This is a genomic window from Pantoea folii, assembly GCF_056678875.1.
Window position 1 is genome coordinate 56,314 of sequence record NZ_JBWXON010000005.1, and the last position, 56,225, is coordinate 112,538.

Sequence of the window (56,225 nt, forward strand, 5' to 3'; positions counted from 1 at the left end):
GCGTACCGTGCAGATTCGCGTTTCACCCAACAACAGTTCACAGGTGCGCCTGCTGTCAGAAATCCAGAATATAGACGTTTCTGTGCCGGTTGAAGATGCCAAAGTCATCATCAACTCGCGTACCGGTTCGGTGGTCATGAACCGCGAGGTAACGCTCAATACCTGTGCTGTGGCGCAAGGCAACTTGTCGGTGACAGTGAATCAGCAGCAGAACGTCAGCCAGCCGAACACGCCGTTCGCCGGTGGACAAACCGTGGCGACTACGCAGACGCAGATCGACTTGCGCCAGAGCGGCGGAGCCTTGCAGCGTGTTAACGCCAGCGCCAACCTTAATAACGTGGTCCGTGCCCTTAACGCCCTGGGCGCAACGCCGATTGAGCTGATGTCGATTCTGCAGTCGATGCAAAGTGCAGGCTGTCTGCGCGCCAAACTGGAAATCATCTGATGACCGATACGCAATCGCTGATGAGTGCGGCCTATGACAGCCGCTCACTGAACAACCTGAAACGCGAAGCAGCCGCCGACCCGAAAGGGAAGGCGCTGCAGGTGGCAAAACAGGTTGAGGGAATGTTCGTACAGATGATGTTGAAGAGCATGCGTGAAGCGTTGCCGCAGGATGGCATCTTCAGCAGCGACTCAACGAAGATGTACACCTCAATGTACGATCAGCAGATTGCGCAGGAAATCGGTAAACGCGGGCTGGGTATGGCGGATTTGATCGTCAAACAGATGCAGCCCGCGCAAGAGCCTGATGAAACCGCTGGCACGGTACCGATGAAGCTGGATAACAGCTTCATTTATAGCAATCTGCCTTCCAACCAACTGGAGCAGATGGTACGCAAAGCGGTGCCGCGTCTGCCGGTCTCGCCGTCCAGTTTCCCAGCGGATAGCAACGACTTTATTGCCCAGTTATCCCAACCCGCGCAGGCTGCGAGTCAGCAGAGTGGTATTCCACATCACTTGATCCTTGCCCAGGCGGCGCTGGAATCGGGTTGGGGACAACGCCAGATTCTGACGCGCGACGGCAAGCCGAGCTACAACGTGTTTGGCATTAAGGCCGGTGGTGACTGGAAGGGCGCAACCACCGACATCATGACCACCGAATATGAAGGTGGCGTGGCGAAGAAAGTGCGTGCCACCTTCCGTGTGTATGGTTCCTATATGGAAGCCCTCAGCGACTACGTCAAACTGCTGTCCAATAACCCGCGCTATGCCGCCGTTGCCAATGCCGCAACGCCGGAGCAGGGCGCACGAGCCCTGCAGGCAGCGGGCTACGCCACCGATCCGAAATATGCGCAGAAATTGGTGGGAATGATCCAGCAATTCAGAAACATGGGCGAGAAAGTCGTGAAGGCGTACAGCCAGGATATCACCGATTTGTTCTGATTTTTTACCTCAAGTTTCACTTAAGCACGCCGATAACCATCATAAGCTGCGGGCGTTTTAGCCCGCCCAATCGCACTGATGACTGCCAGCCCGGTTAACGGGAAATAAAGGAACCGAGATGTCCAGCATAATTAACTCAGCGATGAGTGGGCTGAGCGCCGCACAGGCCGCATTAAGCACCACCAGTAACAACATCAGCAACTACACGGTAGCGGGTTACTCACGTCAGACCACCATTCTGTCGCAGGCCAATAGCACCCTACAAGGCAACAGCTACTATGGCAATGGCGTGACGCTGTCTGGCGTGCAGCGTGAATATGATGAGTTTGTTACTGCTCAGTTGCGCGGATCCAATGCCAATTACAGCGCGGTGAATACCCAATACAGTCAGATTTCAAACATTGATGACCTGCTGTCGACATCGACCACCAGCCTTTCAACGTCGATTCAAAGCTTCTTTACCAATGTGCAAAACGTGGTAAGTAATGCAAACGATCCGTCTGCACGTCAATCAATGCTGAGCTATGCACAGGGGTTGGTCAATCAGTTCCAGACCACGGCGCAGTACTTGAATAACATGCAAACCAGTGTGAATACGGACATTGCCTCTAACGTTGACCAGATTAATACCTACACCAGCCAGATTGCCGATCTCAACACCCAGATTGCAAAACTGACCACCGGCAACGGTGCTGCACCGAATGATCTGCTGGATCAACGCGATCAGTTGGTGAACAACCTTAATAACATCGTTGGGGTAAACGTCTCTCAGCAAGATGGTAGCTATATCGTCTCGATGGGGAGTGTCACTCTGGTTAACGGCAAAAATTCGACTAATTTGGTCGCGATGCCTTCCAGCGCCGATAACTCGCGTATCACTGTTGGTTATGTCGACAAGCAAGCAGGTAATGTCGAAATTCCTGAAAAAACCCTGACGACCGGTTCACTCGGTGGTTTGCTGGCGTTCCGCACGCAGGATTTAGATACCGCACAGAATCAGCTTGGCCAGTTAGCGGCAGCCTTCACCACCAGCTTTAACGCCGTGCAAACTGCAGGATATGACAGTAACGGCGATCTGGGCACGAAATTCTTCAACATCGGCTCACCGAACGTAGTGAGTAACAGCAAGAATACGTCCACTGCAACGGTGACCGCAGAATGGTCTGATACCAGTGCGCTTAAAGCCTCAAACTACTCCATGAGCTATGACAGCGCCAGCAGTACCTGGTCTGTGACTCGCTTGTCTGACAACGTGAAATTTAGCGTTACGCCTGATGCGACAGACGGCACACTGAGCTTTGATGGTCTGAAATTAACCGTTACCGGTACGCCTGATAATAAAGATAGTTTCCTGGTAAAACCGGTCCAGAACGTGATTAGCAGTATGTCTGTGGCTATCACGGATGAATCGCAAATCGCTGCTGCATCCAGTGCGACCAGTGGCGAAAGTGACAACACCAACGCCCAAAAAATGCTGGATTTGCAGGATGCGAAGTTGGTTAACGGCAACGCAACGATTGCGCAAGCGTATGCCAGCATCGTCAGCACGGTGGGTAACAAAACCAGCACACTGGAAACGGCCAGTACCACGCAGAAAAACGTGGTCGATCAGCTTACCGACCGTCAGCAGTCGGTCTCAGGGGTGAACCTTGATGAAGAGTACGCCAACCTGACCAAATATCAGCAGTTTTATATGGCGAATGCGCAGGTATTGCAAACCGCCAGCACGATTTTCAACGCGCTGATGGACATCCGCGGCTAAGCATAGAGGATAAAAACCATGCGTCTTAGTACCAATATGATTTTTGACCAGCAGGTGCGCGGGATTACTGACTCGCAATCTTCCTGGTTAAAAGTGGGCGAACAGCTTTCCAGCGGTCGTCGTGTTAACAACCCATCTGATGATCCCATTGCGGCTTCTCGTGCCGTGGTGCTGTCGCAGTCTCAGGCGAAAAGTACCCAATACGCGACCGCGCGTAGTTTCGCGGATCAAAGCTTGTCGATGGAAGAGAATGCGCTTAAAGGCGCGACCAGTAGCATTCAGGATGCACAAACCCTGATCGTTTATGGCTCTACCGGCACACTTAGCGATGACGACCGTGCCTCTATCGCCACCCAACTGGAAGGTATTCGCGCCCAGTTGCTCAATCAGGCCAACAGCCAGGATGGTAATGGTCGCTATATTTTCGCCGGTTACAAAACCGATACGGCACCATTCACCGATACTGCCGGCACTGGCGTGAGCTATGTGGGCGGCGATCAGGCTATCACGCAGAAAGTCGATGAAGGCCGCACTATGGATGTGAGCAGCACGGGCTCTTCTGTGTTCATGTCGATTACCAGCAATGCGAAAGCTGAACCAGATGGAACGGCGAGCGAGACCAATGTCTTTAATATGCTCGACAGCGCCATTGCGGCCCTTAAAGTGCCACAAGACAATGCGGATGATGCGACCAAACAAACGTTCCAGGATGCGATGGATAAAACCAACCGTGGCCTCAGTAATTCACTGAACAACGTTTTGACCGTGCGTTCTGCAGTCGGTACACAGCTGTCAGAACTCGACACGCTGAATGCGCAGGGTGACGATCGCGATACTATCATGACCTCGCAAATGAGTGATTTGGTAGATGTCGATTACACCTCCGCCATTTCCAGCTACACCATGCAACAGACAGCACTGCAAGCCTCTTACAAGACCTTCACTGATATGTCGAAGATGTCACTGTTCCAGCTAAATTCATAAGATCTGACTTGAAAATTTGAGCGTGCTTAAACCGGGCGCGCTTAGTTTCTCCCACCGCCTTTTGGGGCCGTGGGATTTTTTTTGCCTGTCATTTCGTCGCACCGTTCATCGCACCTGGCACCTGCGGAGCCGCGGTCTGTTTGTGTACTCTGCCAGATCACCACCTCTTCGCACCTGCCTCCTGCGGCGCAGCGGTCGGTTTTTCTACTCTGCCAGATCATCACGAGTCATTGCGGCAGAGCAGGATCGACAGGCAATAAAAAACCCCGAACCAGTCGGGGTTTTGTTAACGCTGATTAGCGACTAAGACTTAAACGCTTTCCGGACGTGTTGCCGGTGCCGTCGCCTGATGCGTGGCGCTATGGCCGCCCGCAGAGCCACGGCCTTCGAAGTCAAACGGTGGGCGAACCCAATCGCTGTGACGAACGACTTCTGGCTCCCATGCCGGAGCAGGTGCTTTGGTCATTGGCGCCGTGGCGTGGTGCTTCCAGCGGGTATCAGCGTTGCTCACTGCGGTATCACGTGCAGCAACAGGAGCATGCGGTTCAGTAACCGGTGCAGCAGGCGCTTCAGCAGCCACGGGTGCAGCCAGTACTTCTTCCACTTGCGCTGCTACAGCAGGCTCAACGTCAGCAGGCGCTTGCTCAGCCGCTGCAACAGCAGGCTGAACTTCAGCAGGCGCTTGCTCAGCCACGGCTTCGCTGACCTGTGGTGCGGTAATTTCCGCAGCAGGGACTTCCTCAGCTGGTGTCACTTCAGTAGCAGAAACTGTCTCAGTCGATGCAGGCGTCGCAGCCGGTGCCACTTCAGACGATGCAGCAGCAACTTCCGCAGCGGGTGCAACTTCAGCCTGAATATCTTCAACTTCATTAGCGATGACCGTGTCAGCCGGTGCCGTTGTCACTTCATCGGCCGGTACGGCTTCAGCAGCGGTTTGTTGTGCAATCTGCTCAACAGCGGCAGAAATCACGGCAGGCTCTTCGTTAACAGGCGCAGCGACTGGGGTCAGGTCATCGGTGTTCACCACCGGCACTTCAGTGTGTGCCTGTGGCTCAGACTGATGAACAGCCTCTTGCGCTGCTGGCTGAGTAACCTGTTCTGCTGCTGCCGCAACCGGCAGTGCGTCCGCTTCACCGGTATGTTGATAGCTGTAATCAGGCATTTCGTTCAGCGCTTCCTGAGAGGAGAACTGATCGTGGGCCTGGGTAACCGGGTAGGTAATCCAGACTTTGCCGGATGCCATCTCTGGAGAAGAGGCAGCCGATTCCAGCGGCATGGCAGATTGGGTTGGGTAACGCTCATCGCGGTAGCGACGACGACGTTGGCCGCTCACGCGCAGATGACGTGGTGAACGACGTGAGCGACGCGGCATGTTGGCGCTATCACGGTTCTCGTTATCATCCTGTTCATCCTGAGCGACTTCAGATTGCTCATTGAATGCAGTGCGCTGTGCATTTTCCACAACCGCTTCCGTGGCTGCTGGTGCTGGGATGGCTGCCGCCACTTCGCCAGTATCATCCACGCGCACGCGCTGGGTCAGTTGACGCTGTTTACGGCGTGGCATGACCTGCACACGTTCTTCTTCCTGCGCAACGTTTTCATCAGTGATTTCGGTCTGAGCAACGGTTTCAGCGGCTTTTTGATCCTGCTGATTACGTTTCTCATCCTGACGACGACGCTGGCGTTCAGCTCGCTGCTCACGACGCTGTTGCTGCTGCTCATCACGCTGCTGCAGCTGCTCATCGGTCAGCGCTGGACGTTCACCACGAGGCTCGTTCTGACGCTTGTTACGGCGATTTTCCTGATTGTCACGCGGCTCGCGGGCTTCACGTGGTTCACGCGATTCGCGTGGCTCACGCGCTTCACGCGGTTCACGGCCTTCGCGACCCTGAGCATTTTCACCGTTGCGCGGAGTGCGATCGCGACGATTATTGCTACGACGGTTGTTACGGCGGTCGCCACGCTGCTGATTATTCTCACTTTCAGCGGCTTTCTCTTCTGGTTTAGCTTCAACAGGTGCAGCAGCAGGCGCATCGCCAGCAAACAGTTTTTTCAAACCGCCCAACAGACGAGCGACTAAGCCAGTGCTGGCAACGGCAGGTGCCGCGGCGGCAGCTGCCGGTTTTGCATCCGCTTTAACCGCACTACGGCTCTCTTTTTCCACTTCAACCGGCGCAGGCGGCGCATCAGGCATCACAAAGGCGGCCAGAGCTGGCTGCTCAGGACGACGACGTTCGGCATGCTCTTCTTCCGAAGGCAGCGCCATTTCGGCTTCATGCAGTTTCGGCAGGTGGTAAGACAGTGTCTGCGTCTCTTCGCCTTTGCGCACGCGCAGCACAGAGTAATGTGGCGTTTCCATCTGATCGTTTGGCACGATGATGGCACGCACGCCACCCTGGCGTTTCTCGATCGCACTGACTGCATCACGCTTTTCGTTCAGCAGGTAAGAGGCGACGGGCACCGGTACAATCGCATGCACTTCTTTGGTGTTGTCTTTCAGCGCTTCTTCTTCAATCAGACGCAAGATAGACAGCGAGAGCGATTCGTTATCACGGATGGTGCCTGTGCCGCTACAGCGTGGGCAGACGTGATGGCTGGATTCACCCAATGATGGGCTAAGACGCTGACGCGACATTTCCAGCAGACCGAAACGCGAAATGTGACTGATTTGAATGCGTGCACGATCCTGACGAACCGCTTCACGCAGACGGTTTTCAACCGCGCGCTGGTGTCGAACCGGTGTCATGTCGATGAAGTCGATGACAATCAGGCCGCCGAGGTCGCGCAGGCGCAACTGACGAGCGATTTCATCAGCCGCTTCGAGGTTAGTATTGAATGCCGTCTCTTCGATGTCGCCACCGCGTGTTGCACGGGCGGAGTTGATATCGATGGCGGTCAGCGCTTCGGTGCTATCGATAACAATTGAGCCACCGGAAGGCAAGCGCACTTCGCGCTGGAATGCCGATTCAATCTGCGACTCAATTTGGTAGTGGCTGAACAGCGGAATTTCACCGGTGTACAGTTTGATTTTGCTGCTGAAGTCCGGGCGTCCGAGCGCAGCAATATGCTGACGGGCCAGCTCCAGCACTTTAGGGTTATCGATGAGAATCTCACCAATATCCTGACGCAGATAGTCGCGGAAGGCACGTACAATGACGTTGCTTTCCTGGTGGATCAGGAACGGGGCAGGGCGGCTATCAGCGGCTTTTTTGATCGCTTCCCAGTGCTTCAATCGGAAACTCAGGTCCCACTGCAGTGATTCGGCAGATTTGCCAACGCCTGCGGTACGCACGATCAAACCCATACCGTCTGGCAGTTCCAGTGCGGACAGCGCTTCCTTCAGTTCGGTGCGATCGTCACCTTCAATACGGCGGGAAATACCCCCGGCACGCGGGTTATTCGGCATCAGGACTAAATAGCTACCGGCCAGAGAAATGAAGGTGGTTAAGGCTGCACCTTTATTTCCACGCTCCTCTTTATCGATTTGCACGATAACTTCCTGACCTTCACGCAACACCTCTTTGATGTTAGGACGGCCATGTGCGTTGTAATTAGCAGGGAAGTATTCGCGGGAAATTTCTTTCAGGGGGAGGAAACCGTGGCGTTCAGCACCGTAATCGACAAATGCCGCTTCGAGGCTGGGTTCAACACGGGTGATTTTACCTTTGTAGATATTGGCTTTTTTCTGCTCGTGTCCGGGGCTTTCGATATCCAGATCGTACAGACGTTGGCCGTCAACAAGGGCAACGCGCAACTCTTCCTGCTGAGATGCGTTAATTAACATTCTTTTCATCGTGACTTACTCGTTATTCTCACATGAGTGATGTAGCTGCGGGCATCGTTACCCTGGACGAGAATCAACCGATGGCCCCGTGTCTTAATGCACTGACGTCAACCTCACGGCTGTCGTCGGCTAAAGGGGCGCAAATCTTGTCGGTGGCCTGTTTTTCATAAGGAAAAACAGCGCCTGAAGGTGGAATAGCTATAGAAAATTCAGAAATCCACACATCCCAGTCTGTCGTCCAGGCTGCAACCCGCAGCCCGCTAAGTGCCTGATTTAACATTACGTCTTACGCCATTGCTGCGTGTCCGTTCAATCCGGCAAAATGACTTATTTCGCTCTTTTTTCCTGCCTGAATTTTTCCAGGGCAGAAACCCCTGCATTATTCCATTGCTCACTCACATATAGCAAGGCGACTTTTGCCGAGCTGTGAAGTTTGTGCATCCTTAACCTGTTCATTTGCAGGGCTTAACATCGCATCGGTGAAAAAGTCATCATTATGACCTTTTGTCCGCGCGACAAAGAGAGAGTTAAGCACAGAAAAAGGGGTGGCGCTATCCAGGGACACTATTTAGAATCGCCGCCATGAAAACAGAGAATCCCGGCGTACTTTATGTCGCCATTACGGCTGAAAATGCCGAACAACGTATTGATAACTTTTTGCGCACTCAGCTCAAGGGCGTGCCGAAAAGTATGATTTATCGCATCTTGCGTAAAGGCGAGGTGCGCGTGAATAAAGGACGCGTGAAACCCGAGTATAAGCTGCAGGCGGGGGATGAAGTGCGCATTCCGCCAGTGCGTGTGGCCGAGCGTGAAGAGCAGGCGGTATCACCGAAACTCGATAAGGTTGCCGCGCTGGCGAATGCCATCCTGTATGAGGACGATCATCTGCTGGTGCTGAACAAGCCATCAGGTACCGCCGTACACGGGGGTAGCGGTCTTAGCTTTGGTGTGATTGAAGGTCTGCGCGCGCTGCGTCCTGAAGCCCGTTTCCTCGAACTGGTACATCGTCTTGACCGCGACACTTCCGGTATTTTGCTGGTGGCAAAAAAACGTTCTGCGCTGCGTTCGCTGCATGAGCAGTTACGTGAAAAGGGCATGCAGAAAGATTATCTGGCGCTGGTGCGCGGTGACTGGCCTTCACATTTGAAAGCGGTGCAGGCACCGTTGCTGAAAAATATTTTGCAAAGCGGTGAGCGCGTGGTGCGCGTCAGTGCGGAAGGCAAGCCCTCCGAGACCCGTTTCAAAGTGGAAGAGCGTTTTGGTTTCGCCACTCTGGTAAAAGCCAGTCCGGTGACCGGGCGCACGCACCAGATCCGTGTGCACACGCTGCATGGTGGCCATCCTATCGCTTTTGACGATCGCTATGGCGATCGGGACTTTGATCGTCAGCTCGCGTCAACGGGCCTGGCGCGGTTGTTCCTGCATGCTGCAGCGCTGACCTTTACCCATCCGAATACCGGGGAAGTCCTGCGAATGGAAGCGCCGCTGGATAATGCGCTGAAACACTGCCTGGCGCAGTTGCGTCAGAAAAAAGCCTGATTTTCCGGGCATCAACCCAGCGCGTTGATGCCCACTTTGATCAGCATCTTATTTAACGCTATCAGCGGTAATCCAATCAGCGTATTGGGATCGCGCCCCTCCAGCCGCTCAAACAAGCAAATCCCCATACCTTCGCTTTTAAAGCTGCCCGCACAATTCAACGGCTGCTCTTTTTCCACATAGTGACGAATTTCTGCCTGACTTAAATGACGGAAATGTACGTTGAACGGTTCACAAACCACCTGCTGTTGTGCCGTTTGTGGCTGAATCAAGGCGAGCCCGGTATAAAACGTAATCACTTTGCCACTGGCCGCAGCCAGTTGCCGGCAGGCATTCTCCACCGTATGCGGTTTTCCGGTTATGTTGCCATCAAGCACGCAGACCTGATCGGAACCAATTATCCAGCTTTGTGGAAACTGAGCGGCTAGCGCCTGGGCTTTTGCCAGTGCTAAGCGTTGCACTAACTGCGGTGCGGTTTCGTTCGGTTGCGGCGTCTCGTCGCAATCGGGCGCAACAGCAATAAAAGGCAGGCCAAGCTTGCTCAGCAAGGCCTGACGGAATGGGGAAGTGGAGGCCAGAATTAACGGTGTCATGATTTTTTTTCAGAATAGATAGCGTAAAGATGATAGGCATTTTAAACTATGCGCCGCACTGGATGCGACTAACGGGTGAAAGATGCTGTAAACCGGCCTTTTTCTTTGACTCTATGACGTTACAAAGTTAATATGCGCGCCCTATGCAAAAGGTAAAATTACCCCTGACGATCGATCTGGCCCGCGCCGCGCAAAAGCGCCTTGATTACCAAGGTGTGTATGCACCTGAATTGGTGGCGCGCCTGGCCGAAACGGTCGTGAGTGTGGACAGTGATGTGGAATGCACCATGTCGTTTGCGATTGACAACCAGCGCTTAGCGGTTCTGCAAGGAACAGCTGATGTGCAGGTGACATTGTCGTGTCAACGCTGCAACCAGTCATTCCCGCATGCTGTCCACGTAAGCTATTGCTTCAGTCCTGTCTCTTCTGATGAGCAGGCCGAGGCACTACCGGAAGCTTACGAGCCAGTTGATATCAATGATTTCGGCGAAATCGACTTGCTGGCAGTTATCGAAGATGAACTCATCCTCGCGCTGCCTGTAGTTCCGGTGCATGATTCTGAACACTGTGAAGTGTCCGACGCGGACATGGTATTTGGCAAGTTGCCTGAAGAGGCAGAAAAACCAAATCCCTTTGCCGTATTAGCCAGTTTAAAGCGTAAGTAATAGGAGTAAGGTCCATGGCCGTACAACAGAATAAACCAACCCGTTCTAAGCGTGGTATGCGTCGTTCGCACGATGCGCTGACCACCGCAGCTCTGTCAGTAGATAAAGTTTCTGGTGAAACTCATCTGCGTCACCATATCACTGCGGATGGTTACTACCGCGGTCGCAAGGTTATCACCAAGTAATTCTTTGCGGTTACGCAAGGCGATACCTTGACACGTTTGACCCTGGCAGTTGATGCCATGGGCGGGGATTTCGGTCCCTGCGTGACAGTGCCTGCATCCTTGCAGGCACTGGCCTCTCATACGAATCTGGTTCTTCTTCTGGTCGGTGATCCCGACATCATCTCGTCATTTCTTGCCAAAGCGGATTCCTCGTTACTGGGGCGTGTGCAGGTGATCCCTGCCGAATCGGTTATTGCAAGTGATGCCAAGCCTTCACAAGCCATTCGAAACAGCCGCGGCAGCTCGATGCGTGTGGCACTCGAGCTGGTGAAAGAGGGTAACGCGCAAGCCTGCATCAGTGCAGGCAATACCGGCGCGTTAATGGGGCTGGCAAAAATGTTATTGAAGCCGCTGGATGGCATTGAGCGTCCGGCGCTGATGACCGTTCTGCCGCATCAGCAGCAGGGTAAAACGGTGGTGCTGGATCTCGGCGCAAATGTGGAATCGGATAGCGATATGTTGGTGCAGTTTGCCATCATGGGCGCTGTCATGGCCGAGGAAGTGCTGGAAATCGACAGACCGCGTGTCGCGCTGCTCAACATTGGGCAGGAAGAGACCAAGGGGCTGGAAACGATTCGCACAGCATCTGCGGTTCTGCGGGATACGCCGCAAATCAACTATATTGGTTATCTTGAGGGGAATGATCTCCTCACCGGCAAGACGGATGTGCTGGTCTGTGATGGCTTCGTGGGAAACGTCACGCTTAAAACCATGGAAGGCGTGGTAAGAATGTTTCTTTCTCTGCTCAAGTCGTCAGAGGATGGGAAAAAACGGGCGTGGTGGTTGAAATGGGTAGGGCGCTGGCTGCAAAAGCGTCTGGCTAAACGTTTCGGCCATCTCAACCCCGACCAGTACAATGGCGCTTGTCTGTTAGGATTGCGCGGAACAGTGATCAAAAGCCACGGTGCGGCGAATCAACGTGCGTTTGCCGTGGCGATAGAGCAGGCAGAGCAGGCGGTGCGCAGGCAAGTCCCAGAGAGGATTGCGGCGCGCCTTGACGCTGTATTAGCCAGGAGTGACAAAGCGTAGATGTTTACCAAAATTATCGGTACGGGCAGCTATTTGCCTGAGCAGGTTCGCTCCAATGCGGATCTGGAAAAAATGGTGGAGACTTCGGACGAGTGGATTGTCACGCGTACCGGTATCCGTGAGCGCCGTATTGCCGCGCCAGATGAAACGGTTGCCACTATGGGCTTTGCGGCTGCACAGCGCGCACTGGAAATGGCAGGCGTTGCGGCCAGCGATGTTGGTCTGATTATTGTGGCAACCACCTCTTCCAGCCATGCCTTCCCAAGTTCAGCGTGCATGATCCAGCAGATGCTGGAGATCAATGACTGCGCTTCTTTCGATCTGGCCGCTGCATGTGCAGGTTTCACCTATGCACTTAGCGTTGCCGATCAGTACATCAAAAACGGTGTGGTCAAACACGCGCTGGTGATCGGTGCGGACGTCTTAGCCCGCACTCTCGATCCTAACGATCGTGGCACTATCATCCTGTTTGGTGACGGCGCTGGCGCTGTGGTGCTGGGGCAAAGTGAAGAGCCCGGTATCCTGTCAACGCATCTGCATGCTGACGGTCGTTATGGCAAGCTGTTGACGCTGCCGTATCAGGATCGTGAACATCAGGATGAGCCAGCCTATCTCACGATGGCCGGTAATGAAGTCTTTAAAGTCGCTGTGACCGAGCTTGCCCATATCGTGGACGAGACGCTGCAAGCCAACAACCTTGATCGCGAAATGCTCGACTGGCTGGTGCCACATCAGGCCAACCTGCGCATTATCAGCGCAACGGCCAGAAAGCTCGGCATGGGCATGGAAAAAGTGGTGGTGACGCTGGATCGCCATGGCAACACTTCAGCGGCTTCGGTGCCAAGTGCACTGGATGAAGCGGTGCGAGATGGCCGTATCAAGCCTGGCCAACTGATTTTGCTGGAAGCCTTTGGTGGCGGTTTCACCTGGGGTTCTGCGCTGGTTCGCTTTTGATTGACAGGAACGACAGATGACACAATTTGCTTTTGTTTTCCCAGGACAGGGCTCACAGACCGTCGGCATGCTGGCCGATCTGGCTGTGGAAAACCCGCAGGTTGAAGCCACTTTCCGTGAAGCTTCTGACGCACTGGGATATGACTTATGGCAGTTGGTACAACAAGGTCCAGCTGAAGAACTGAATAAGACCTGGCAGACGCAACCTGCGTTGCTGGCGGCCTCCGTCGCGATTTATCGCGTCTGGCAGAGCAAAAATGGCCCGCAGCCTACGCTGATGGCCGGCCATAGCCTGGGTGAATACTCTGCGCTGGTATGTGCTGGCGTACTGAACTTTGCGGACGCAATCAAGTTAGTCGAATTACGCGGCAAACTGATGCAGGAAGCGGTTCCTGAAGGGACCGGTGCCATGCAGGCAATCATCGGGCTTGATGATGAGTCTATCCGTAAAGCGTGCGAAGAAAGCGCGCAAGGTCAGGTGGTTTCGCCGGTGAACTTCAATTCGCCAGGCCAGGTGGTTATCGCGGGTAACAAAGAAGCGGTTGAGCGTGCAGGTGCTGCCTGTAAAGCGGCCGGTGCCAAGCGTGCGTTGCCATTACCTGTGAGCGTTCCTTCGCATTGCGCGTTGATGAAGCCCGCAGCAGATAAACTGGCTGTGGCACTGGAAGATATTACTTTCAATGCACCTGGTGTGCCTGTCGTCAATAACGTAGACGTCAAGTGTGAAACCGATGCCGCTGCGATTCGCAGTGCACTGGTTCGCCAGTTGTATAGCCCGGTGCGCTGGACCGAAGCCGTTGAGTTTATTGCCACCCAAGGCGTTGGCCAGTTGTTGGAGATCGGTCCAGGTAAAGTCCTGACCGGTCTGACCAAACGTATTGTGGATAGCCTGACCGCTGCAGCCGTGAACGATTCTGCGTCACTCTCTGCTGCGCTTACACAGGAATAAGAGGAAAAACATGAGCTTTGAAGGTAAAGTAGCGCTGGTGACTGGCGCAAGCCGCGGCATTGGCCGTGCAATCGCGGAAACGCTGGTTGCGCGTGGTGCGAAAGTGGTGGGAACCGCCACCAGCGAAAGCGGTGCGGAAGCAATCAGTGCTTACCTCGGCGATAACGGCAAAGGTCTGCTGTTGAACGTGACCGATGCGGCCTCTATTGAGAGCGTGCTCGAGAAAGTTCGCGCTGAATTTGGCGAAGTGGACATTTTAGTCAATAATGCAGGCATTACGCGTGATAATCTGTTGATGCGCATGAAGGACGATGAGTGGGCGGATATCCTCGATACCAACCTGACATCAGTCTTCCGTCTTTCTAAGGCGGTTATGCGTGCCATGATGAAAAAACGCGTGGGCCGTATCATTACCATCGGTTCTGTAGTTGGAACCATGGGTAACGCGGGTCAAACAAACTATGCGGCAGCAAAAGCAGGTTTGATTGGCTTTAGCAAATCACTGGCGCGAGAAGTCGCGTCACGTGGCATTACCGTAAACGTCGTGGCTCCGGGCTTTATTGAGACGGACATGACGCGTGCACTGAACGAAGATCAGCGCTCGGGCATTTTGGCAGAAGTGCCGGCAGGTCGTTTAGGCGACCCGCAGGAGATTGCCAATGCTGTTGCATTCTTAGCCTCTGACGAAGCCTCTTACATCACGGGTGAGACGCTCCACGTCAATGGCGGCATGTACATGGTCTGATAATCACGAAAACATTTGCATTATCTGCGGTAAACACCGCAGAATAGCGCAAAATCGTGGTTCGACCAGCCGGGATTTTGTTGCATCTTTTTCAACATTTTATACACTACGAAAACCATCGCGAAAGCGAGTTTTGATAGGAAATTAAATAGTATGAGCGATATCGAACAACGCGTTAAGAAAATCGTAGCTGAGCAGCTGGGTGTTAAAGAAGACGAAGTGATTAACACTGCTTCTTTCGTTGAAGACCTGGGTGCAGATTCTCTTGACACCGTTGAGCTGGTAATGGCTCTGGAAGAAGAGTTTGATACTGAAATTCCAGACGAAGAAGCTGAGAAAATCACTACCGTTCAGGCAGCGATCGATTACATCAATAGCCACCAAGGCTAATGAATATCTTCAGGCGGTCACCTCGACCGCCTGAGTTTTATGTTTGCCCCACATAGCGTTATTTTTTCCCTCCCTGGAGGACGTACGTGTCTAAGCGTCGTGTAGTTGTGACTGGTCTTGGCATGTTGTCTCCTGTCGGCAATACCGTAGAGTCTACCTGGAGTGCTCTCCTTGCCGGTCAGAGCGGCATCAGCCTGATCGACCATTTTGATACTAGTGCCTACGCAACACGCTTTGCGGGCTTAGTAAGAGATTTTAATTGCGATGAATTCATCTCGCGCAAAGATCAGCGCAAGATGGATGACTTCATCCAATACGGCATTGTGGCTGGTATTCAGGCTATGGCGGACTCCGGTCTGGTCGTGACTGATGAGAATGCCGGTCGCATCGGCGCAGCTATCGGTTCCGGCATCGGTGGACTGGGTTTAATTGAAGACAACCACAGTTCACTGGTTAACGGCGGTCCGCGCAAAATCAGCCCGTTCTTTGTTCCTTCTACCATTGTTAACATGGTGGCAGGTCACCTGACCATCATGTACGGTCTGAAAGGTCCAAGCATTTCTATTGCAACCGCTTGTACTTCAGGCGTGCACAACATTGGTCATGCTGCGCGTATCATTGCGTACAACGACGCCGATGTCATGCTGGCCGGTGGTGCTGAAAAAGCCAGTACCCCGCTAGGTGTGGGTGGCTTTGGTGCTGCACGTGCGCTCTCAACCAATAACGATAATCCGCAGGCGGCAAGCCGTCCGTGGGATAAAGACCGTGATGGTTTCGTATTGGGCGATGGTGCAGGCATTGTGGTGCTGGAAGAGTACGAGCATGCGAAAAAGCGCGGTGCGAAAATTTATGCTGAAATCATCGGTTTCGGCATGAGCAGCGATGCTTACCACATGACGTCTCCACCGGAGGACGGTTCAGGTGCTGCAGCAGCGATGGTGAATGCATTGCGTGACGCGCAGCTGAATGCTGAACAGATTGGCTACGTCAACGCGCATGGCACCTCAACGCCAGCGGGTGACAAAGCTGAAGCTCAGGCGGTCAAGTCTGTATTTGGTGCAGCGGCTCACAGCGTGATGGTGAGTTCTACCAAATCCATGACTGGGCACCTGCTGGGTGCAGCAGGCGCGGTAGAAGCGATTTATTCGATTCTGGCGCTGCGCGACCAGGCGGTTCCGCCAACCATCAACCTGGATAACCCAGATGAAGGTTGTGACCTCGACTTCGTGCCGCATACAGCACGTCAGGTGAGCGGACTGGATTACACGCTGTGTAACTCCTTTGGATTTGGCGGCACCAACGGCTCGCTGATCTTCCGCAAGGTCTAAGTTTTACCCAGCCAAACAGAGGCCCGCAATGCGGGCCTTTTTTATATTTTGTCACGCAGTGGCGTGGATTCTTACCGCTGTCAGTGATATTCAGACTGGCAGGGTAGCCAAAGGTGAGCGGTATGTGGATAAACGGCGTAGAGCAGTTCGAACTTTCTGCGCGCGATCGCGCGGTGCAGTTTGGTGATGGCTGTTTTACCACTGCTGCGGTAGTGGCAGGCAAGATACAACTGCTGAACGCCCATTTGCAGCGATTGCAGGAAGGCTGTGAGCGTTTATTCATTCCCTTACCGGATATGGCGCAGCTGGCCGAGGAGATGCAGCATGCCGCCAATGGTCAAACCCAGTCCGTTTTAAAAGTGATTCTGACGCCAGGCGTCGGTGGACGGGGATATAGCCGAACCGGTTGCACAACCCCGACGCGCATCCTCTCCCTTTCTCCGTGGCCGCAACACTACACCACTTTGCAGCAGCAGGGTGCAGCGCTCATAACCAGCCCAGTGAGACTGGCGCGCAATCCACTGCTCGCCGGCCTCAAACATCTTAACCGACTGGAACAGGTGCTGATCCGTCAGCAGCTTGACCACACCGATGCTGATGAGGCGCTGGTGCTTGACACTGCAGGGACGGTGGTGGAATGCTGTGCGGCCAATTTATTCTGGCGCAAAGGTGATCAGGTTTTCACGCCGCGTCTTGAGCAAGCGGGTGTCGATGGCATTATGCGCCGTTATCTGATGGCGCAGATAGCGTCGGAAGGCCAGGCTTGTCAGTTGATTGAAGGAAGCAGGGAGGATGTGCTGAACGCCGATGAAGTGGTGATTTGCAATGCCCTGATGCCGGTTTTACCTGTGCGGAAAATTGACGATGTTTCGTTCACCGCACGCACGCTGTACCAGCAGCTGTATAACAGTTGCCAGAAGATGGAAGCATCATGACCCGAATGAAAAAAATACTCGCCAGCGCTGTGGCGATTGCCGGCCTCGCGGCGGCATTGAGTTATTGGCAGATTGAACGTTTTGCCGATACCCCTTTAACCATTAATCAGGAAACGATCTACACATTGCCCGCGGGTAGTGGTCGGGTCGTGCTGGAAGCGCAACTGGAAAGCCAGCACATCATTCCGGAAAGTATCTGGTTTGGGCCGCTTTTGAAACTTGAGCCTGAACTCGCGAAGTTCAAAGCCGGCACCTACCGACTGGAAAGCAATATGACGGTAAGACAGCTGTTGCAGTTACTGGCCAGCGGTAAAGAAGCGCAATTTCCGGTACGGTTTGTCGAGGGCTCACGCCTGAAGGAGTGGTTGGCCGAACTGCGTCAAGCGCCCTATATCAAACATACGCTAACTGACGATCAGTTTGCGACTGTCGCCGCTGCGCTGAGAATGGATGCAAATCAGCTTGAGGGCGCTTTCTATCCCGACACCTATTTGTATACGGCTAACACCAGTGATATATCGCTGCTGGAGCGGGCACACACGCGCATGAATAAACTGGTGGATGAGATCTGGCAGGGGCGGATGGACAATCTGCCCTATAAAAATGAGCAAGATCTGGTCACCATGGCCTCGATTATTGAAAAAGAGACCGGCGTGACGGAAGAGCGCGCGCGCGTTGCCTCGGTATTTATTAATCGCTTGCGCACCGGCATGAAGCTGCAAACCGACCCTACCGTTATTTACGGTATGGGGGATAACTACACCGGTACCATTACGCGTAAAGACCTCGAAACGCCGACCGATTACAATACCTACACGATTAGCGGATTGCCGCCAGGTCCTATCGCGATGCCAGGCCGAGCCTCGCTGGAAGCGGCGGCGCATCCAGAAAAAACCAACTATCTCTATTTTGTCGCGGATGGCAAAGGCGGACATACCTTTACCACCAATCTCGCCAGCCATAATAAAGCGGTGCAGGTCTATCGGCTGGCTATGAAGGAAAAAAATGAAAAGTAAGTTTATCGTCATTGAAGGCCTTGAAGGTGCGGGCAAAACCACTGCGCGTGATGCCATTGTGGCGGTGCTGCATGAGCAGGGTATCGACGATGTAGTGTTCACCCGTGAGCCCGGCGGCACGCCGCTGGCAGAACAATTACGCGTGCTGGTGAAGCAGGGAATTGATGGCGAACAGGTGACAGACAAAGCCGAACTGCTGATGCTGTATGCCGCCCGTGTTCAATTAGTCGAGAACGTGATTAAGCCTGCGTTAGCGCGTGGCGCGTGGGTGGTTGGTGATCGTCACGACCTCTCATCCCAGGCTTACCAGGGCGGTGGCCGTGGCCTGGATACGCAGTTGATGACCACCCTGCGCGATGCGGTATTGGGCGACTTCCGTCCGGACTTGACCCTCTACCTGGATGTGACACCGGAAATTGGCCTGCAACGCGCGCGTGCTCGCGGGGAACTCGATCGTATTGAGCAAGAATCACTGCGTTTCTTTGAACGCACACGTGACCGTTATCTGGCGTTGGCTGCCAGCGATGACACCATTTTAACCATTGATGCCACACAAAATATTGCAGAAGTGACATCGTCACTTAAATCAGCGCTACAAAAATGGCTGGCAGGTCAGGCGGCATGAACTGGTATCCGTGGCTGAATCAGCCCTATCGGCAGATTATCAGCCGTCATCAAAGCGGTCAGGCACACCATGCCTTGCTGATACAGGCCATTAATGGCATGGGTGACGATGCGTTAGTGTGGGGTGTTAGCCGCTGGTTAATGTGCCAACATCCGGAAGGCTTGAAGAGCTGCGGCCATTGCCACGGCTGCCAGCTGATGCAGGCGCAGACGCATCCTGACTGGTATCGTCTGGAAGCAGAAAAAGGCAAATCTTCACTGGGTATTGATGCGGTACGTGACGTCACCGAGAAGCTCTACCATTTTGCTCAGCAGGGCGGAGCAAAGATTGTCTGGTTGCCGGATGCAGCGCAGCTCACTGAAGCCGCCGCCAATGCGTTGTTGAAAACGCTGGAAGAGCCTCCTGCCAACTGCTGGTTTTTCCTCAGCGTCCGTGAGCCATCACGTTTGCTGGCAACATTGCGCAGCCGCTGCATGACATGGCATCTTTCCCCACCAGAAGAGCTGCCCAGTTTGCAATGGCTGCAGAAACAGCTGCCGCAATCCGAGCCAGTACTGCGAGCCGCTCTGCGCTTGAGCAATGGCGCACCTGCTGCGGCGTTGACCCTGCTGCAGCCTGAGCGTTGGCAGGCACGTGAGAAGCTGTGTGAAACCTTGCTCAACGCGTTGAACAGCGATGTACTGCAGCTGCTGCCCGCGCTGAACAGCGACGATGTGGCAGAGCGCCTCAGCTGGCTGATTTCATTACTGGTGGATGCAATGAAAGTGCAGCAGGGTGCCAGCAACTGGTTAAGCAACGGCGACCATCCTGAGGTCGTATCGCAACTGGCTCAGCAGCTTAACAGCAGTGCGCTCAACGCCAGCGCCCAGCAGTGGATGCAATGTCGTGAGCAACTGTTGCATGTCGCCGCCCTGAACCGTGAACTGATTTTGACCGATCGCCTGTTAGCCTGGGGACGCTTAATGTCGCCCACGGCGGTCGGCTAAGCGTAAAAGAGAGAAGTATGTTTATTGTTGATTCGCACTGCCACCTTGATGGCCTGGATTATGAGAAGCAGCACCGCGATCTGGACGATGTGATCGCCAAAGCCGCCGCGCGTGACGTGAAGTTTATGCTGGCGATTGCCACCACGCTGCCGGATTACTACAAGATCAAGCAACTGGTCGGCGACAGGGAAAACATCGCCCTGGCGTGCGGCGTGCATCCGTTAAATCAGGAAGCACCGTACGATGTCGAAGAGTTTCGTCGACTGGCAGCTGAAGAGCAGGTGATTGCACTGGGCGAAACCGGGCTGGATTACTTCTATCAGCAGGAGACCAAAGCGCAGCAGCAAGCCTCATTCCGTGAACACATCCGTACCGGCATCGCGCTGAATAAGCCGATCATCGTACATACCCGTGATGCACGTGAAGACACGCTGGCAATCCTGCGTGAAGAGCAGGTGGAAAAGTGTGGTGGCGTTCTGCACTGCTTTACTGAAGATAAAGAGACTGCGGCGCAGTTGCTGGATATGGGTTTTTATATCTCCTTCTCCGGCATTTTGACCTTCCGCAATGCTGAACAGATTCGTGATGCCGCGCGCTACGTGCCGCTGGATCGCATGCTGGTAGAGACCGACTCGCCGTATCTGGCGCCGGTTCCGCATCGTGGCAAAGAAAACCAGCCTGCCTTTACGCGCGATGTCGCGGATTATATGGCTGTGCTGAAAGGTGTTGATATCGAAACCCTGGCTGCAGCGACCACAGAAAACTTCTCGCGTCTGTTCCATGTCCCAATGAGCCGACTCGGCGGCTAAGCCGCTTTATTTTAAACTCTGTAATAATTCTATAATCACTGACCTGTGCGGCATATAACGCGGCACGGGCAGTGATTTATTGCTGTTTCTCCAGGCAATTCAGTCAAAAACAACAGAAAGCAAGCGTTCGTCTTGAGCGAAACGTGATAGCCGTCAAAGTAACAAATATCGATTTATTTTACCCTTCGTAATAAATCAAAAGACGCTCAGCGTCACCCCGGTGAAGGATCCTCCCCCTTTGCCAGCGCACTGCGCAAATATGCACTCATACTCAGGAGCTTTTATGTTCAAGAACGCATTTGCGAACCTGCAAAAAGTAGGTAAATCGCTAATGTTGCCGGTATCGGTTTTGCCGATTGCCGGTATTTTATTAGGTGTTGGTTCGGCTAACTTCAGCTGGTTGCCTGCTGTCGTTTCACATGTCATGGCGGAGGCGGGCGGTTCCGTGTTCGCCAACATGCCGCTGATCTTTGCGATTGGCGTGGCGCTCGGTTTTACCAATAACGATGGCGTATCGGCGCTGGCTTCCGTGGTGGCTTACGGCATCATGGTGAAAACCATGGCGGTGGTTGCACCACTGGTGTTGCACTTACCGCCAGCGGAAATTGAGGCCAAACACCTTGCCGATACCGGGGTGCTGGGCGGGATCATTGCCGGTTCAATCGCCGCGTATATGTTCAACCGTTTCTACCGTATCAAGCTGCCTGAATATCTTGGCTTCTTTGCGGGTAAACGTTTTGTGCCGATCATTTCCGGTCTGACCGCGATTTTCACTGGCATCGTGTTGTCCTTTATCTGGCCACCGATTGGTACCGCGATTCAGGATTTCTCCCAGTGGGCAGCCTATCAGAACCCGGTGGTGGCGTTCGGCATTTACGGTGTCGTTGAGCGTTCGCTGGTGCCGTTTGGTCTGCACCATATCTGGAACGTGCCTTTCCAGATGCAGATTGGTGAGTTCACCAACGCCGCAGGTCAGGTGTTCCACGGTGATATCCCACGCTATATGGCGGGCGATCCAACCGCAGGTAAACTCTCTGGCGGCTTCCTGTTCAAAATGTACGGTCTGCCTGCGGCTGCGATTGCTATCTGGCACTCGGCTAAGCCGGAAAACCGCGCCAAAGTGGGCGGCATTATGATCTCCGCCGCGCTGACCTCGTTCCTGACCGGTATCACCGAACCGATTGAATTTTCGTTTATGTTCGTGGCGCCGATTCTGTATGTCATCCATGCGATTCTGGCGGGTCTGGCGTTCCCAATCTGTATTCTGCTGGGCATGCGTGATGGCACCAGCTTCTCACACGGTCTGATTGACTTTGTGGTGCTGAGCGGTAACAGCAGCAAGATCTGGTTGTTCCCGATTGTTGGTATCATTTACGGCCTGATTTATTACACCGTTTTCCGTGTGCTGATTGTGAAATTGAATCTGAAAACACCTGGACGTGAGGACACTGCAATGGAGCAGAGCAGCGCTACCGGTAGCGAGATGGCAGGCAAACTGGTGACTGCATTTGGTGGTAAAGAGAACATTACCAATCTAGATGCCTGTATCACGCGTCTGCGTGTGAGTGTCGCGGATGTGGCAAAAGTGAATCAAACTGAACTGAAAAACCTCGGCGCGCGTGGCGTGGTGGTGGCCGGTTCCGGTGTTCAGGCGATTTTCGGGACCAAGTCCGATAACCTGAAAACTGAGATGGATGATTATATTCGTAATATGTAAAGGATTGGGCTTGGGGTTGGGCTCGGTCTGAGGCTGAGGCTGAGGTCAAGGTCAAGGCCTAGGTCAAGGCAGAGGCCGAGCCTGTGCGATGAAGCGGCGGCAGATCGTAAAGACGCCATAAACCATCCCTGGGGCTCGGCCCGCGACATCCCTGTCGCGGGACGCTTTACTCCTCTGCCGCCGCTCCCTCGCACCTCACCTTAGGTGCGGTATTGGATAAAACCCTCGTCCTTCACTGGACCTAACAGACTCATCGTCAGAAATTAGGGTTTCGGTGTTAGCGAGCGGTATGGGATGTCCATGCTAAATTCCACTGCCTGGAGTTCCTGACTCGGAAAGCTTTAAACGTCTGCTACCGCTATCTTCCACTTCAGCGTAAATGCGACTACAAATAAACCCGCAGATACTCCGTCAGACACAGAAGCGCCATCGCCTGACCATAGGGCATCGACGTCAGCGGTACCTGGCGGTAATACTCCAAATCGCTGCCCATTGCGGTGCCAAACGACACCTGTTTTAACTCCCCGTCTTGATCAATATTGGCGATCACGCCACGCAAGGCTTTTTCCGCCATCGGGCGATACTCGTCAGACAAATACCGTTTACGCACCGCTTTGAGAATTCCATAAGCGAATCCCGCCGTGGCAGACGCTTCCGGATAGCTTTGTGGATCGTCGAGTAGGGTATGCCAGAGACCGCTGCTGTGCTGACAAGCGGCTAATGCCTTGACCTGGCTAGCCAATACCTGCTGCAGGAAACGGCGTGTGGCGTGTTGTTCCGGCCAGTTCATCATTTCGAGGAAATCCGGGATCACGATGGTCAGCCAACTGTTGCCGCGTGCCCAGCGGGCATTAGCAAAATTGTGTCGGCCATCAAAGGTCCAGCCGTGGAACCACAAACCGGTTTGACGATCCATCAGGTATTGAGTGTGGATCAGGAACTGATAACTGGCTTCTTCGACAAACTCGGGGCGATCCAGTAACTGGCCGATCTTCGCCAGCGCCATCACGCTCATCATTAAGGTGTCGTCCCACAGCTGCTGGGTATTTTCGTTGTTGTAAACGATGTGCTGTAGACCGCCTTGCTCAGTGCGCGGCATTTCATACATCACCCACTCAGCCCAGCGTTCCAGCACCGGCCGCCATGCTGCATGACCGGTCTCTTCATAACGATAAGCCAGCGTCAGGAACGGGCATACCGTGTTCACGTTCTTTGTCGGTGTGCCTTCTGCTAAGCGCGCGGTAAACCAGTCATCGATAATCTTGAGTGTCGCTTGATCGCCGGTTTGCTGGGTGTAATGCAGCATGCCGTACAACCCGATACCATGCGTCCATTCCCAGCCTGCCCAGCCTTTGGTATCAATGACGCGGCCATCGTCCAGCCGCAGCAAAAACTCGCCGCTGTGATCGGTGATGTTGACCAGATTGTCAGTGAGTTTGTGGATCAGCTGCACTAACTCACTGCGCGGCAACAGGTATTCAGGCTGGCGCAACAAGGCGCTGTGTTTTACAGGAAATACAGTCATGGTTCATTCCTATCGTTAATCAGGGTAGGGAGAGAGTGAAGCGTGCCGCGATGCGTGGATAGCGCGGGCGCTGCGGGCTTGTTACGGTTGAGGTAACCGACGTTGTTGTTGCCCCATAAGTTTTCATACGGCATACCCGCCAGGGTTTCGACGATGGTGCGCGCCTGCGGTGTAATACGTTCCGGAACCACACGGCCCGCTTCACGCATCTTCAGCGTCTCTTCGCGCAGAACAGTGTGGGTATGCAGATTAAGTTTGAAGCGCAGCGACACAATAAATCCGCAGATCAGCACGCCGACGGTGCCGACGCTGAGGATCAGCAGAATGGTATGGCCCACCGCAGGAATCTGTTCAGTTTTACCGGAGGTAAAACCGGCCAGCTGCAGCAGGATGCCAACGATCATCACGGCACCGGCCTGCGAGGCTTTACGCGTCAATGTCATGATCCCGGCAAATATGCCTTCACGTCGCTGTCCGGTGATCACTTCATCGACATCGGCGATATAGGTGTAGGTATTCCATGGCACATAGTTGATGCCGCCACGTCCTAAACCGGCGAAGGCAGAGATCAGCACCAACAGCGTGAAGTTATCGTTCATCCCGCTGTACCACAGTCCAGCGTAGGAGAGGGCGCTGAGGCCAAACAGCATCACCACCATACGATAGGCCGGAGCGGGTCCGATGCGAATGCACAGCGGGATCATCGCCATTACCGCAATAAATTGCAGCACCGCCATCGTGCCCATCAGATTGGAAGCGATTTGCGCGCTCTGCATCAGTACAAACACCACATACCAGGTAAACACCGCATTAAACACGTCCTGAGCGATGTAACCGCCCAGATACATGCCGAGGTGTTGACGGAAGATACGAATGCGCAACGTGGAGGCGAGTTCGATATACAGTCGTTTCAGGCTTTGGAACAGCGAGAGTTGCGCTTTTTCTTCTTCAGCTCGACGTGACTCAGCGGAAAAATCTTCCGGCGCGCGTTCCCAGGTGAAGCGCCACACCAGGAATAGCACCAGCGCACAGATGACCGAGAACACCAGGCTGGCATAAAGGAAGGAGATGGGATTCTCTTTGCCAAACCAGCCAATCAGGATGCCTGGCAGGAAGGCGGCCAGAATCGATGACAGTTGTGCCAGCGCGATACGCGCGCCGGAGAAGCGGGTCTTTTGTTTAAAGTCGTCGGTCATCTCCGGCACCAGCGTTTCGTACGGCACCAGAATCATGGTGTAGACCATATCGAACAACAGATAGGTCAGCAGATACCACCAGAAACTCATATCGCCGATCCACATCAGGCTATAACTGAACACGCACGGGATACCGAGCAGGATAAAGAACTTACGACGGCCGAAGCGTCTGCCAAGCCAGGTGGATCCGAAGTTATCGGTGAGAAAGCCCATTAACGGGCTGACGACCGCATCCAGCACGCGGGCAGCAGCAAAAATAAAGGTGGCTTCAATCGGCGAAAGCCCACAGAAGGTAGTGTAGAAATAGAGCAACCAGGCGGCGGTAAGCGCCGTGGTGCCGGCGCCGAGGAAATCCCCGGAACCGTAAGCCAGATAATGGCCCAGACCAATCTTACGAGACTGCATGGCAGCTTCTCCTTGAAATCGACGGATGACACATCCCTCATTGCTCCGTACTGCTTGCCCGGATTGGATAGAAAGTAGAGCGCCGCGCAACGGCAAACCTTCGTGATTTGGCAAGGGTTGTCGGTTGAGTGGCAAAAACACAAAGAAACTGGCGTGATATCTCTAATTTATAAAACACCGTTTCATTTTGGTGATCTGCGATGGCGTAAATTTGAGAGGGAGAGCACAGCAATGCTGTCTGGGAGATGAAATGGCGTAAAGGCAGCCATTTAACAGAAGAAAAGTGGTACTGAGGTTGAAAGCAAACGAATTCCTCGCGCATACTGCCTGACTGAACTCAGGCTTAAGGAAATGCACCATGGCTGAAGAAACCATTTTCAGTAAGATCATTCGTCGCGAAATCCCCGCCGACGTGGTTTATCAGGACGAACTGGTCACCGCCTTCCGCGACATCGCGCCTAAAGCGCCAACGCACATTCTGATTATCCCTAATGTATTGATTCCCACCGCCAATGACGTGCAGGAAGCACACGAGCATGCGTTGGGCCGTATGATTACCGTGGCGGCGAAAATCGCGAAACAGGAAGGGATTGCCGAGGATGGCTATCGTCTGATCATGAACTGTAATCAGCATGGTGGTCAGGAGGTTTATCATATTCATATGCACCTGGTCGGCGGTCAGCCGCTGGGTCCGATGCTGTCTATCTAACCTCAGGCGGACCTTGTGATGCGTCAATGGCTGAGTGGCCTGCTGTTGCTGACCCTTGTCGGGTGCAGCAGTGACAAACCGATGATCAACACCTCGCAATCGCTGGTAATGGAATCTTCCGTGCTTTCTGCGGGCATCATTACCGACGAACCTGCGCTGGCCAGCCGTGATGGGCAGATGCGTGCCTCAAGTGTGCTCTATAATCAGCGGGAAACGCCGGTGACCGTTCACTATCGTTTTTATTGGTACGACGAGAAGGGGCTGGAGATAACACCGGAAGAGCCGGCTCAAACTCAAATCGTCCCGGCGCATGGCAGCACAGAAGTTGTCTCGCAAATCGGTAACCTGACCGCCAGTAAGGTGCGTCTCTATCTTTATCTCTGAGGAGTAACCTGTGATTCGCAGTGTAAAACGTTCCAGCGCGCTGTTATTTGCGTTGATGCTCACCGGTTGTGTGGTGAAACAGCAAACCCCAGCGCCGGTTGAACCGACCCAGCCGACGACGCCAACTCAACCGGAGCAGCCTCCTGTGCAGCCGGTACCGCCGCCGGAAACGGTGCCGCAGCCGCCAAAACTCAAAACCATTAACTGGAATGCCAGCGTGCAGCCGTTAGTGGGGAACATGGTGCAGTCTGCCGGTGTGAATCCAGGCAGCGTGCTGCTGGTGGATCGCATCAAGAACAGCACCAACGGTTCGTTGCAGAGTGATAAAGCCACCGATGCGATTCAGAATGCGCTGGCGAACAACGGCAAATTCACTTTGGTAACGCCAGAACAGCTGGCACAGGCAAAACAGACGCTGGGCTTATCCGCCGATGACAGCCTCAATTCGCGCAGCAAAGCCATTGGCCTGGCACGTAATGTCAACGCGCAGTATGTGCTTTACAGCAGTGCTCAGGGCGATGTGAAAGCGCCAACGCTGCAGATGCAGCTGATGCTGGTGCAGACCGGTGAAATTATCTGGTCAGGCAATGGTATTGCTCAACCCTGATCCCATACTGCAACAACGGATTCAGCAACAATGGCCGACGGCGCAAGCTGCCGGTCATTTTTTCGCGCTGCCGGGATTGAGTGGCAACAGTGTGCGGGTGAAAACCGAGCAGGGTGAGCTGCTGGCGCGTCGTGCGCCGCAGCAACCGCTCCCGTTTGTTGATCGCCAACGCGAATATCGCATCTTGCGTCGAATGCGTGCTGCGCAACTCGGGCCGACACCGCTGGATTGGTACCATCCCTGGCTTTTACAGAGCTGGCTGCCTGGTGATGTGTTGACGCCCGCGCAGTTCAATCAACAGCGCGACGCGGTGCTCACCTTGCTGCATCGCCTGCATCAGCAGCCGCTGACAGGCTATCGCTTGCGACTGACACCGCTGTTGCAACACTACTGGCAGCTGTGCCAGCAACGCCACTGGCGCTGGCAACATCAACTGCAGCGCCTGATCAGGCAGGGTGAACCCCGGCCGTTACGCCTCGTGCCGATTCATATGGATGTTCACGCGGGCAATGTGATAGCCACGTCAGACGGCTTACGTCTCATCGATTGGGAATATGCTGCCGATGGCGATGTGGCATTGGAACTCGCGGCGCTCTGCGCGGTCGATGGTGAACACCCAATCGACTGGATTGCGGGTTACGCGCAACGCAGCCAGCTTAACGAAGCGCGACTTAAGCGACATATGCGGCGCTGGCAGCCGTGGCTGCATCTGCTGATGGCGAGCTGGTATCAGCTGCGTGCTGAGCAGAGCGGTGACCCTCATTTACAACAGCTGGCGCAGGCCAGCTGGCAGGATCTTTAACTCAGGATTGTAACCATGACCATGCATACTCCCGGCCCGCTGATGCTGGATGTTGAAAGCTACGAACTCGACGCCGAAGAGCGCGAGATTCTGAAGCATCCGCTGGTGGGCGGACTGATTCTGTTTGCCCGCAACTTCCACGATGTGGATCAGCTGGCGGAACTGGTACGACAGATTCGCGCTGCTTCGCGCAATCGCTTAGTGGTCGCGGTGGATCAGGAAGGCGGACGGGTGCAGCGCTTCCGTGAAGGCTTTACCAAACTCCCCGCGATGCAATCTTTTGCCGCCCTGCATGATATCGCCACGGCGGGTGAAGTCGCCCAGCAGGCGGGCTGGCAGATGGCAGCGGAAATGATCGCGATGGATATCGACATCAGCTTTGCGCCAGTGCTGGATATTGGCCACATCAGCGCGGCGATTGGCGACCGTTCCTTCCATGAAGATCCCGCGATTGCATTGCAAATTGCTCGCCGTTTTATCAACGGCATGCACGAAGCCGGCATGAAAACCACTGGCAAGCATTTCCCCGGTCACGGTGCGGTGAGTGCTGATTCCCACAAAGAGACCCCGCGCGATCCGCGCGATGCCGCCACGCTGCGCCAGCATGATATGGCGATCTTTAAGCAGTTGATTGATGAGCAACTGCTGGATGCCGTGATGCCGGCGCACGTTATCTATACTGAGATCGATCCATTACCTGCCAGCGGCTCACCTTACTGGCTGCAAACCGTGTTGCGTAAAGAACTCGGTTTTAACGGGGTGATTTTCTCCGACGATCTGTCGATGGAAGGTGCTGCGGTAATGGGCAGTTATGCTGAGCGCGCGCAGCAGTCGCTCAATGCGGGCTGCGACATGATCCTGGTGTGCAATCAGCGCGCCGGAGCGGTGAGTGTGCTGGATAACTTGACGCCGATCCAGGCGGAACGTGTGACGCAGTTATACCATCAGGGGCGTTATACCCGAGAAGCGCTGCAATCCAGTGAACGCTGGAAGCAGAATCATCATCAGCTGAGCGCATTACAGGAGCGCTGGCTGGAGCATAAAGCGTCGGGCAGATAAGCGTCGCTGCCCGGATTTCATTCCACGCTGAGGATAATCATGATCATCTATCTGCACGGTTTTGATTCCAACAGTCCGGGCAACCACGAAAAAGTGCTGCAACTGCAGTTTATTGACCCGGACGTCAGACTCATCAGTTACAGCACGCAGCACCCCAAACATGACATGCAGTTTCTGCTGAAAGAGTGCGATAAATTGCAGCAGCAGGGCGGTGATGCGTATCCCTTGATTTGCGGGGTGGGGCTGGGTGGTTACTGGGCCGAACGTATCGGTTTTCTCTGCGGTATGCGTCAGGTGATTTTCAATCCCAACCTATTCCCGTATGAGAACATGGAAGGCAAGATTGATCGTCCGGAAGAGTATCTGGATATCGCCACCAAGTGCGTCAGTGATTTTCGTGAAAAGAATCGCGATCGCTGCCTGACCATTTTGTCCCGCCATGACGAGGCGCTGGATAATCAGCGCACGGCCGCACAACTGCATCCTTTCTATGAAATCGTGTGGGACGAACAGGCCAGCCATAAATTCAAGAACATCTCGCTGCATTTACACCGCATTAAGGCCTTTAAATCCCTTGCCTGAGCCTCCGCGCGCCGTGTGATGCGGCGCACAAAACGTTTAACATTCTGATAATGCGCTTGAAAGATTGATGTACATCAATTTTCTTATGATATGTCGTTAGCGCCGTGATATTCTGCCCTCAGCTCGCGATTTAACGTCGCCAACCCTATGTTTATTAAGGTTTTTAGTAACCATTAATTAACTATTGGTTTACAACTTTGAGGGGGTCTTTGTTGACTACATCTATGGAAAAAATCGTCATTATTGGCGGTGGTGCCGGCGGCTTAGAGCTGGCAACGCAGCTCGGTCACAAGCTGGGCAGGAACAAGAAAGCCGAGATTATTCTCGTCGATCGCAACCACAGCCATCTGTGGAAGCCATTGTTGCATGAAGTGGCAACCGGTTCGATGGACGAAGGGATCGATGCCCTGAGCTATCTGGCGCACGCGCGTAATCACGGTTTTCAGTTCCAGCTGGGTTCGCTGACGCAAATCAACCGCGAAAACAAAACCATTGAGCTGGCGGAAATCCGCGATGCTAACGGTGAATTACTGGTACCGCAGCGCGAGATGGCTTATGACCGTCTGGTGATGGCGCTGGGCAGTACTTCCAATGACTTTGGCACTCCGGGTGTGAAAGAACACTGCATCTTCCTCGATAACCCGCATCAGGCTCGTCGTTTCCACAACGAGATGCTTAACCTGTTCCTGCGCTTCTCCGCCAGTGAAGGTAGCCTGGAAAAAGTGAACATTGCGATTGTCGGCGGCGGTGCCACCGGCGTTGAGCTGTCAGCAGAACTCTATAATGCCGTGAAGCAGCTGCACAGCTATGGCTACAAAGGCCTTGATAGCTCTGCACTGAACGTGACGCTGGTGGAAGCCGGTGAGCGTATTCTGCCAGCATTGCCACCTCGCATTTCTGCTGCGGCACACCAGGAATTGACCAAGCTCGGCGTGCGCGTCCTGACGCAAACCATGGTGACCAGCGCAACAGAAGAGGGGCTCAATACCAAAGGCGGCGAATTTATTAATGCTGACTTGATGGTGTGGGCTGCCGGTATTAAAGCGCCGGACTTTATGAAAGAGATTGGCGGGCTGGAAACCAACCGCATCAATCAGTTGGTGGTGAAAGACACGCTGCAAACCACGCTGGATGATGACATCTACGCGATTGGTGACTGCGCCTCCTGCGCACTGCCGGGCGGCGGTTTTGTGCCACCGCGCGCGCAGTCTGCACACCAGATGGCGTCACGCGCGCTGGAAAATATTCTGGCGCAACGCAAAGGCAAACCGCTCAAAGCCTACGTCTATAAAGACCACGGTTCCCTGGTATCACTGTCGCGCTTCACCACCGTGGGTAGTCTGATGGGTAACCTGATGCGCGGCTCGATGATGGTAGAAGGGCGCATTGCGCGTTTCGTCTACATTTCTCTATATCGCATGCACCAGATTGCGCTCCATGGATACTTCAAAACCGGCCTGATGATGCTGGTCGGTAGCCTGAACCGCGTGCTGCGTCCTCGCCTCAAGTTGCACTAATGTTTTCGGGCGGTCCTCTGCCGCCCGATGCCGCTCTGCCTGCCGTAACCCGCTGAAAAACGACAATTCAGTTTAAGGTTACGGCGGTATTTCAGCCTCTCTCAGAACTCTCCGAAAAACTGGCCCTGACGGCTTTCCGCTGCGTTTCCTCCATTAATCTGATGTTGCAATTACGGACCATCTGTAAAACTTATATCCACAAACACGGCGCGGCGCGCACGCCGGTTATGCCTCGGCTACACAGGATTTCGTAGCGGCAGGAATGCGCGGTAACAACATTCAGGAGGACATTCCTGTGAATAAATCAATGTTAGCGGGTATCGGTATCGGCGTGGCAGCAGCGTTAGGGGTTGCCGCAGTCGCCAGCATGGATGTCTTTGATCGCGGCCCGCAGTATGCACAAGTTCTCTCGGCTACGCCGATCAAAGAGAGCATTAAACAACCGCGACAGGAGTGTCGCAACGTGACGTTAACGCATCGTCGTCCGGTACAGGATGAGAACCGCATCGCCGGTTCGGTACTGGGTGCAGTGGCGGGCGGCGTGCTCGGTCACCAGTTTGGTGGCGGTCGTGGGCGCGATGTCGCAACGGTAGCGGGCGCGCTGGCGGGCGGTTACGGTGGTAACCAGGTGCAGGGGGCACTGCAGGATCGTGATACCTACACCACCAACGAGCAGCGTTGCAAAACCGTTTATGACAAACAGGAAAAAATGCTGGGTTATGATGTGACCTATAAAATAGGCGACCAGCAGGGCAAAATCCGCATGGAAAATGACCCTGGCACCCGCATTCCGCTTGACCGTAATGGTCAGCTGATCCTGAATTCGAATCAGGCCTGATTGGGCAAAGACACGTCACAGCAGCAGTAACGAAAAAAGCGCCGTAAGGCGCTTTTTTTATGGTGTAAACCGGCGCGGCGAGATTCATCTCGCGTCCCGATAGCCACCATGTTGCATGCAGAAGCGCAATGTATCGCTTCGCCAGGCGAGATGCGGCTGAGGACGCTAAATCCGATTCTTCGCCAGTTCGGCAATGAAGCTCTGAATCCACTCCATCCGCACTTTGCGCTCTTCCAAATCACGAGTGAATCTCAGACGGGTTGGACCATCCAACTTCCACTGTTTAGGATCTTTTTGCAGCAGGCCAATCAACCAACCGGGATCGACATGATTCTGTGGCGCGAATTCGAAGAATCCGCCTTTTTCACTGGCTTCAATTTTACGCACGCCAAGTTCTCGCGCCACCAGACGTAAAGCCGCCACATCCAGAAGGTTGCGCGCCGCATCCGGCAACTTGCCAAAACGATCGATCATCTCAACCTTCAGCTCAGCCAGTTCCTGCTCGTCACTGGCTGAGGCAACGCGTTTATAGAGTGACAAACGCGTGTTCACGTCCGGGATAAAGTCATCCGGCAGCAGCGCAGGCATGCGCAGTTCGATTTCGGTCTGGTTGCTGGTGAGATCTTCCAGCGACGGCTCGCGCCCGGCCTTCAGGGCATCCACGGCGTTTTCCAGCAGTTCCATATACAGCGTGAAACCGATCGTTTCCATCTGGCCGCTCTGATCTTCGCCCAGTAGCTCGCCGGCACCGCGAATCTCAAGATCATGCGTCGCCAGCGCAAAGCCCGCGCCCAGGTCTTCCAGCGAGGCAATCGCCTCCAGACGCTTCTGCGCATCAGTGGTCATGGCTTTTGGATGCGGCGTTAACAGCCAGGCATAGGCCTGATGGTGTGAGCGCCCGACGCGGCCACGCAGCTGATGCAGCTGCGCCAGGCCAAAGTGGTCAGCACGCTCAATGATGATGGTGTTGGCGCTCGGCACATCAATACCGGTTTCGATGATGGTGGTACACACCAGCACGTTAAAACGCTGGTGGTGGAAATCATTCATCACCCGTTCCAGCTCGCGCTCGCGCATCTGGCCGTGGCCGATGGCGATGCGGGCCTCCGGCACCAGCTCCGCCAGACGCTGTGCGGCTTTTTCGATGTTCTCAACATCGTTGTAGAGATAGTAAACCTGACCGCCGCGTAAAATTTCACGCAGCAGCGCTTCACGCACCACCAGGCTGTCGTACTCGCGCACAAAGGTTTTCACTGCCAGACGGCGGGCTGGCGGTGTTGCAATGATCGACAGATCGCGCATGCCGCTCATCGCCATATTCAGCGTACGTGGGATGGGGGTAGCAGTGAGCGTCAGGATATCAACGTCCGCGCGCATCGCTTTAATACGCTCTTTGTGACGCACGCCAAAGCGGTGCTCTTCATCGACAATCAACAGACCGAGATCGTGCCATTTCAGGTCGTTTGACAGCAACTTATGCGTGCCGATCAGAATATCTACTTTGCCTTCACGTGCCTGTTCCAGCACCTGGCTCTGCTCTTTGGCGCTACGGAAGCGGGACAGCATCTCAATGCGCACTGGCCAGTTGGCGAAACGGTCGCGGAAGTTATCGTAATGCTGCTGCGCCAGCAGGGTGGTGGGCACCAGCACGGCGATTTGTTTGGCATTCTCCACCGCGAGGAAGGCGGCGCGCATCGCCACTTCAGTTTTACCAAAGCCTACGTCACCGCACACCAGACGATCCATTGCCAGCGGCTGGCACATGTCGCTCAGCACCGCATTAATGGCCTGGCCCTGATCCGGCGTAGTCTCAAACGGGAAGCCTTCGCAGAACAGTTGATACTGATCGCGATCGTGCTTAAAGGCGAAGCCGGTTTTGGCCGCGCGTTGGGCGTAGATATCCAGCAGTTCGGCCGCCACATCACGCACTTTCTCCGCCGCTTTCTGGCGTGCGCGTGACCAGGCATCGCTGCCCAGCTTGTGCAGCGGGGCATTCTCATCCGCGCCACCCGCATAACGGCTGATCAGGTGCAGTGATGAAACGGGCACGTACAGCTTGGCGTCGCCCGCATAGGAGAGCATCAGATATTCCGCGACAATGCCGCCGGCTTCCAGTGTAGTCAGGCCAATATAACGGCCCACACCGTGTTCCAGATGCACCACCGGCTGGCCGGGATGTAGCTCGGCGAGATTGCGGATCAACACATCGGGATTGATGGTACGGCGATTATCCTGGCGACGACGGCTGACACGCTCACCCAGCAGGTCGCTTTCACAAATCAACGCGCGATGGCCCGTGCTATCAATAAAGCCGCGTTCGCTGGCACCAATCATTAAACTGTGCGGCTGTTTGGCGGCTTCTTCAAAGCGTTCAATCGGCTGTGGGCGCAGTTTGATGCGCGCCAGCAATTCCTGCAGGCTTTCACGACGGCCTTCACTTTCTACTGAGAAAATGATCTGCCCATCAAACTGCTCCATGAACTGACGCAGCAGATCGAGTGGCGCTTTCGCCTGGGCCTGCACCGTCAGTTCCGGCAGCGGTTGATAGCCGAGATTGGTATTGGCGGCTTTTTCTGGCAGCGTTTCGCTGCTGAGCTGCATGCGTGGCCAGGCTTTCAGTTCGCCGAGCAACGCGTCCGGGCGCAGCCACAACGTTGCAGGCTCCAGCAGCGGGCGCATAGGATCGATGCGGCGATTGTCGAAACGCGCGTTAGCATCCTGCCAGAAGCGATCGGCGCTGCCGTGCAGATCGCCACTGTTGAGTACCAGCGTGTTAGCAGGCAGATAGCTGAACAGGGTGGGCAACTCCTGCTCAAAGAACAGCGGCTGCCAGTATTCGATCCCGGCAGGCAGCGTGCCTTTGCTCACTTGCTGATAGACATGCTCCGGCTCGCGTCGCACATCAAATAGCTCGCGCCAGCGGCTGCGGAACAGCTCAATCGCCGCTTTATCCGTCGGAAATTCATGTGCAGGCAGTAGATTGATAGCCTCAACCGCTTCCAGCGTGCGCTGGCTATCCACATCGAACAGGCGCAGGCTGTCAATTTCGTCATCAAAGAAGTCGATACGATAGGGCTGATCGCTGCCCATCGGGAACAGATCCAGTAGCGCGCCGCGCGTGGCGTACTCGCCGTGCTCCATCACCTGATCGACATGGCGATAGCCAGCCTGCTCCAGCTGATCACGCAGCGCATCGCGTGAGAGTTTTTGCCCCTGCTTCATCACCAGCGCATGGCCATGCAGGAAGCTGTGCGGACAGACGCGCTGCATCAGCGTGTTGACCGGCATAATCAGCATGCCGCGCGTCAGATTGGGCAGTTGATAAAGGGTCGAAAGACGGGCAGAGATAATGTCCTGATGCGGCGAGAAGCTGTCGTAAGGCAGCGTTTCCCAGTCGGCGAGATTGGTGACCGGCAGATCGGTGAACTGGCGAATCTCCTCCTGCAGACGCAGGGCAGATTGCATATCCGGCGTAATCATCAGCACCGGACCCGGGTGGCGTTCGGTGATACTGGCGCACTCAACCGCCTGCGCGGCGCCAATCAGTTCGCCGAGCTGACGATGATCGCCCGCTTTCGCAGGCAGGGTATAACGACTCTGTTCCGACATAAGGACTCGACATTCTCTCCTTGGATTCCAGGGCGTCATCATTCCATAATCCGCCCCCAGGATCATCTGTCGCGGTGCTATTTCTCATCGCCCTTCGTACTTCGCGCTGTGGCCGCGTTAGCTGCGTCTGCGAACCCCGTTCACTTACTTGATTGCTGTGTGTAGTGCATGCGCGGACGATCGACGTTAGCCCAGGACAGCTCTTTTTCCAGATGATAGCTGTGATTGCCGTCGTCCCACTTCACGTAATAGCCGGTTGCCGCATCTCCCTGTTCAAAGACGTTGACGATCTCGCCTCTGATTTCTCCCGATTTGTGTTTCACGATACTGCCCTTCGGAAATCTGAACATGGGTATACTCCTTTTCGCCCGGCATCTTTCGCACCGTGGCGGCGTTGGCTGCGCCTACTAACCCCAGGCACTTACTGATGTAAGCTCCTGGGGATTAGCAGGCTTGCCGCCTTGCCACAGCACGAAATCTTTGGGCTGACTGCGGTGCTGATTAAACGGGCATACTGCGGTGCCGGCTGGACATAAATTTGTGCTACATGGAGAAGTCTACCGTAGGGTATGCCTAATAAACGCACAATAAGTATCATTATTTTGTCGCAATTTTATGCATTGACGCAGATTGCGACGTATTTGGATGCAACTTTGCCACAGACTCAGAGGGTTAGAGGTTTCATAAACAGGGCTGCTCCTTTATCATCCCACTACTTATTTTCAGGCAACTGCCAAGACGGATCTCATGTATCAACCAGTCGCGTTATTCATCGGTTTGCGCTACATGCGTGGACGTGCCTCAGACCGCTTCGGTCGCTTCGTCTCCTGGCTTTCGACCATCGGTATCACGCTGGGCGTGCTGGCGCTGGTCACCGTACTGTCGGTGATGAACGGCTTCGAGCGTGAGCTGGAGGGCAATATCCTCGGCCTGATGCCGCAAGCGTTGGTCACCAGCGACAAAGGCAGCATCAATCCACAACAGGTGACGGCGGAGAGCCTCAAACTGCAGGGCGTCACGCGTGTGGCCCCGCTGACGACCGCTGATGTGGTGCTGCAAAGCGCGCGCAATGTCTCAGTGGGCGTGATGCTGGGCATCAACCCGGACGAACAAGATCCGCTCACCCCTTATCTTGTGAACACGCAACAGAACGTGCTGCAACCGGGCCAATACAATGTGATTCTCGGCGAACAGTTGGCGTCTCAGTTGGGCGTTAAACGTGGCGACCAGCTGCGTCTGATGGTGCCGACGGTGAGCCAGTTTACGCCGGTGGGCCGCTTGCCGAGCCAGCGTATCTTCACCGTCGCAGGCACTTATGCCGCCAACAGCGAAGTCGATGCCTATCAGATTCTGGTGAATCAGCAGGATGCCTCCCGCGTGATGCGCTATCCACTGGGGAATATCACCGGCTGGCGTCTGTGGCTGGAGAAACCGTTGAATGTGGATGCTTTCAGCGAACAGAAATTGCCGGATGGCCTGACGCTGAAAGACTGGCGCGAGCGCAAAGGCGATCTGTTCCAGGCGGTACGCATGGAAAAAAACATGATGGGGCTGCTGCTGAGTCTGATCATCGCGGTAGCGGCGTTTAACATCATTACTTCACTCGGCCTGCTGATCATGGAAAAGCAGGGTGAAGTGGCGATTCTGCAAACACAGGGCTTAACCCGCCGACAGATCGTCGCGGTGTTTATGGTGCAGGGCGCCAGTGCTGGCATTATCGGTACCTTGCTCGGTACGCTGCTCGGCGTGCTGCTCGCCAGCCAGCTGAATAATTTGATGCCAGTGATTGGCCTGTTCCTGGATGGCGCGGCATTGCCGGTCGATATCAACGTCTGGCAGGTGGTCACGATTGCGCTGGTCTCGATGATCGTTGCGCTGCTCTCAACCCTTTATCCGTCATGGCGCGCTGCCGCCGTTCAACCCGCTGAGGCTTTACGTTATGAGTAATACCCCTTTGTTGCAGTGTCGTGACCTGTGCAAACGCTATCAGGAAGGCAGCGTGCAGACCGATGTGCTGCGCAATGTGGCTTTTAGCCTGCAGCCAGGCGAACTGACGGCCATCGTTGGTAGCTCCGGCTCGGGTAAAAGTACCTTACTGCATCTGCTCGGCGGCCTCGATGCGCCCACTTCGGGTGACGTGGTGTTCGACGGCAAATCACTGAATGCGATGTCCTCTGCTGCCAAAGCCGAGCTGCGTAACCGCGAGCTGGGCTTTATCTACCAGTTTCACCATCTATTGCCAGACTTCACGGCACTGGAGAACGTGGCGATGCCATTGCTGATTGGCAAAACCGCAAAAGCGGAGGCCGCCTCGCGCGCGCTGGAAATGCTGGCAGCGGTCGGGCTGGAAAAACGCGCTGCGCATCGTCCTTCTGAGCTGTCGGGCGGTGAGCGTCAGCGTGTCGCAATCGCGCGTGCGCTGGTGAACCGTCCGCGCCTGGTGATGGCGGATGAACCGACCGGTAACCTGGACGCGCGTAATGCCGATGCGATTTTCAAACTGCTGGGCGAGCTGAATCAGCAGCAGGGCACCGCATTTCTGGTGGTGACGCACGATCTGAATCTGGCTAAACGTCTGAATCGCCAGATGGAGATGCGCGACGGTCAGCTGAGCGAGCATCTGACGCTGGGAGCCATCTGATGGGTTCGTCATTATCCCTGCTGCTTGGCCTGCGCTTCAGTCGCGGTCGGCGGCGTGGTGGCATGGTCTCACTGATCTCCATCATCTCGACCATCGGCATCGCCCTGGGTGTTGCCGTGTTGATTATTGGCCTGAGCGCGATGAACGGTTTTGAACGCGAGCTGAACAAACGCATTCTGGCCGTGGTACCGCACGGTGAAATCGAACCGGTGAATCAGCCTTTCCGCAACTGGCAGCCGATGATCGCACCGATTGAAAAGGTGCCCGGCATTGCAGCAGCGGCGCCCTACGTTAACTTCACCGGCTTGATTGAGAGCGGCGCGAAGATGCAGGCGCTGCAAGTAAAAGGTGTCGATCCACAACAGGAATCACGCCTGAGCGCTTTACCGAGCTTTGTCGATGGCGATGCGTGGCAGCAATTCGGCGCGAATAAACAGCAGATCATCCTTGGTGGCGGCATTGCGAAATCGCTTAACGTGAAGCAGGGCGATTGGATCACCATCATGATCCCGAATAACGACGGTGAAAATAAGCTGCTGCAGCCGAAGCGTATTCGGCTGCAGGTGTCGGGCATTCTGCAACTCAGTGGGATGCTGGATCACAGTCTGGCGCTGGTACCCTTGGCGGATGCACAGAAATATCTCGATATGGGTGACAGCGTCAGTGGCATTGCGCTGAAGATGAGCGATCCGTTCCAGGCACAAAAACTGGTTCGCGATGCCGGTGAAGTGACGCACTCTTATGTCTACATTAAAAGCTGGATTGGCACTTACGGTTACATGTACCGCGATATCCAGATGATACGCGCGATTATGTATCTGGCGATGGTGCTGGTGATTGGCGTGGCCTGTTTCAATATCGTCTCCACATTAGTGATGGCGGTGAAAGACAAGAGCAGTGATATTGCGGTGCTGCGCACGCTGGGTGCTAAAGATGGACTGATCCGCGCCATTTTTATCTGGTATGGCTTGCTGGCCGGATTGCTCGGCAGCATCAGCGGCGTGGTGGTGGGCGTGCTGGTGGCGCTCAACCTGACGCCGATCGTGCGTGGGCTGGAGCACCTTACCGGTCATCAGTTGCTGGCGGGGGATATCTACTTTATTGATTTCCTGCCATCGGAGTTGCACTGGATTGATGTGATTTCGGTGCTGGTGACCGCCATCCTGCTCAGCCTGATTGCCAGCTGGTATCCGGCGCGGCGTGCCAGTCGAATCGATCCGGCTCGCGTACTGAGCGGACAGTAATGATAAAAAACGCAGCCGCCTTCGCGGCTGCGCACATTTTCAGCGTCTGTGGCATGCAGCCGTCATGCGCAGCCGCTATTATCGGGAACCATTATCCCGAGCCAAACACCCGACATGCGGTGACAACCACCGCAGCATAAGGAGCTTTTATGCGCATACCGCGCCGCCGCCTACGACTCGCCCGCGACAAGAAAAATCGCCGCAAAGTGCATCAGCGCTTTCGCCAGCGCATCTTTGAACGCGATCGCAAAGCTGAACTGGCTGCGCACCCGCAACCGCGCGTCGTGGTACTGACCGGCGCTGGCATCTCCGCCGAGTCAGGCATTCAAACCTTCCGTGCTGCCGACGGATTATGGGAAGAGCATCGGGTTGAAGATGTCGCCACGCCAGAAGGTTTTCATCGTAATCCCGATCTGGTGCAGGGTTTCTATAATGCGCGCCGCCGTCAGTTGCAACAGCCGGAGATTCAGCCAAATGCCGCGCACAAAGCGTTGGCCGAACTGGAACAGGTGCTGGGCGACAACTTCCTGTTGGTGACGCAGAACATTGATAATCTCCATGAGCGGGCAGGCAGTCAGCGCGTGTTGCATATGCACGGTGAATTGCTAAAAGTGCGCTGTGAAAGCAGTGGCCAGGTGCTGGATTGGACGGAAGATGTTAAGCCGGACGATCGTTGCACCTGCTGCCAGTTCCCGGCCCGACTCCGTCCGCATGTGGTGTGGTTTGGAGAAATGCCGCTCGGCATGGAAGAGATTTATCAGGCGATAGAGAAAGCCAATCTGTTTATCGCCATTGGCACCTCCGGGCATGTCTATCCCGCCGCCGGTTTTGTGCATGAAGCAAAACTGCAGGGTGCGCATACCGTTGAGCTTAATCTGGAGCCGAGTCAGGTGGGCAATGAGTTCGCGGAAAGCCAGTACGGCTTGGCCAGTGAGGTGGTACCGGATTTTGTGCATACCTTTCTACGCGGGCTGTATAAGTAAGACGATATCTGGTTAAGCACTTTGCGCTGAGAACGCTAACCTGAAGGATAATGATTTGACGCAACATGGCGCGCCTCACGCGCCATGATAATAACGCAGGTTCTTTAGAGGGATGACAAATGGATCAATTACTTGAGCGTTTTCTCAGTTATGTGGCCGTAGAAACTCAGTCAAAACCGCAGGCGCGTCAGGTGCCCAGCAGTGAAGGGCAGTGGACGCTGGCGCGTCAGTTACAGGAAGAGCTGATTGCACTGGGATTTGTTGATGTGTCCCTGAGCGATCACTGCTGCGTGATGGGCACTTTGCCCGCCAACGTTGACTGGCCGACCCCGGTGATCGGCTTTATCTCGCATATGGATACGTCACCGGATTTCACCGCTAAAAACGTCAATCCGCAGATTATCGAAAACTACCGTGGCGGCGATATTGCGCTGGGCAATGGCGATGAAATCCTCTCGCCGGTGATGTTCCCGATCCTGCACAAGCTGATTGGCCATACGCTGATCACCACCGATGGCAAAACTTTGCTGGGCGCAGATGATAAAGCGGGAATCGCTGAAATCATGACGGCGATGGCGCGTCTGGTGAAAGAGGATATTCCGCACGGTGCGATTCGTGTGGCGTTTACCCCAGATGAAGAGATTGGTCGCGGCACCTCTCATTTCGACGTTGAAGGTTTTGCTGCGGACTGGGCGTATACCATTGATGGCAGCGACCTCGGCGAATTTGAATTTGAAAACTTCAATGCGGCTACCGCGATGGTGAAAATCACCGGCAATAACGTGCACCCCGGCAGTGCGAAAAACGTCATGGTGAATGCACTGGATCTGGCAATGCGTTTCCACGCGGAGCTACCCGCCAAAGAAAAACCTCAGTTCACCGACGGTTATGAAGGCTTTTTCCATCTGCATACCATCAAAGGCACGGTTGAGCATGCCGAGTTAATGTATTTGATTCGTGATTTCGACGCCGACAGTTATGAACAGCGTAAACAGCTGCTGGAAGAGATTGCTGCGCGCGTTGGGAAGGGGCTGCAGGCTGAATGCTCAGTGAAAGTAGAGATTAGCGACAGCTACCGCAATATGCGTGAGAAAGTTGAGCCACATCCGCAGATTATTGAGCTGGCGCTGCAGGCCATTCGTGATTGCGGTATCGAGCCAGTGGTGAAGCCGATTCGCGGTGGCACCGACGGTTCTGCGCTATCGTGGAAAGGTTTGCCGTGTCCGAACCTGTTCACCGGCGGCTATAACTACCACGGTAAACACGAGTTCGCGTCATTAAATGTGATGTCGCAGGCGGTGGATGTGATTGTGCGCTTGTCTGCGCTGGCAGCAGAGAAGAAATAATATGAAAAAGGCCTGCTAAGCAGGCCTTTTATCAACATCTTACGTGGCGGCGCAGTCAACAGCGTCTCTGTCGCGGCAAACATCTGTGGTAAATCGCGCCGTGATAAAGAGGCGCGATTTTAGCGCAACAGATTACTCACCAAAGAACCAGTAGCCGCTGTTCACCAGCGCTGCAAGCTGTGCCAGCAGCGACGGATCGTCCAGCGCATCGCCGAAATCTTCCAGCGTTAACACCTGATTGTGTGCCAGTGCCGCCAGCACTTCCGGGTGGCTGCACGCCACGCGCTCGCCATTCACAAACACCGCATCGCCCAGCGTTAACACGCGCAGGCCACCAAGACGTGTCAGCGCATCGCCTTGCTGCAGCGCATCGTAAATCTCATCAGGCTGATACGGCGGCTCAGGAGGTGCGATATCCAGTTCGTGACGTGTCTGTGAGATAAACTCACCAAACCACTGATTAAACTGTTCTGGCTGATTAATGACATCCAGCATCACCTGACGAATTCCTTCCACTTCAGAAGGCAAAATCTGTGACGGGCAATCACGCGACGGCACATCCGGATCGCTGAAACGATAGCTGCCTAATTCGTGCGCCAGCATGTAATCAGCGAAGCCACTGATCAATTCACGACCGTTAGGTGCACGGAAGCCGACCGAATAGTTGATGGCATTTTCCAGCGAATAGCCTTCATGCGGGAATCCTGGTGGAATGTACAGAATGTCGCCGGGTTCCATCTCTTCATCGATGATGGCGTCAAACGGCTCAACCTGCAGCAAATCGGGATGCGGGCAGTGCTGTTTCATCGGCACTTTTTCGCCTACGCGCCAGCGACGACGGCCGGTGCCCTGAATGATAAACACATCATACTGGTCGAAGTGCGGGCCTACGCCGCCGCCCGGAACGGCAAAAGAGATCATCAGATCGTCAATGCGCCAGTCAGGCAGGAAGCGGAACGGGCGCATCAGGGCAGCAGAAGGTTCATGCCAGTGATTTACCGCCTGCACCAGCAGCGACCAGTTGCTCTCGCCGAGATGATCATAGCTTTCAAACGGACCATGGCTAACCTGCCATTTGCCGTTGTTATGGCTCACCAGGCGGCTGTCCACCTCGTTTTCCATCGCCAGACCCGCCAGCTCATCAGGAGAAATGGGATCAATGAAGTTTTTAAAACCACGCTTGAGCACCACCGGACGTTTTTGCCAGTAGCGCTGAATAAAGTCGGGCCAGTTAATATCGAGCTGATAGTCCATACGAGTGTTCCGGTTAGGGCCATGAATGCAGGCAAGTATAACAGCCCGCAGGCCTTTCTACTCGCGGTGATGTTCAACTTCCTGACGCTGGAAAATCACTTCCATGCGGGCACCGCCTAGTGGGCTGGTGCTGGCGATCACCTTACCGGCGTATTGTTCGAGGATGTCGCGGACCACGGCTAAGCCAAGGCCCTGGCCGGGACGTAACGTATCGGCACGCTGACCGCGCACGAAGATCAGATCGCGTTTGCTTTCAGGAATGCCGGGGCCGTCATCATCAATAAACAGATGCAGTGCCTTATCGGTTTGTCGTGCGCTGACCTCAATAAATTCCAGGCAGTATTTGCAGGCGTTATCCAGCACATTGCCCAGCACTTCCATAAAGTCATTTTGGTCGCCGATAAAGGTCAACTCGGGGGAGATATCCAGGGTGATTTCGACCCCTTTGCGCTGATAAACCTTATTCAGCGCCGAGCAAAGGCTATCCAGTAGTGCCGACACCGAATGCAGATCGCGCTGCAGCGGATTATGATCGGCCTGCATACTGGCTCGATGCAGGTAGTAGCCAATTTGTTGTGAAATACGGCTAATCTGCTCCAGCATCACCGGCTCGGCCTGCTCCACGGTTAGCTCCTTGCCGCTGCGCAGGGAGCGCAAGGTACTCTGCAACACCGCCAGCGGGGTTTTCAGGCTGTGCGTTAAATCAGACAGGGTGGTGCGATAACGCGTGTAGCGCTGGCGCTCATTGGTCAGCAGCAGGTTGAGATTTCGCACCAGGCTGCGCAACTCCTGCGGTGGATTGTCATCCAGATTCTCGCGATGACCCGTTTCCAGTTCACGCACCTGCGCGGTTAAATCACCAATAGGGCGCAGGCTCCAGTGCGCGGCCAGCCACAGCAGCGGAATCACTAACAGCAGGTTTGCTGCCAGCACATAGCTAAACCATGACCACACCACATCCGAGTGCTGCAGTTCCTGAGGGATGGAATCCACCACGACGATGGTCAGTGCCGGTAAGTTGGTGGTGGCATCGTAACGGTTGACGGCGACCGAGTGGGTAAAGGTGTCGTTGTTGTCGCTGTCCAGTTGATGTAACCGCTCTTTGACCTCGGAGTTGTTGCCGATGGCGGCCAGACTGGTGCGATTTGTGGTGTCGATTTCATAAAAATCGGGCTTGAGCAGCCACTCACGCCGAATGTTTTTGCGGATGTCAGGCACATCACGCTGCTGCCACAGCAACTTGCCGTGTTCATCGTAGATGAACACCAGCGTCGGGAAATTGAGCGTCATCCGCTCTGGCTGGGCAATGGTCAGCTTATTGTTTTGCCATTGCGCCAGGGTGAAGAACAGGTTGCTCTCGCCGCGCATCACGCGATAGGTGTTTTTATCGAAACTCACCACATAGCCGACTACGGCTACCATGCCGTAGGAGAGCGACAGAAACAGGACAATAGCGGCAGTCGCCAGTAAAAACCGGGCGCGTAATGAGAAAGGACGTAAGCGATTCAGCCAATTCATAAATCAGAGATCAAAGCGATAGCCCTGGCCGCGCACGGTGTTAATCACTTCGGTCGGATGGAGCGCAAGAATCTTTTTACGCAGGCGTCCCATCAAAACATCAATGGTGTGGCTCTCGCGCAGTTCGGCATCGGGATAGAGTTGCAGCATCAGCGAATCTTTGCTGACCACTTTTCCGGCGTTGCGGATCAAGGTTTCTACAATGGTGTACTCAAAGGCGGTGAGTTTGACCGGTGCATCATTGACGGTGACTTCGCGACGTGACAGATCAACCTGGAACGGCGGCATCGCAATGATCTGCGAAGCGTGTCCACTGTTGCGACGCATCAGCGCCTGCAAACGTGCAGCGACTTCTTCGATATGGAAAGGTTTGGTGACGTAGTCATCGGCACCGGCTTCAAGTGCTTCCACTTTAGCCTGCCAGCCTTCACGTGCCGTCAACACCAGAATCGGTTGACGCACAGCATCGCCGCGCCAGCGACGAATCAACGACATGCCATCTTCATCAGGCAAGCCTAAATCGACCAGCGCAATGTCGGGAATGTGTTCCTGCAGGAAATAGTCGGCTTCTTTGGCATCTTCGGCAGCATCCACCTGATGACCCATTTCACGTAACTGCACGGCGAGATGATGACGCAGCAGTGCATTATCTTCCACAACCAGAACACGCATAGAATTTCCTTACCTTCAAACTAAGTGATGATGGCAAGAGTATATGTTAAGCGAGCTAAACAAGAGAACAACACTTGATTGTCATCGTTTGAACGACAGCAGCAAAAAGCGGCGAGCATTCATTTCGGACACAGGCAACAAGGGATTGATGCACTTGCCGATTTGCTGGTGCTCGACTGCCTGAGGGAAAGGGTAGGGTGTGCGCGCAGGCACACCCTTAATGATTATTTTAAATCATCAACCATCTGAATGGCGCGGCCGAGATAGTTGGCCGGTGTCATCTGCTTCAGACGCACTTTCTCTTCTTCCGGCAGTTCGAGACTGTCGATGAAGGCCTGCATACCGGCTGCATCTACACGTTTGCCACGCGTCAGCTCTTTCAGTTTTTCGTATGGCTTCTCGATACCGTAGCGGCGCATTACGGTCTGGATCGGCTCGGCCAGCACTTCCCAGTTGTGATCCAGTTCGTCCAGCAGACGATCGCGGTTCACTTCCAGTTTAGAGATACCTTTCAACGTCGCCTGATAAGCGATCAGCGCATAGCCCACGCCGACGCCGAGGTTACGCAGTACGGTAGAGTCGGTGAGATCGCGCTGCCAGCGGGAAACCGGCAGTTTGCTCGCCAGGTGCTGCATCACCGCATTCGCCAGACCGAGGTTGCCTTCTGAGTTTTCAAAGTCAATTGGGTTCACTTTATGCGGCATGGTGGAAGAACCAATTTCGCCCGCGATGGTTTTCTGCTTGAAGTGATTGAGAGCTACGTAACCCCAGATATCACGGTCAAAGTCGATCAGGATGGTGTTGAAACGCGCGATGCAATCAAACAGTTCTGCGATGTAGTCATGCGGTTCGATCTGCGTGGTGTACGGGTTCCAGGTGACGCCCAGTGAGGTGACAAACTGCTCGCTCAGCTGATGCCAGTCCACTTCCGGATACGCAGCGATGTGGGCGTTATAGTTGCCGACCGCGCCGTTGATTTTGCCCAGCACTTCGATTTTGCTCAACTGACGCAGCTGACGTTCCATACGGTAAGCGACGTTAGCCATCTCTTTACCCATGGTGGATGGCGTAGCAGGCTGGCCGTGAGTACGCGACAGCAGCGGGATATCGCGATACTCCTGCGCCAGACCTTTCACCGCATCGATGATTTTGTTCCAGAAAGGCACGATGACATCACGGCGAGCGGTTTCCAGCATCAGCGCGTGAGAAAGGTTGTTAATATCTTCAGAAGTACAGGCGAAGTGGATGAACTCGGATACCGCATGCAGCGCAGGGATATCGGCCACTTTCTCTTTCAGGAAGTACTCAACCGCTTTAACGTCGTGGTTGGTGGTGCGTTCGATGGTTTTAATGCGCGCCGCGTCTTCTTCGCTGAAACTGGCGACAATGGCATCAAGGAAAGCGTTTGCGTCAGCATCAAATGCAGGAACTTCCTTGATCTCTGCGGTCGTAGCCAGTTTCTGTAACCAGCGAACTTCAACCTCAACGCGGAATTTCAGCAAACCGTATTCGCTGAAAATGGCGCGCAGCGGGCTGACTTTATCGCCATAACGGCCATCGACAGGTGAGACGGCGGTCAGAGAGGATAATTCCATCAGTGCAACTCCTGAATCGTTAACAAATTAGGGCAGGGCGGCGCTTAATACGCCGGGCCCAACCGGGATAAAATGGTTTTGGCTTCACGCAGCAGACGCTGGCGCGAGAACATTAGCTGCAGGCGGCCACCGCCAACCTGCTGCCACAACACAGCGGCACGAATGCCTGCCAGCAAGGTAGCGCGTACTTTGCTTTGTACCTGAGAATTCTGTAATACCTGCGGCGAACCGGTGACCTGAATGCGCGGACCCAGTGGGCTAATGACATCGACATAAATCCCTGCCATGGCACTGGTGATGGTTTCAGATTCCAGCTCGTAATGCGCGAGTTGGCGATCAAGCTGCGCAATACGCTGAGAAAGGGTGTTCAGCGCCGCGTTGTTGCCGTGCAATTTGCGCTCCAGCACCATCATACTCAGGGTGTAACGTGTCAGTTCGGCCCCGGCACCCTGGCGGCTGCCGCTGTTCAACACCGCCATCAGCGATTCCAGGCCGAGATGCAGATTCGCTTCATCATTGCCAAATACCGCCAGCGTTGAGCCGGGGTTCAGATCCAGCAGGCTGCGCAGCGACACGGTTAATGCGGCATTGTTGCAACTGCCCTGATGCGCTAATTGCTGCACCAGATGCGCGGACTGACAAATACCCGCCAGCGCGAGCGTTATCTCATAATAGTTCTTGGCCACGCTTAACTCCTGTCATCGCGTCGGCAGCGCCGACCTCAGGCTTCTGCCAATGGCAGGCGCTGTTCAATAATGCCGCCGCCGAGGCAAACATCACCCAGATAAAATACGGCCGACTGGCCAGGCGTGACGGCCGCAACCGGCTCGTCAAAACGCACTTCAATACGCTCGGCATCGAGCGGGATAATTTCGCATGGAATATCGGTCTGGCGATAACGGGTTTTCACCGTGCAGCGCAGCGGGGCCGTCATCGTTTGGCGATCGACCCAATCCAGCTGCTGAGCAATCAGACCCACAGACATCAGGCGTGGATGTTCCGCACCCTGAGCCACCACCAGGCGATTGCGTGCGACGTCTTTGTCGACCACATACCAGGGATCGTCATTGCTCTCTTTGCGACCACCAATACCCAATCCTTTGCGCTGACCCAGCGTGTGATACATCAGCCCCTGGTGCTCACCGACAATCTCACCCTCAACAGTTTCGATTTCGCCCGGTTGTGCAGGTAAGTAACGACCAAGGAAGTCGCGGAATTTGCGCTCGCCGATAAAGCAGATGCCGGTCGAGTCTTTCTTCTTCGCGGTGATCAAATCCAGTTCTTCAGCGATACGACGGACTTCGGGTTTCTCCAACTCACCTACCGGGAACAGGCTTTGCGCAATCTGCTCATGACTCAGGGTGTAGAGGAAGTAACTCTGATCTTTATTGCCGTCGAGACCGCGCAGTAACTGGCTGGTGCCATTCACATCGGCGCGGCGCACATAGTGGCCGGTGGCGATGAAGTCTGCACCGAGATCTTCAGCCGCGAATTCCAGGAAGGCTTTAAATTTAATCTCTTTATTGCACAGAATATCGGGGTTTGGCGTGCGGCCCGCTTTGTACTCTTCCAGGAAGTGTTCGAACACGTTGTCCCAGTATTCAGCGGCGAAGTTGATTTTGTGCAGTTTCATGCCGAGCTTGTCACACACGGCTTGAGCGTCAGCCAGATCATCAGCGGCGGTGCAATACTCCTCGCCGTCGTCTTCCTCCCAATTCTTCATGAACAGGCCTTCAACCTGATAGCCCTGCTGTTGCAGTAACCAGGCGGATACGGAAGAATCGACGCCGCCGGACATCCCGACGATCACTTTTTTCTGGCTGTTGTCAGACATGACGCACTCTTAATTACGATAAAAACAGGCGGCGCATTCTATCATGCCGAAGCCGGGCGCGCACCTTCGTGAAACGGCCATTGGAACGGCGCCACCAGTTGCAGCGGATAACGTGCGCCTTGCTGCCACAATCGTACACTCTCAGCGACCAGCGGTGAACGCAGGCGATTCGCCGTCAGAATCTGCTCTGGCGGCAGCCACCAGCAGCAATCGATGTCGCGATCGTGCGGGGACGTCTCGCATTTTTCTGGCAGATCGAGGCCAAACAGGAAACGCACAAAAGGTGTATCGTCAGGCGCGATCCACTGCTGCACACCGAGGAAATACTCAGGTTGAGCGTCAATGCCGGTCTCTTCAAACAACTCACGCTGCGCCGCTTCTAAAATCGTTTCATTGGCTTCGAGATGACCCGCCGGCTGATTCCAGGTAATGCGGCCGTGAACACGCTCTTCAACCACCAGCAATTCGCCTTGTGCCTGCACAATACAGGCTACGGTTACATGAGGTTTAAACATCCTTCCTCCGAAATTGTTAACTAAAAGTTATTGAAAAGTCGTGATCTAAACGTTGGCACTGACATCGCGCCACTCTCCCAGGGCTAAATCGTTCAGTTGATATTTGCCCATGGCAAAGCGAATCAGGCGTAAGGTGGGAAAACCAATATGCGCCGTCATGCGCCGCACCTGACGGTTACGTCCTTCGTACAGGGTGATTTTCAACCAACTGGTCGGGATCGCTTTACGCTCGCGGATCGGCGGCTGGCGCGGCCACAGCCACTCTGGTTCAGTGACTAATTCCACGCCAGCAGGCAGCGTGGGTCCATCATTGAGGGTGACGCCGTTGCGTAACAGGGATAAATCTGATTCCTGTGGTGCACCTTCAATCTGCACATAATAGATTTTTCCGGTGCGCTTTCCGGGCTGCGTAAGTTGCGCCTGTAGCGCGCCATCGTTGGTCAGAATCATCAAACCTTCGCTGTCGCGATCGAGGCGGCCGGCGGCATAAACGTCGCTAACCGGCACGAAATCCTTGAGCGTGCGGCGTCCCGCTTCATCACTGAACTGCGGTAAAACATCGAAAGGTTTGTTAAAGAGTATGACGCGTCGCGGTCCTTTTGGACGTGTGTCACGGCGCACGGGCTGGCGTGCTGCGGTGTTTGGACGCTTATCCTGGTGAATTCGTTGAGAAGTTTTTCGCATGGGCTTTGCAGTCAGAAACAATCGGCGCATTATAACGCGAAACTGCGGTGATTGGCGTAGCGGAAATATTCAAGTAGTATTGACCCGCATCTTACAAATCATTAACAAAAAATCGCTCGAAGGAGAGGTTGATGGAAAGCAAAGTAGTTGTTCCGGCGGAAGGTCAAAAAATCACCCTGGTTCAGGGCAAACTCACTGTTCCGAATAACCCAGTCATTCCTTACATCGAAGGTGATGGCATCGGCGTTGATGTTTCCCCTGTTATGCTGAAAGTGGTTGATGCCGCTGTGAAGAAAGCCTACAACGGCGAGCGCAAAATTTCCTGGATGGAAATTTATACTGGTGAGAAATCAGTAGAACTTTACGGCCAGGACGTCTGGCTGCCGCAAGAAACCCTCGATTTAATCAAAGAGTACCGCGTTGCCATCAAAGGCCCACTGACTACGCCAGTTGGCGGCGGTATTCGTTCTCTGAACGTGGCGCTGCGTCAGGAGCTGGATCTGTACGTGTGTCTGCGTCCGGTTCGCTACTACACCGGCACTCCAAGCCCGGTTAAACGCCCAGAAGATACCGACATGGTGATCTTCCGTGAGAACTCAGAAGATATCTATGCGGGTATCGAGTGGAAAGCGGGCACGCCAGAAGCGGACAAAGTGATCAAGTTCCTGCGCGAAGAGATGGGCGTGAAGAAAATTCGCTTCCCTGAGCAGTGTGGTATCGGCGTGAAGCCGTGCTCTGAAGAGGGCACTAAACGTCTGGTGCGTGCTGCGGTTGAGTACACCATTACCAACGATCGTGATTCTCTGACCCTGGTTCACAAAGGCAACATCATGAAGTTCACCGAAGGCTCATTCAAAGACTGGGGCTACCAGTTGGTGAAAGAAGAGTTCGGCGGCGAGCTGATCGATGGCGGTCCATGGATGAAGTTCAAGAATCCAAACACTGGCAAAGAGATCATCGTTAAAGACGTGATCGCTGACGCCTTCCTGCAGCAGATCCTGTTGCGTCCAGCAGAATACGACGTTATCGCCTGTATGAACCTGAACGGTGACTACATCTCTGATGCCCTGGCGGCACAGGTTGGTGGTATCGGTATCGCACCTGGCGCGAACATCGGTGATGAGTGCGCACTGTTCGAAGCAACCCACGGTACTGCACCTAAGTATGCGGGTCAGGATAAAGTGAACCCAGGTTCCGTTATCCTGTCCGCAGAAATGATGCTGCGTCATATGGAGTGGTTCGAAGCTGCAGACCTGATTGTTAAAGGCATGGAAGGCGCTATCGCTGCTAAGACCGTGACCTATGACTTCGAGCGTCTGATGGATGGCGCTAAACTGCTGAAATGTTCAGAGTTTGGTGACGCGATCATCGCGAACATGTAATTTCTGCCAGCCAGAAATTGAGACGGGAGCCTATGGCTCCCGTTTTTTTATGCGCTAAGTTAATCGGCCTGCTGTTCAACAGATTTGACGGATGACGCATGCTGCTGCGACAAGCGCCAGAAATCATTGCCGCCCGGATGCTGATACATGCGCAGCCCAAACTGGCCGACAATCGCATAGATATATTCGAAGATCGCTGACTGCGAATTCTCATACTCGACCCAAAATATCGACGAGGTGAAGCAATAGACTTCTACCGGCAAACCTTCCGGCGAGGGCTTCATGGTGCGCACCACGATATACATATCCTGCTTAATATCATCGCGCTGCGACAGCCACGCGGTGAGATATTTGCGGAACACCGTCAAGTTGGTCATGCCGTTGTCAGCAAACCAACGATCGCCCACTGCATTGCTGTCACGGCCATCCATTAACGCTGACAGCTGTTCGTTAACACCGCGAATCTGGCTCATCTGCTGAATGAGTTCGTGATCGAGAAAGCGAATCGACATTTGGTCGAGGTGGAAGCTACGCATAATACGGCGCGCGCCGGAGGAGAACATCGCCTGCCAGTTGGTGTAGGTTTCGGTGAGGAAGTTTTTCGTCGGGATGCGTGACAAAGTGTTATCCCAGTTACGCAGCGTAATGGTGTGCAGTGCAATATCAATCACTTCGCCGCTAATGCCTTTATCCGGCATCTCAATCCAGTCACCAAGTTGCAGCACATCGTTGGATGACACCTGAATATTCGCCACCAACGACATTAAGGTGTGCTGGAACACCAACATCAATACCGCAGCAACCGCACCCAAACTCGAGATAATAATCACTGGCGATTTATTCGACATAATGGCCAGAATCATGATCGCCGAAATAATGTGCACCAGGATCTTGCCGACCTGAATATAGCCCTTGATCGAGTGATTCTTACGCTTTGATTTGCGGGAGTAGGAGTTGTTAACAATCTCCAGCACTTCTGTGAAGAACAGCGACAGATAAACAAAGAACAAAATGCCGCAGATAGTCTTAATAGCAATCAGCAGATGCTCGGGCAGATCTGGCATAAACTGCAGCAGGTAATAGACCGTGATCACCGGAATAAAGTTTGAGAGCTTTTCAGATAGCCGCACATCTTTATCAAGTGGAACCTGTTTTTTGTGTGTGCTGAAGAAGACCTTGCGCACCACCTTCACCACAAAGAATTTGCAGATCAGATGCGTCACCATCCCCGCAATCACCAGCAGCAGCAAGCTAAAAGTGGTGGATAGCAGGGTGTTACTCTCAATAAATTTCTGGATATCGCTTAAATAATTCATATTCACAACATGCCTGACAACGATGGCGGGGATTCAATCACAAACTGTGATCATACTGTATGCGACAAGTGCGCAATTTCTTAACGGCGGTTCGCGCCTGACAATACATTTCGCAAAACTTTGAAACAGATAGCATCCATGAACCCCTCGTCGTGCCTTTTCCGGCAAAACCCGCTATGTTCTGCGCTTCAGATTCTGGAGGTGGTATGCAAGGTGTCATCAAATTCGTTAAGGGCTGGTTGCTGTTTTCGCTGCTGTGGGGCATTTTCATGTGGTTCACTTCGTGGCAGGCGCAGGGTGAGGCCATCAGTATGGTGGTGGTGAAAAGCTTGTACGCTGGATTGATTTATCAGGCATTGATGACCATGGTGGCGCGCTTCAAAGCACGCCGTTCGCAAGGCTGATTGCTCACATCTCCCCACACAGCTTTGCGCAGCACTGACGCTAATTTGCACTCTGTCAGGCAATCTGGCCCGACTCAAAACAGTGTGGGTGGAAGTGAAGATGGCAAAGACGTCATTAGCCGCGTGGTTCTTTTTACTGGTGTCATTTGGCAGCTGTGCGCAATTACCTGACGTGCCAGTGAATATCACTGTGCACCAGGGGCGTCATCTGGATGTGAATAACAGCACGGCTGATGTGGCAGAGACGCCGGATGAACATATTCAGGAAAGGTTGGATGAGGCCGGTCATCATCAATAAGCGTTGGGGCCAGAAAGGCCCCCCATCGCCGCTTATTTCCTGCCCAGCAGGAAACCGACAATAATGCCGATGCTGGCCGCTACCGCCAGGCCAGTTGCCGGATTATCACGTACCGATTTGACCACGCAATCTGCTGCATCCTGCACAGCATAACTGGCTTGCGCGGGATAACGACGCGCGGCACCTTTAGCCTGATGTTTGCGAGAGCCGGTCCATTCCCCGATTTTTTCTTCAACTGCGCCCGCTGCTTCATTCAATTTTGCTTCCGCTTTATCAGTCATGATGACTCCCTGCTGGTTGTGAATATTACGATTCAGCGTAGTCACAGATTTTCAGACCAGCAACCCGCAGGCCAACGAGGTTGTAACAGTGGTTTGCAGGATCGTTGAACTCTGTCCAGGCTTAAACGAAGTAGCAGGCCTTTTGATTTGCGGAAATCAGGCCGTGTCACACCAGGAGGAGAGATGAAACGTGATGTATTAAGTGAAGACGATTACGATGAAGTGTGTCGGGTCATTGGTGACGCGGTGATTGTCCTATCCGAATGTGGCCACGAAACTAAACGCGCTGAAATCACCGATTTATTGCAGCGAACCCGCCATCATCGCGCGCATGATGAACGCGACGAACAGCGGATGCTGGAGCATGCGATTCGTCTGGTCAAACCCTAATCCCTAAGGGTGTCACGAGACGCCCTTAGGGATTGCCGCGATAAGCCGGATACCAGGTCACCAAAAAATGGCGAAGATGATCGAAACACCACTCGGCATCGTCGGCTTGCTGACAATAATAGCGAATGGTGACTTTCTCATAGCGCATATGACGCTGATGCAAAGGTGACCAGCCCCAATCCAGCACGGCGCGGGCGTAATTGACCAGGGTGCCGCTCTGCATGTTGTGCTGCTTCTCTTGTCGGCTCAGATAGAGTTCAAATGCCTGATCCAGACTTTGCGTCTCCTCACTGCTGCCACTCGATAGCGCCGGGCGTAATGCCACATCGATAAATCCGCACACGCCGTCATCACGCTGCTGCCAGTCACAGGCTAAGGTCATAAATACCCCCTCCTGCAAATTCACCTCTTCCAGTAAACGCCGTAAATTTTCGGAATGTTTACCCGCTGAGATTTCGTCGATGCGATCGGTCTCCAGCGTGAGGTCAAATCCACAAGGATTCACCGAGCCATCCGCGTTGGTGGAAGCGGGGAAGGGGAAATCGATGTAGCCGTTATTGTCCAGACTCTTTTCCATAGTACAGGTCCGCAGCGTGAGGAAGCCTGACAATAAACCATCTTTCCCGGCTAAGCACGTTTAAGGGCACGTCCAGGTAATCATGGTGTTCTGATAAGGGTTGATCAGACGGAATTGCTTATCTGACAGCCGCTGAGCGGTGAAGCCCTCAGGCGTCACGGCAGAAGGGACATACTGGAAACGATCGCTGGAGTGCAATGTGCCACTTTTCACCGCCACGCCATCACGCGTGACCGTAAAGGCATTCACCAAATCGAAAATGCGCGCCTGCGTCTGCCCCATTGATTGTCCATAAATGGTCGCGACTTCGCCCGGGCAGTCGATACCTTTGGGCGTGGAGCTGCAACCAGCCAATAATAGAAGGGTGAGTACTACCGTGATTCGCAACATGATCCTGTCCTGGTTCGATTCCTTGTTTGCAGTGGCCCGTCAATGCCCACTGATATGCTGATCATAGCAGGTCTGGCACCGCTTCCCATTTGTCATTTGCTTAATCGTTAAGCGGTAAGAATGTAAAGGGGTGACTTTGGTAGCAGATAAACGTTATTCTTGCCAGCGTTGCGCATCAGGTAAGCAAAACAAGGGCAAATCTATGAAAGAAGAAGAAGCCAGTTTAATGATTCTTCAGCACGCGATTGATAAATTAGAAGCCGACAAAAAAAAGCAGGTAATGAACTGTGTAGCGGCCATACAAGAAGTGATGCAAGGCTTCGATCCGGAAGATGCGGGTCTGGCGTTAATGTTAGTTGCCGCACAGGTTGCAGCAGAGTAATCCCTTTCGGTCATTCCTTCCCCATCCGTTTGCGATGGAAATCCATGCAATATAGCTGCTGCTCAGTCGATATCGGCTGATGCGCAGCAATTGTTCTGCACAGATTAATCTTTCTCCTGGTTCACATTACTGCGCGCTGTGCTAAACCTGACAGTGAATCCAAAAGGAGGATGAGATGAAAAAGACATTGCTTTTAATCGGTACTTTTAGCCTCGGCCTACTGCTGGCGGGCTGCGCATCTGATCACGTCATGCACACCACCGATGGGCAGACCATTGTGGTGCAGGGTAAACCTAAAGTGGATGAAGATACCGGCATGATTACTTACAAAGATATTGATGGTAAAGAACAGCAGATAAACCGTAATCAAATCAAAGACATGAACTCGGTTAACTAACGTTTTCTTTACCCTTCTATCCTTGCAGGCCCGTACTCAACGGGCCATTATTCGTCTTCTCACTTTTTTCTGTGTTAGGCTTCTCTGCATAAAACCCAACGAAATCATCATCTAACCTCAGCGGAGATCCCAATGAAGGCGATAGCTATTGCCGTTGGCTTAATGGCGTGCCATATCGCGCCGGCCTGGAGCGAAACCGAATTTCAAATTACCTGTCCGGGGCGCCCGACCATGACGGTATCGCGTGCGGAATACGGTTTAAGTACGCTGATGTGGCCAACACGTCATTTTCAAATTGCAGCAGGGCAACAGCGCACGCGTTTGCAAGGCGGGGATAAAGTGGCGATCACGCGTTTTCGTAATGGCGATCAGCTGATTGTGAACAAAAACAATGACGATACGTTCTTTGTCTATGCCGATAGCGATAAACTCATCCCCTGCAATCGCACCGAAAAACGCGATGCGGAAA

At 54.1% G+C, this 56,225-nt stretch carries 58 protein-coding genes (2 of these 58 only partly in view); 39 read left to right on the forward strand and 19 right to left on the reverse strand.

Going from position 1 to position 56,225, the window contains the following annotated elements:
* The 4 genes from AC1MDE_RS08060 to flgL form a co-directional block, all read left to right on the forward strand.
* Positions 1-445 carry the end of a flagellar basal body P-ring protein FlgI gene (locus AC1MDE_RS08060; RefSeq protein ID WP_058959592.1) on the forward strand. Its footprint begins 662 nt before the window's first position, so only the last 445 of its 1,107 coding nucleotides appear in the window; its start codon lies beyond the left edge, outside the window; it ends in the stop codon at positions 443-445.
* Positions 445-1,386, forward strand: coding sequence for a flagellar assembly peptidoglycan hydrolase FlgJ (flgJ, locus tag AC1MDE_RS08065; RefSeq protein ID WP_058959591.1), 942 nt, complete (start codon positions 445-447; stop codon positions 1,384-1,386). Before AC1MDE_RS08060 ends, flgJ begins: the two co-directional genes overlap by 1 nt.
* 118 nt (positions 1,387-1,504) lie before the next feature.
* Positions 1,505-3,148, forward strand: coding sequence for a flagellar hook-associated protein FlgK (flgK, locus tag AC1MDE_RS08070; RefSeq protein ID WP_034830682.1), 1,644 nt, complete (start codon positions 1,505-1,507; stop codon positions 3,146-3,148).
* A gap of 18 nt (positions 3,149-3,166) precedes the next feature.
* The gene (gene flgL, locus AC1MDE_RS08075) at positions 3,167-4,132 is read left to right on the forward strand and encodes a flagellar hook-associated protein FlgL (RefSeq protein ID WP_058959590.1); all 966 of its coding nucleotides are present in this window, start codon (positions 3,167-3,169) and stop codon (positions 4,130-4,132) included.
* Between the two features lie 310 nt (positions 4,133-4,442).
* Here the strand turns inward: flgL and rne are convergent, their stop codons facing one another.
* Together rne and AC1MDE_RS08085 are read right to left on the reverse strand one after the other, a co-directional pair.
* Positions 4,443-7,925 (reverse strand): ribonuclease E, encoded by a 3,483-nt coding sequence (gene rne, locus AC1MDE_RS08080; RefSeq protein WP_480344465.1) that lies wholly within the window; start codon positions 7,923-7,925, stop codon positions 4,443-4,445.
* A 64-nt stretch (positions 7,926-7,989) separates the two neighbouring features.
* Positions 7,990-8,196: a hypothetical protein gene (locus AC1MDE_RS08085; protein ID WP_141399045.1), complete on the reverse strand. Its 207-nt coding sequence runs from the start codon at positions 8,194-8,196 to the stop codon at positions 7,990-7,992.
* Positions 8,197-8,498: 302 nt separating this feature from the next.
* Between AC1MDE_RS08085 and rluC the strand changes: the two genes are divergently transcribed.
* Complete coding sequence (gene rluC, locus AC1MDE_RS08090; RefSeq protein WP_058959588.1) at positions 8,499-9,455, forward strand: 23S rRNA pseudouridine(955/2504/2580) synthase RluC; 957 nt, start codon at positions 8,499-8,501, stop codon at positions 9,453-9,455.
* Positions 9,456-9,466: 11 nt separating this feature from the next.
* Here the strand turns inward: rluC and AC1MDE_RS08095 are convergent, their stop codons facing one another.
* Positions 9,467-10,048, reverse strand: a complete 582-nt coding sequence (locus AC1MDE_RS08095; RefSeq protein ID WP_167347095.1) for a Maf family protein — start codon at positions 10,046-10,048, stop codon at positions 9,467-9,469.
* 143 nt (positions 10,049-10,191) lie between these two features.
* Between AC1MDE_RS08095 and yceD the strand changes: the two genes are divergently transcribed.
* From yceD to ptsG, 14 genes are all read left to right on the forward strand, one after another.
* Positions 10,192-10,713 carry a 23S rRNA accumulation protein YceD gene (yceD, locus tag AC1MDE_RS08100; protein WP_034830691.1) on the forward strand — a complete coding sequence of 174 codons (522 nt, stop codon included), beginning with the start codon at positions 10,192-10,194 and terminating at the stop codon, positions 10,711-10,713.
* A gap of 14 nt (positions 10,714-10,727) precedes the next feature.
* Positions 10,728-10,898 carry a 50S ribosomal protein L32 gene (rpmF, locus tag AC1MDE_RS08105; RefSeq protein ID WP_007885783.1) on the forward strand — a complete coding sequence of 57 codons (171 nt, stop codon included), beginning with the start codon at positions 10,728-10,730 and terminating at the stop codon, positions 10,896-10,898.
* 27 nt (positions 10,899-10,925) lie between these two features.
* A complete protein-coding gene (gene plsX / locus AC1MDE_RS08110; protein ID WP_034830692.1) occupies positions 10,926-11,966 on the forward strand; it encodes a phosphate acyltransferase PlsX in 1,041 nt (346 codons plus the stop codon).
* Positions 11,967-12,920, forward strand: a complete 954-nt coding sequence (locus AC1MDE_RS08115; protein WP_034830694.1) for a beta-ketoacyl-ACP synthase III — start codon at positions 11,967-11,969, stop codon at positions 12,918-12,920.
* A 16-nt stretch (positions 12,921-12,936) separates the two neighbouring features.
* Positions 12,937-13,869, forward strand: a complete 933-nt coding sequence (gene fabD, locus AC1MDE_RS08120; protein ID WP_058959584.1) for an ACP S-malonyltransferase — start codon at positions 12,937-12,939, stop codon at positions 13,867-13,869.
* Between the two features lie 10 nt (positions 13,870-13,879).
* On the forward strand, positions 13,880-14,614 hold the full coding sequence (gene fabG / locus AC1MDE_RS08125; RefSeq protein ID WP_034830697.1) for a 3-oxoacyl-ACP reductase FabG: 735 nt from the start codon (positions 13,880-13,882) through the stop codon (positions 14,612-14,614).
* Positions 14,615-14,767: 153 nt separating this feature from the next.
* Positions 14,768-15,004, forward strand: a complete 237-nt coding sequence (gene acpP / locus AC1MDE_RS08130) for an acyl carrier protein (RefSeq protein ID WP_007885774.1) — start codon at positions 14,768-14,770, stop codon at positions 15,002-15,004.
* 86 nt (positions 15,005-15,090) lie between these two features.
* The gene (gene fabF, locus AC1MDE_RS08135) at positions 15,091-16,332 is read left to right on the forward strand and encodes a beta-ketoacyl-ACP synthase II (RefSeq protein WP_058959583.1); all 1,242 of its coding nucleotides are present in this window, start codon (positions 15,091-15,093) and stop codon (positions 16,330-16,332) included.
* Between the two features lie 122 nt (positions 16,333-16,454).
* Positions 16,455-17,267: an aminodeoxychorismate lyase gene (pabC, locus tag AC1MDE_RS08140; protein WP_058959582.1), complete on the forward strand. Its 813-nt coding sequence runs from the start codon at positions 16,455-16,457 to the stop codon at positions 17,265-17,267.
* A complete protein-coding gene (gene mltG / locus AC1MDE_RS08145; RefSeq protein WP_058959581.1) occupies positions 17,264-18,283 on the forward strand; it encodes an endolytic transglycosylase MltG in 1,020 nt (339 codons plus the stop codon). Before pabC ends, mltG begins: the two co-directional genes overlap by 4 nt.
* Complete coding sequence (gene tmk, locus AC1MDE_RS08150; protein ID WP_058959580.1) at positions 18,273-18,908, forward strand: dTMP kinase; 636 nt, start codon at positions 18,273-18,275, stop codon at positions 18,906-18,908. Before mltG ends, tmk begins: the two co-directional genes overlap by 11 nt.
* Positions 18,905-19,894 (forward strand): DNA polymerase III subunit delta', encoded by a 990-nt coding sequence (gene holB, locus AC1MDE_RS08155; protein ID WP_058959579.1) that lies wholly within the window; start codon positions 18,905-18,907, stop codon positions 19,892-19,894. The genes tmk and holB overlap by 4 nt, the downstream gene beginning before the upstream one ends.
* A gap of 17 nt (positions 19,895-19,911) precedes the next feature.
* Positions 19,912-20,703, forward strand: coding sequence for a metal-dependent hydrolase (locus AC1MDE_RS08160; RefSeq protein ID WP_034830707.1), 792 nt, complete (start codon positions 19,912-19,914; stop codon positions 20,701-20,703).
* Between the two features lie 283 nt (positions 20,704-20,986).
* The gene (gene ptsG / locus AC1MDE_RS08165; protein ID WP_058959578.1) at positions 20,987-22,420 is read left to right on the forward strand and encodes a PTS glucose transporter subunit IIBC; all 1,434 of its coding nucleotides are present in this window, start codon (positions 20,987-20,989) and stop codon (positions 22,418-22,420) included.
* Positions 22,421-22,805: 385 nt separating this feature from the next.
* Here ptsG and bglB read toward each other — a convergent pair whose 3' ends face one another.
* Positions 22,806-23,945: a beta-galactosidase BglB gene (gene bglB, locus AC1MDE_RS08170; protein ID WP_058959577.1), complete on the reverse strand. Its 1,140-nt coding sequence runs from the start codon at positions 23,943-23,945 to the stop codon at positions 22,806-22,808.
* Positions 23,942-25,546 carry an MFS transporter gene (locus AC1MDE_RS08175; protein ID WP_058959576.1) on the reverse strand — a complete coding sequence of 535 codons (1,605 nt, stop codon included), beginning with the start codon at positions 25,544-25,546 and terminating at the stop codon, positions 23,942-23,944. Before AC1MDE_RS08175 ends, bglB begins: the two co-directional genes overlap by 4 nt.
* Positions 25,547-25,904: 358 nt before the next feature.
* Between AC1MDE_RS08175 and hinT the strand changes: the two genes are divergently transcribed.
* From hinT to AC1MDE_RS08215, 8 genes are all read left to right on the forward strand, one after another.
* Positions 25,905-26,255 carry a purine nucleoside phosphoramidase gene (gene hinT, locus AC1MDE_RS08180; RefSeq protein ID WP_058959575.1) on the forward strand — a complete coding sequence of 117 codons (351 nt, stop codon included), beginning with the start codon at positions 25,905-25,907 and terminating at the stop codon, positions 26,253-26,255.
* 18 nt (positions 26,256-26,273) lie between these two features.
* Positions 26,274-26,639, forward strand: coding sequence for a YcfL family putative periplasmic lipoprotein (locus AC1MDE_RS08185; RefSeq protein ID WP_166931791.1), 366 nt, complete (start codon positions 26,274-26,276; stop codon positions 26,637-26,639).
* A 10-nt stretch (positions 26,640-26,649) separates the two neighbouring features.
* Entirely contained in the window at positions 26,650-27,246 is a 597-nt protein-coding gene (gene lpoB, locus AC1MDE_RS08190) for a penicillin-binding protein activator LpoB (protein WP_034822075.1), read from the forward strand.
* On the forward strand, positions 27,206-28,048 hold the full coding sequence (gene thiK, locus AC1MDE_RS08195; protein ID WP_374754035.1) for a thiamine kinase: 843 nt from the start codon (positions 27,206-27,208) through the stop codon (positions 28,046-28,048). Before lpoB ends, thiK begins: the two co-directional genes overlap by 41 nt.
* A 15-nt stretch (positions 28,049-28,063) precedes the next feature.
* Entirely contained in the window at positions 28,064-29,107 is a 1,044-nt protein-coding gene (gene nagZ, locus AC1MDE_RS08200; RefSeq protein WP_058959572.1) for a beta-N-acetylhexosaminidase, read from the forward strand.
* A 39-nt stretch (positions 29,108-29,146) separates the two neighbouring features.
* Positions 29,147-29,689 (forward strand): alpha/beta hydrolase YcfP, encoded by a 543-nt coding sequence (gene ycfP / locus AC1MDE_RS08205; protein WP_479398295.1) that lies wholly within the window; start codon positions 29,147-29,149, stop codon positions 29,687-29,689.
* 212 nt (positions 29,690-29,901) lie between these two features.
* On the forward strand, positions 29,902-31,206 hold the full coding sequence (locus AC1MDE_RS08210; protein ID WP_479398297.1) for an NAD(P)/FAD-dependent oxidoreductase: 1,305 nt from the start codon (positions 29,902-29,904) through the stop codon (positions 31,204-31,206).
* A gap of 295 nt (positions 31,207-31,501) precedes the next feature.
* On the forward strand, positions 31,502-32,044 hold the full coding sequence (locus AC1MDE_RS08215; RefSeq protein ID WP_034822117.1) for a glycine zipper 2TM domain-containing protein: 543 nt from the start codon (positions 31,502-31,504) through the stop codon (positions 32,042-32,044).
* 165 nt (positions 32,045-32,209) lie between these two features.
* On the opposite strand, the gene mfd is transcribed toward AC1MDE_RS08215, so the two are convergent.
* Complete coding sequence (mfd, locus tag AC1MDE_RS08220; protein ID WP_058962428.1) at positions 32,210-35,653, reverse strand: transcription-repair coupling factor; 3,444 nt, start codon at positions 35,651-35,653, stop codon at positions 32,210-32,212.
* A gap of 140 nt (positions 35,654-35,793) precedes the next feature.
* The gene (locus tag AC1MDE_RS08225; RefSeq protein ID WP_034822057.1) at positions 35,794-36,003 is read right to left on the reverse strand and encodes a hypothetical protein; all 210 of its coding nucleotides are present in this window, start codon (positions 36,001-36,003) and stop codon (positions 35,794-35,796) included.
* A 397-nt stretch (positions 36,004-36,400) separates the two neighbouring features.
* Here AC1MDE_RS08225 and lolC point away from each other — a divergent pair, with 397 nt between their 5' ends.
* From lolC to pepT, 5 genes are all read left to right on the forward strand, one after another.
* Complete coding sequence (lolC, locus tag AC1MDE_RS08230) at positions 36,401-37,600, forward strand: lipoprotein-releasing ABC transporter permease subunit LolC (RefSeq protein ID WP_479398300.1); 1,200 nt, start codon at positions 36,401-36,403, stop codon at positions 37,598-37,600.
* On the forward strand, positions 37,593-38,294 hold the full coding sequence (lolD, locus tag AC1MDE_RS08235) for a lipoprotein-releasing ABC transporter ATP-binding protein LolD (protein ID WP_034822051.1): 702 nt from the start codon (positions 37,593-37,595) through the stop codon (positions 38,292-38,294). The genes lolC and lolD overlap by 8 nt, the downstream gene beginning before the upstream one ends.
* Positions 38,294-39,538, forward strand: coding sequence for a lipoprotein-releasing ABC transporter permease subunit LolE (gene lolE, locus AC1MDE_RS08240; RefSeq protein ID WP_479400997.1), 1,245 nt, complete (start codon positions 38,294-38,296; stop codon positions 39,536-39,538). The genes lolD and lolE overlap by 1 nt, the downstream gene beginning before the upstream one ends.
* 149 nt (positions 39,539-39,687) lie before the next feature.
* Complete coding sequence (gene cobB / locus AC1MDE_RS08245; RefSeq protein ID WP_034822045.1) at positions 39,688-40,521, forward strand: Sir2 family NAD+-dependent deacetylase; 834 nt, start codon at positions 39,688-39,690, stop codon at positions 40,519-40,521.
* 119 nt (positions 40,522-40,640) lie between these two features.
* Complete coding sequence (gene pepT, locus AC1MDE_RS08250) at positions 40,641-41,867, forward strand: peptidase T (protein ID WP_045813882.1); 1,227 nt, start codon at positions 40,641-40,643, stop codon at positions 41,865-41,867.
* Between the two features lie 132 nt (positions 41,868-41,999).
* On the opposite strand, the gene AC1MDE_RS08255 is transcribed toward pepT, so the two are convergent.
* The 8 genes from AC1MDE_RS08255 to rluE form a co-directional block, all read right to left on the reverse strand.
* Entirely contained in the window at positions 42,000-43,121 is a 1,122-nt protein-coding gene (locus tag AC1MDE_RS08255) for a ribosomal protein uL16 3-hydroxylase (protein WP_034822040.1), read from the reverse strand.
* 57 nt (positions 43,122-43,178) lie between these two features.
* The gene (gene phoQ / locus AC1MDE_RS08260) at positions 43,179-44,639 is read right to left on the reverse strand and encodes a two-component system sensor histidine kinase PhoQ (protein WP_058962308.1); all 1,461 of its coding nucleotides are present in this window, start codon (positions 44,637-44,639) and stop codon (positions 43,179-43,181) included.
* 3 nt (positions 44,640-44,642) lie between these two features.
* Entirely contained in the window at positions 44,643-45,311 is a 669-nt protein-coding gene (gene phoP / locus AC1MDE_RS08265) for a two-component system response regulator PhoP (protein ID WP_034822036.1), read from the reverse strand.
* A gap of 224 nt (positions 45,312-45,535) precedes the next feature.
* On the reverse strand, positions 45,536-46,906 hold the full coding sequence (gene purB / locus AC1MDE_RS08270) for an adenylosuccinate lyase (RefSeq protein ID WP_480344466.1): 1,371 nt from the start codon (positions 46,904-46,906) through the stop codon (positions 45,536-45,538).
* A gap of 44 nt (positions 46,907-46,950) precedes the next feature.
* Positions 46,951-47,592, reverse strand: a complete 642-nt coding sequence (gene hflD, locus AC1MDE_RS08275) for a high frequency lysogenization protein HflD (protein WP_200571356.1) — start codon at positions 47,590-47,592, stop codon at positions 46,951-46,953.
* A 35-nt stretch (positions 47,593-47,627) separates the two neighbouring features.
* Positions 47,628-48,740, reverse strand: coding sequence for a tRNA 2-thiouridine(34) synthase MnmA (gene mnmA, locus AC1MDE_RS08280; protein ID WP_097119196.1), 1,113 nt, complete (start codon positions 48,738-48,740; stop codon positions 47,628-47,630).
* A 41-nt stretch (positions 48,741-48,781) separates the two neighbouring features.
* Complete coding sequence (locus AC1MDE_RS08285) at positions 48,782-49,255, reverse strand: NUDIX domain-containing protein (protein WP_097119197.1); 474 nt, start codon at positions 49,253-49,255, stop codon at positions 48,782-48,784.
* A gap of 45 nt (positions 49,256-49,300) precedes the next feature.
* Positions 49,301-49,939, reverse strand: coding sequence for a 23S rRNA pseudouridine(2457) synthase RluE (gene rluE / locus AC1MDE_RS08290; protein ID WP_236699797.1), 639 nt, complete (start codon positions 49,937-49,939; stop codon positions 49,301-49,303).
* A 131-nt stretch (positions 49,940-50,070) separates the two neighbouring features.
* Between rluE and icd the strand changes: the two genes are divergently transcribed.
* The gene (gene icd, locus AC1MDE_RS08295) at positions 50,071-51,321 is read left to right on the forward strand and encodes an NADP-dependent isocitrate dehydrogenase (protein WP_038647536.1); all 1,251 of its coding nucleotides are present in this window, start codon (positions 50,071-50,073) and stop codon (positions 51,319-51,321) included.
* A gap of 59 nt (positions 51,322-51,380) precedes the next feature.
* On the opposite strand, the gene AC1MDE_RS08300 is transcribed toward icd, so the two are convergent.
* Positions 51,381-52,637 (reverse strand): mechanosensitive ion channel family protein, encoded by a 1,257-nt coding sequence (locus AC1MDE_RS08300; protein WP_058962302.1) that lies wholly within the window; start codon positions 52,635-52,637, stop codon positions 51,381-51,383.
* 206 nt (positions 52,638-52,843) lie between these two features.
* On the opposite strand from AC1MDE_RS08300, the gene AC1MDE_RS08305 reads away from it, so the two are divergent.
* Positions 52,844-53,041: a DUF6404 family protein gene (locus tag AC1MDE_RS08305; RefSeq protein ID WP_479398310.1), complete on the forward strand. Its 198-nt coding sequence runs from the start codon at positions 52,844-52,846 to the stop codon at positions 53,039-53,041.
* A 100-nt stretch (positions 53,042-53,141) separates the two neighbouring features.
* Positions 53,142-53,339, forward strand: a complete 198-nt coding sequence (locus AC1MDE_RS08310) for a hypothetical protein (protein WP_038647530.1) — start codon at positions 53,142-53,144, stop codon at positions 53,337-53,339.
* Between the two features lie 32 nt (positions 53,340-53,371).
* Here the strand turns inward: AC1MDE_RS08310 and AC1MDE_RS08315 are convergent, their stop codons facing one another.
* The gene (locus tag AC1MDE_RS08315; protein ID WP_034822005.1) at positions 53,372-53,620 is read right to left on the reverse strand and encodes a DUF883 family protein; all 249 of its coding nucleotides are present in this window, start codon (positions 53,618-53,620) and stop codon (positions 53,372-53,374) included.
* A gap of 183 nt (positions 53,621-53,803) precedes the next feature.
* On the opposite strand from AC1MDE_RS08315, the gene AC1MDE_RS08320 reads away from it, so the two are divergent.
* Positions 53,804-54,010: a DUF2767 family protein gene (locus tag AC1MDE_RS08320; RefSeq protein WP_034822002.1), complete on the forward strand. Its 207-nt coding sequence runs from the start codon at positions 53,804-53,806 to the stop codon at positions 54,008-54,010.
* Positions 54,011-54,035: 25 nt separating this feature from the next.
* Here the strand turns inward: AC1MDE_RS08320 and AC1MDE_RS08325 are convergent, their stop codons facing one another.
* Both AC1MDE_RS08325 and AC1MDE_RS08330 read right to left on the reverse strand, forming a co-directional pair.
* On the reverse strand, positions 54,036-54,587 hold the full coding sequence (locus tag AC1MDE_RS08325; protein WP_034821998.1) for a hypothetical protein: 552 nt from the start codon (positions 54,585-54,587) through the stop codon (positions 54,036-54,038).
* Positions 54,588-54,647: 60 nt separating this feature from the next.
* The gene (locus AC1MDE_RS08330) at positions 54,648-54,977 is read right to left on the reverse strand and encodes a hypothetical protein (protein ID WP_479400992.1); all 330 of its coding nucleotides are present in this window, start codon (positions 54,975-54,977) and stop codon (positions 54,648-54,650) included.
* A 202-nt stretch (positions 54,978-55,179) separates the two neighbouring features.
* On the opposite strand from AC1MDE_RS08330, the gene AC1MDE_RS08335 reads away from it, so the two are divergent.
* The 3 genes from AC1MDE_RS08335 to AC1MDE_RS08345 all read left to right on the forward strand — a co-directional run.
* Positions 55,180-55,359, forward strand: a complete 180-nt coding sequence (locus AC1MDE_RS08335; protein ID WP_034821992.1) for a hypothetical protein — start codon at positions 55,180-55,182, stop codon at positions 55,357-55,359.
* Positions 55,360-55,534: 175 nt separating this feature from the next.
* Complete coding sequence (locus tag AC1MDE_RS08340) at positions 55,535-55,756, forward strand: YgdI/YgdR family lipoprotein (RefSeq protein WP_058962298.1); 222 nt, start codon at positions 55,535-55,537, stop codon at positions 55,754-55,756.
* A 132-nt stretch (positions 55,757-55,888) separates the two neighbouring features.
* Positions 55,889-56,225 carry the 5' portion of a hypothetical protein gene (locus tag AC1MDE_RS08345; RefSeq protein WP_034821987.1) on the forward strand. The gene runs 47 nt beyond the window's last position, so the window shows 337 of its 384 coding nt (coding positions 1-337); its start codon is at positions 55,889-55,891; its stop codon lies beyond the right edge, outside the window.

What these genes read in the sequence shown, in the direction of transcription:
- flgJ (WP_058959591.1), top strand. Translation starts at nt 445, where the DNA reads ATGACCGATACGCAATCGCTGATGAGTGCGGCCTATGACAGCCGCTCA.
- flgK (WP_034830682.1), top strand. Translation starts at nt 1,505, where the DNA reads ATGTCCAGCATAATTAACTCAGCGATGAGTGGGCTGAGCGCCGCACAG.
- flgL (WP_058959590.1), top strand. Translation starts at nt 3,167, where the DNA reads ATGCGTCTTAGTACCAATATGATTTTTGACCAGCAGGTGCGCGGGATT.
- rne (WP_480344465.1), bottom strand. Translation starts at nt 7,925, where the DNA reads ATGAAAAGAATGTTAATTAACGCATCTCAGCAGGAAGAGTTGCGCGTT.
- AC1MDE_RS08085 (WP_141399045.1), bottom strand. Translation starts at nt 8,196, where the DNA reads ATGTTAAATCAGGCACTTAGCGGGCTGCGGGTTGCAGCCTGGACGACA.
- rluC (WP_058959588.1), top strand. Translation starts at nt 8,499, where the DNA reads ATGAAAACAGAGAATCCCGGCGTACTTTATGTCGCCATTACGGCTGAA.
- AC1MDE_RS08095 (WP_167347095.1), bottom strand. Translation starts at nt 10,048, where the DNA reads ATGACACCGTTAATTCTGGCCTCCACTTCCCCATTCCGTCAGGCCTTG.
- yceD (WP_034830691.1), top strand. Translation starts at nt 10,192, where the DNA reads ATGCAAAAGGTAAAATTACCCCTGACGATCGATCTGGCCCGCGCCGCG.
- rpmF (WP_007885783.1), top strand. Translation starts at nt 10,728, where the DNA reads ATGGCCGTACAACAGAATAAACCAACCCGTTCTAAGCGTGGTATGCGT.
- AC1MDE_RS08115 (WP_034830694.1), top strand. Translation starts at nt 11,967, where the DNA reads ATGTTTACCAAAATTATCGGTACGGGCAGCTATTTGCCTGAGCAGGTT.
- fabD (WP_058959584.1), top strand. Translation starts at nt 12,937, where the DNA reads ATGACACAATTTGCTTTTGTTTTCCCAGGACAGGGCTCACAGACCGTC.
- fabG (WP_034830697.1), top strand. Translation starts at nt 13,880, where the DNA reads ATGAGCTTTGAAGGTAAAGTAGCGCTGGTGACTGGCGCAAGCCGCGGC.
- acpP (WP_007885774.1), top strand. Translation starts at nt 14,768, where the DNA reads ATGAGCGATATCGAACAACGCGTTAAGAAAATCGTAGCTGAGCAGCTG.
- pabC (WP_058959582.1), top strand. Translation starts at nt 16,455, where the DNA reads ATGTGGATAAACGGCGTAGAGCAGTTCGAACTTTCTGCGCGCGATCGC.
- mltG (WP_058959581.1), top strand. Translation starts at nt 17,264, where the DNA reads ATGACCCGAATGAAAAAAATACTCGCCAGCGCTGTGGCGATTGCCGGC.
- tmk (WP_058959580.1), top strand. Translation starts at nt 18,273, where the DNA reads ATGAAAAGTAAGTTTATCGTCATTGAAGGCCTTGAAGGTGCGGGCAAA.
- holB (WP_058959579.1), top strand. Translation starts at nt 18,905, where the DNA reads ATGAACTGGTATCCGTGGCTGAATCAGCCCTATCGGCAGATTATCAGC.
- AC1MDE_RS08160 (WP_034830707.1), top strand. Translation starts at nt 19,912, where the DNA reads ATGTTTATTGTTGATTCGCACTGCCACCTTGATGGCCTGGATTATGAG.
- ptsG (WP_058959578.1), top strand. Translation starts at nt 20,987, where the DNA reads ATGTTCAAGAACGCATTTGCGAACCTGCAAAAAGTAGGTAAATCGCTA.
- bglB (WP_058959577.1), bottom strand. Translation starts at nt 23,945, where the DNA reads ATGACTGTATTTCCTGTAAAACACAGCGCCTTGTTGCGCCAGCCTGAA.
- AC1MDE_RS08175 (WP_058959576.1), bottom strand. Translation starts at nt 25,546, where the DNA reads ATGCAGTCTCGTAAGATTGGTCTGGGCCATTATCTGGCTTACGGTTCC.
- hinT (WP_058959575.1), top strand. Translation starts at nt 25,905, where the DNA reads ATGGCTGAAGAAACCATTTTCAGTAAGATCATTCGTCGCGAAATCCCC.
- AC1MDE_RS08185 (WP_166931791.1), top strand. Translation starts at nt 26,274, where the DNA reads ATGCGTCAATGGCTGAGTGGCCTGCTGTTGCTGACCCTTGTCGGGTGC.
- nagZ (WP_058959572.1), top strand. Translation starts at nt 28,064, where the DNA reads ATGACCATGCATACTCCCGGCCCGCTGATGCTGGATGTTGAAAGCTAC.
- ycfP (WP_479398295.1), top strand. Translation starts at nt 29,147, where the DNA reads ATGATCATCTATCTGCACGGTTTTGATTCCAACAGTCCGGGCAACCAC.
- mfd (WP_058962428.1), bottom strand. Translation starts at nt 35,653, where the DNA reads ATGTCGGAACAGAGTCGTTATACCCTGCCTGCGAAAGCGGGCGATCAT.
- AC1MDE_RS08225 (WP_034822057.1), bottom strand. Translation starts at nt 36,003, where the DNA reads ATGTTCAGATTTCCGAAGGGCAGTATCGTGAAACACAAATCGGGAGAA.
- lolC (WP_479398300.1), top strand. Translation starts at nt 36,401, where the DNA reads ATGTATCAACCAGTCGCGTTATTCATCGGTTTGCGCTACATGCGTGGA.
- lolD (WP_034822051.1), top strand. Translation starts at nt 37,593, where the DNA reads ATGAGTAATACCCCTTTGTTGCAGTGTCGTGACCTGTGCAAACGCTAT.
- lolE (WP_479400997.1), top strand. Translation starts at nt 38,294, where the DNA reads ATGGGTTCGTCATTATCCCTGCTGCTTGGCCTGCGCTTCAGTCGCGGT.
- cobB (WP_034822045.1), top strand. Translation starts at nt 39,688, where the DNA reads ATGCGCATACCGCGCCGCCGCCTACGACTCGCCCGCGACAAGAAAAAT.
- pepT (WP_045813882.1), top strand. Translation starts at nt 40,641, where the DNA reads ATGGATCAATTACTTGAGCGTTTTCTCAGTTATGTGGCCGTAGAAACT.
- AC1MDE_RS08255 (WP_034822040.1), bottom strand. Translation starts at nt 43,121, where the DNA reads ATGGACTATCAGCTCGATATTAACTGGCCCGACTTTATTCAGCGCTAC.
- phoQ (WP_058962308.1), bottom strand. Translation starts at nt 44,639, where the DNA reads ATGAATTGGCTGAATCGCTTACGTCCTTTCTCATTACGCGCCCGGTTT.
- phoP (WP_034822036.1), bottom strand. Translation starts at nt 45,311, where the DNA reads ATGCGTGTTCTGGTTGTGGAAGATAATGCACTGCTGCGTCATCATCTC.
- purB (WP_480344466.1), bottom strand. Translation starts at nt 46,906, where the DNA reads ATGGAATTATCCTCTCTGACCGCCGTCTCACCTGTCGATGGCCGTTAT.
- mnmA (WP_097119196.1), bottom strand. Translation starts at nt 48,740, where the DNA reads ATGTCTGACAACAGCCAGAAAAAAGTGATCGTCGGGATGTCCGGCGGC.
- AC1MDE_RS08285 (WP_097119197.1), bottom strand. Translation starts at nt 49,255, where the DNA reads ATGTTTAAACCTCATGTAACCGTAGCCTGTATTGTGCAGGCACAAGGC.
- rluE (WP_236699797.1), bottom strand. Translation starts at nt 49,939, where the DNA reads ATGCGAAAAACTTCTCAACGAATTCACCAGGATAAGCGTCCAAACACC.
- icd (WP_038647536.1), top strand. Translation starts at nt 50,071, where the DNA reads ATGGAAAGCAAAGTAGTTGTTCCGGCGGAAGGTCAAAAAATCACCCTG.
- AC1MDE_RS08300 (WP_058962302.1), bottom strand. Translation starts at nt 52,637, where the DNA reads ATGAATTATTTAAGCGATATCCAGAAATTTATTGAGAGTAACACCCTG.
- AC1MDE_RS08305 (WP_479398310.1), top strand. Translation starts at nt 52,844, where the DNA reads ATGCAAGGTGTCATCAAATTCGTTAAGGGCTGGTTGCTGTTTTCGCTG.
- AC1MDE_RS08310 (WP_038647530.1), top strand. Translation starts at nt 53,142, where the DNA reads ATGGCAAAGACGTCATTAGCCGCGTGGTTCTTTTTACTGGTGTCATTT.
- AC1MDE_RS08315 (WP_034822005.1), bottom strand. Translation starts at nt 53,620, where the DNA reads ATGACTGATAAAGCGGAAGCAAAATTGAATGAAGCAGCGGGCGCAGTT.
- AC1MDE_RS08320 (WP_034822002.1), top strand. Translation starts at nt 53,804, where the DNA reads ATGAAACGTGATGTATTAAGTGAAGACGATTACGATGAAGTGTGTCGG.
- AC1MDE_RS08325 (WP_034821998.1), bottom strand. Translation starts at nt 54,587, where the DNA reads ATGGAAAAGAGTCTGGACAATAACGGCTACATCGATTTCCCCTTCCCC.
- AC1MDE_RS08330 (WP_479400992.1), bottom strand. Translation starts at nt 54,977, where the DNA reads ATGTTGCGAATCACGGTAGTACTCACCCTTCTATTATTGGCTGGTTGC.
- AC1MDE_RS08335 (WP_034821992.1), top strand. Translation starts at nt 55,180, where the DNA reads ATGAAAGAAGAAGAAGCCAGTTTAATGATTCTTCAGCACGCGATTGAT.
- AC1MDE_RS08340 (WP_058962298.1), top strand. Translation starts at nt 55,535, where the DNA reads ATGAAAAAGACATTGCTTTTAATCGGTACTTTTAGCCTCGGCCTACTG.